The sequence below is a fragment of the uncultured Sulfitobacter sp. genome (assembly GCF_947502895.1).
In the GTDB taxonomy this organism is placed as follows: domain Bacteria; phylum Pseudomonadota; class Alphaproteobacteria; order Rhodobacterales; family Rhodobacteraceae; genus Sulfitobacter.
Genome location: NZ_CANNBM010000002.1, coordinates 848224 through 905620, shown reverse-complemented (window position 1 = coordinate 905620; position 57397 = coordinate 848224). Strand labels below are relative to the sequence as shown.

Here is a 57397-nt window from a genome sequence, read left to right as displayed (position 1 = left end):
CATCTGGTCCGAAGATCCTACCGATGCGTTGGCCTCCACCGCCGCTTATCTGCAACGCAACGGTTGGACCCGTGGCGTTAAATGGGGCGGCGAAGTGGGCAGTGGCGCGCCAAACGGTAGCATCATCCAGCCCCAGCGGGGCGGCCCGCGTTTTTCCGTGACCCGCAACTTCCGCGCGATCAAACGCTATAACAACTCTGACGCCTACGCGATCGGCGTGGGCCATCTGGCCGACCGCATCGGCGGTGCGGGCCCGCTGCGGGGCAGCTTTCCACCCGATGCAAACGGTCTGACAAAGGATGACCGCGTTGCCTTGCAAAAAGGCCTCACCGCGCGCGGCTTTGACACAGGCGGCAGCGATGGTGTGATCGGCCCCAACAGCGAAAAAGCGATCCGCGCCTATCAGGCCAGCAAGGGCTTGCCCACCACAGGCAAACCATCCCCGGAATTATTGCGCATATTGGGCTGAGACAAATAGTACGCTGCCCGCGTGTGGGTGGAAACAGGGTGCGTCCAGTCGGGCCATCGTGCCGCCGCATGCTGTCTGCCGGAACTGTCAGGGATTGATGGTGCTGTGAGGGAGGATTGAACTCCCGCACTCAGCGTACCCGCAGGGTGCGTCCAGTCTGGCCATCTTGCCGCCGCATGCTGTCTGCCGGAACTGTCATGGATTGATGGTGCTGTGAGGGAGGATTGAACTCCCGACCTCGTCATTACCAATGACGCGCTCTACCACTGAGCTACCACAGCGTTGGTAGGGCGCTCACTAACGGCAAAATCAATTCCGTGCAAGCCAAATTCCCGAGTAATCTGGACCCCGTGCAGCGCCTGCGCTAGACACATGCCATGGCAGACAAAGAGCACTCGCAAACACCGGCCCAATCGGCCAAAGCAGAAGAAGCTGCGCGCAAGCAGGCGCGGCTGTCTCAGGCGTTGAAGGCCAATATGGCCCGGCGCAAGGGGCAGGCGCGTGCGCGTGCGGCAGATGTGACACAGAGTGCTTCCACAGGCAGCGCGCAAGACGCAGAAAACAAGGAAACATAAGGCATGGACGCAATTCTGGTACGGGGCGGCGGGCCGCTCAAAGGATCAATCCCGATTGCAGGTGCGAAAAACGCCTGTCTCACCCTGATGCCTGCAACGCTGCTGAGTGAAGAACCGCTGACGCTGACCAATGCGCCGCGCCTGTCAGACATCCGCACCATGACCCAGCTTTTGCAATCGCTGGGTGCCGAGATTACTACGCTTCAGGAAGGCCGCGTGATTTCCATGTCTTGCCACGGTGCGATCAACACACGCGCCGAATACGATATCGTGCGTAAAATGCGCGCTTCTAATCTGGTCCTTGGCCCGCTCCTCGCACGCGAAGGCTACGCCGAGGTTTCGCTCCCGGGCGGTTGTGCCATTGGCGCACGCCCGATGGATATCCACACCGACGGGCTGGAAAAGATGGGCGCCAGCATCGATCTGCGCGATGGATATCTCTATGCCAAGGCGAGCGGCGGCCGCCTCAAGGGCGCAGTAATTGATTTCCCTTTCGCCTCGGTAGGGGCCACCGAAAACATCATGATGGCGGCCGCACTGGCCAAAGGCACCACCGTCATCAACAACGCCGCGCGCGAGCCAGAGATCGTCGATCTTGCAGATTGCCTGCGCCGCATGGGTGCGCAGATCGAGGGCGATGGCACCTCGACCATCACAATTCAGGGCGTTGACCGTCTGGGCGCTGCAACCCATCCCGTCGTCACCGACCGTATCGAGCTTGGTACATATATGCTGGCGCCCGCGATCTGCGGTGGTGAAGTCGAACTGCTGGGCGGCCGCATCAATCTTGTTGGCGCATTTTGTGAAAAGCTTGACGCTGCAGGCATCGAAGTCACCGAGACCGCCAAGGGCCTCAAGGTCAAACGCCGCACCGACCGCGTGCAAGCCGTAGATGTCACAACCGAGCCGTTCCCGGGTTTCCCAACCGATCTGCAGGCGCAGATGATGGCGCTGTTGTGCACGGCTGAAGGCACCTCCACGCTGGAAGAAAAGATCTTCGAGAACCGCTTTATGCACGCACCGGAACTGATCCGCATGGGCGCAAAGGTCGAAGTGCAGGGCGGCAAAGCCATCGTCACGGGCGTCGACAAACTTAAAGGCGCCCCCGTCATGGCCACTGATCTGCGCGCCTCCGTCTCGCTGATCCTCGCGGGCATGGCAGCACAGGGCGAAACAAAAGTCAGCCGCGTCTACCACCTTGATCGCGGATATGAACACGTCGTGACCAAACTCTCTGGCGTGGGCGCAGATATCGAGCGGATCAAAGACGAATGAGCACGGATGCACGTTTCGAGGACGGCGGAGAAGTCCCGCTCAACCTTGGCGCTCTGGACGGAGATGACCTCAAGATCATTTCGTCGCTGGCGCAGGATGCAGTCTTTCCCGCCTCCGAGATGCGCTGGCACCGCCGCGAAGGGCGCTTTGCCCTGCTGCTCAACCGCGTCCGTTGGGAGGATGACGGCGCCGCACGTCACGCGCCAGAGCGTGTGCAATCGGTGCTGATGTTCTCGAATGTCGTCTCAGTAGCTTCCCAAGGCGTGTCCAAGGGGGATGCCGATACGGTCCTGTCCTTGCTGCACATCGGGTTTGAGCAAACAGACCCCCCTTCGGGCCATATCATCCTTACCCTTGCCGGGGATGGCGCAATCCGTCTTGAGGTCGAGGCACTGGATGCCACGCTAAAGGACGTCACGCGCCCCTATGTCGCCCCCTCCAAAAAACGCCCTAGCCATCCAGACTGACACCTGCACCGCACAAAACCTGCGGGACCTTTGCCGATCATGCTGAGGTCCCTCAGCTTCTTTATTTTTCCTGTAAACTCAATCCCACAGACACCGCGCGCGCAAACGGCATCCTGCCGCACCCCTCTTGAGACCCGCAGCATTCCCCGCTAACCCCTGTCTCAACAGCAGGAGCCATCCCATGCCCGTATTTCTTGACGCCACAGCCCCCGATTTTGAGGCAGCCTTCACAACGCTTCTGAACGCCAAGCGTGAAGACAGCCCTGATGTGGATGCCGTGGTCGCAGATATCATTGCCGATGTGCGCAAGCGCGGGGACGCGGCGGTCATCGACCTGACAGCAAAATTCGATCGCATCACCCTTACGCCCGATACCCTGCGCATCACGGATGCCGAAATCGCTGCAGCGGTGGCACAGGTCAGCGCGCAAGATAAAGACGCCCTTGAACAAGCCGCCGCCCGCATCCGTGCCTACCACGCACGTCAATTGCCCGAAGACGCCGAATGGACGGATGACGTGGGGGCGACCCTTGGCTGGCGCTGGTCTGCGGTGTCCGCCGCAGGCCTCTACGTGCCGGGGGGGCTTGCCAGCTACCCCAGCTCGGTCCTGATGAACGCGATTCCTGCCAAAGTCGCGGGGGTGCAGCGCCTCGCCATGGTCGTGCCCACCCCTGATGGCATCCTCAATCCGCTGGTTCTGCTGGCCGCGCAAATCTCCGGCGTGGACGAAGTTTATCGCATCGGCGGTGCGCAGGCCGTTGCGGCACTGGCTTACGGCACTGATACCATCGCAGCCGTTGATAAAATTACAGGTCCCGGCAATGCTTTCGTCGCTGCCGCCAAACGCCGCGTCTTTGGCAAGGTCGGTATCGACATGATCGCAGGTCCGTCCGAGATTCTGGTGGTGGCAGATGCCGATAACGATCCCGACTGGATTGCCCTTGATCTGCTTTCACAGGCTGAACATGACGAAAGCGCGCAATCTTTGCTCATCACCACCGATGCGGCCTTCGGTAATGCTGTCGCCGCAGCCGTGGACAAACGCCTCGAAACGCTGCAACGCGCCCATATCGCGGGTCCTTCATGGCGTGACTTCGGTGCGATCATTACGGTGCCCGACCTCGCCACGGCCGCCGCTCTTACCGATCGCATCGCACCCGAACACCTTGAGCTTTGCGTGGCCGACCCGCATGCACTGAGCGCGCAAATCACTCATGCAGGCGCAATATTCTTGGGCCAGTGGACGCCGGAGGCCATCGGCGACTATGTTGGCGGCCCCAACCACGTGCTGCCCACCGCGCGCTCTGCACGGTTCTCGTCTGGCCTGTCTGTGCTGGACTTTATGAAGCGGACCACGCTGTCGCATATGACCCCCGCTGCCCTGCGCGCCATCGGCCCCGCCGCCGAACGGCTGGCAAGCTCCGAAAGCCTGGAGGCCCACGGCCTTTCGGTCACAGCCCGCCTGCGCAAACTCAACGAGTGATGCCGTAAAACTGTCCGCGCATCAGACTGCGTGGAAGTATTGCGCGCGGATGTCCGTGATGCAGCGTTGCCGCGATGTCTGCGCAACCTCATGGGGGGCAAACGCTGCCTCGACCTGATCCAGAAAATCCACACAGGTCCCCAGCAGGGCCAACCTGTCGCCTGTCAGATGCGCAGGCCCTTGGGCGCACAGCGCCTCAATAAAGAGAACCCCGGCCTGCTTCAGAAACACCGTTTCCGGCTGCCCGTCGGTTGTGCAAACCCCATAGACACCTGCCAGAAAATTCTCCCACGTCTGCTCTGCATAGGCGGCATCGAATTGCTGCGCTACATCGGGCGCGGCACCCACCAGCGCGGCGCCCGGTTGTCCTGTCAAGAACATCTCCTTCGCGCCGTCATAGCGGTGAAAGAAATACCGCCGCGCGCGGTCCTCGCTGCAAATCCCGAAGCGCGCCAGCGCCGTCATCCACTGTTTGTGGCCCTTTAGGTGGAACCGATAGGTCGCCTCTTCGGTGTACTCGCTCACAAACGAATCCGACTGGCCCGCTGTCTTGTACACATAAGACGCCGAGGGCATTACACGGGCCCTGCCCATCGCATCCAGCGCCTCGGGGGACAGCCCGCAGTCACGGGCAAATTCCGCCTCTTCGATAAAATTGTCGTACAGATAGCTAAGCAACATGAAGAACCCCCTTGGCAGACTTGCGGTTCTGGGCATCCTATCACCTACCATGCAGCAAACACTTCGCCACAGATCGAACTGTGCGCGCAGTTATCGCAAAGGCACGATTGCCCCTATAAGGCGACTGGTCTATCACAGAGGCCGAACCTGCCGTCCGGAGACGTACCCATGAGCCGCATCACAAATATCATCCTTGATGATGCAAACCTGCCGCCCCCTACGGCAGAGATCGAGCAAGAGCGCCGCGTGGCCATGTTCGATCTGCTGGAGGACAACACATTTGTGCTGCCCACCCGCGATGACCGCCCTGTGCCCACAGGCCCGTATCATCTGGGTCTGTCGATCCGTGACAAGCGGCTGGTATTTGACGTAAACACGGAAAGTGCTGAAAAGGCGGCGGAATTCCATCTGTCCCTCTCGCCCTTCCGGCAGGTGGTCAAAGACTACTTCCAGATTTGCGAATCCTACTTCGACGCAGTCAAAAAGCTGCCCCCCGCCCAGATCGAGACGATAGATATGGCGCGGCGCGGCATCCACATGGAGGGTTCCCGCGTGCTGCAAGAGCGTCTTGAAGGCAAGGCCGAGATCGACATCGACACCGCCCGCCGCCTGTTCACGCTCATCTGCGTTCTGCATTTCGGAGGCTGATGAGTGACGCAAGAGCTGCCTCAATCAGTCCTCTTTTGCTGCGATCACAACGCCGTCCGGTCGCCCATGGCCGAAGGGCTGATGAAAAAGTTTTACGGCATGGATGTCTACGTCCAGTCCGTCGGGGTCAAAAATGACCTCGAGATTGACGGCTTTTCCATCGCCGTGTGTCAGGAAATGGGGGTCGAGCTGTCGCGACACCGCTCGCGCAGTTTTGACGAGATGGAGGACTGGGGCGATGATCTCAGCTCTTTCGATCTGGTGATTGCCCTCTCGCCCGCGTCACAACGCCGCGCGCTTGAGCTGACGCGCTTCTACCATCTGGAGGTGGAGTATTGGCCGATCCTCGATCCCACAGGTCTGGGCGAGGGGCGCGAGGCCAAGCTGACCCAGTTCCGCGCCGCCCGTGACCAGATCACAAACCGTCTGCACGAACGCTTTGGTCCGCCCACACAGTCACAACTCTAGCTTGGCTGTGCCGTTGGTCTAAGAGCAAACCTTGGCAGCGCTCTGGCCAAAGGCTTTCCATACATCCCAGAACGCATTGTCACTGGAACGGTCGGACTGGCGCCATTGCTGCATCTTGTGCGGGTCCTTGAAGGCTTTGACGCCGCGGCGCTGCTGCGTGGCCGACAACTCACGGTCCGCGACCGCCTGAATACACCCGCACCGCTGCGAGCTTGCAGCCCGCCGCCCCTGCGCCAGACAGGCCCGCTGCAACGGCCCCGTCGCATAAAGCTGCGTAGGCGCATAAGCCCCCCGCGTCGTAATATTGGACGCCCCGCCGCCGCCACAGGCGGCCAATGTTGAAAGCGCCAACAGCGCAAATACCGTGGATTTCATCTCGTCTGCCTTTGTCTCACGCCGCAGATGGGGTTTGCCCCTTGTGATGCGGCTGTTTTTGCTCTGGCCGAAGATTAGCACGGATCAGGGGCAGGGGGGAAGTGGGGAGTGGCGGCCTCTATTCACAAAACCACCATTAATGCCTGCGGCACAAACAGTCCCCGACCACCTCCAAGGCAGGGGGCCGCCCTCGTGTAGGAGGCAATTTGACCGAAGCAATGGGTTTCACGGCAGACATTCAAACACACACCTTGATTGGTTTAATCTGGTGGCGCGTCCTTCAAAGCATCAAGTAACCTGCCGACCATCTTCCAAAGCCATTCTGCACGTCCTTGGCCCTTGCGCGATTTGTCGATCCATTGCACGATTGTTGTCGCGTAGTTCGCAAATCTCGCACGTGAGAAACGCCCCCTCTTATTCCCTTTCGAAATCTCATTCGCATCATTGCGCAAAATGGCCTCGACCTCATCGTCGGCCTCTTCGGATATGGCGTCAGTGAATTCCTTGAGTTCGGTTTGATCGATTGGAGTGGCATTCTGATCCACATACAATTTCGCCAATCGATAGCACCTCTTTCGCGCCGCTTCATCCTCGTCACAAATTTCTTCAGAACCAACAAACGCAGAAGCACGAAGCGCAATCAATCCACCATCCTGCGGGTACTGAGTTCCTATGGACGACTGAAAGCTGAAACTGGCATCAGCAAGTAAGCCAGCAACGGCGCTTGGGTTTTTACTCGCAAGGGCCTTCTCGATTGCAATCGCTTCATAGCAGGTTTCGTCAAAGCCATTGTTGCCGCCAGCTTCCAAAGCAGATGCTAGCGCACCACCCACCCGCTCTTTGATGAAGTCGAGTGTTTCGGCTGGGAGGGCAGCTTCGAAATCGAGGCGAAAAGAGCTATCTTCTGAACCGCGAATAAGCGGCGTCGCTATCGCCGTTCGAAAGCGTGCTTCGATCCTTTTGATCTCAACAGCAACCGCGTCTGCCCCTTTGTCCCAAACATTATCCGGTATCTTCGCGACAGCTTCTAATTGCCTGCTGTCCATTGGATTGCCGGTTAAATACCCCGAATACCAATCCTCCCAAAACTGCCAAATTGCAGGCTGTTCGCGAAAGTAGTTAATGATTGCGAGATCCTTAGGCTGATTGTTAAGACTCCAATACTCGGGTTTGTTTGGTACAGAGAGCTCATCCGCCCACAATGGCGTATCCCAAAACCTATCAACTGGCGGCACTTCGATGATGAGATTTTCTGTTGCGTAGCGCAGATGCAACCGAAGCCGACTGACCGGAATTAGGTTGGCTAGATCATCAATCGCAAGCCTAATGTATTCGTCCGCGTCAGTTGTCGGAGAGTATGCGTCCGCTGTTATGGAGCCTGCCGCATATTGCAGTATTCGGCTGATACTCTGATAGCCCATAATATTGTTGGTGAAGACGCCGCGTTTCTGTTGCGGATTGAAGTCTTCCTCCAAAATGCTCAGCCGTTGGGATGCGAGAAATACTGTGTCGGGATCGGGTCGTGATATTAGTGTTAAAAAAAGTCGTAATATCGCCAAAGTGCCTTCAGAATTAACCCGAGGCTTCCCCTTAGAAGCTAAGACATATGCCCCCTGCAACCCTATCGCTCGCAGTAATTCCCGTAGAACCACGATTTTCACGTCAGCATGACTGAGATCATCAATCATCACCGTGTCGAGAGGTGCTGTGTCACCCAAAGGGTTGTTTGATCGCTCTACCACCATGCCACCTTGACCGCTCCTCAAAACCCCTACATATCAAATCTATGACACCACTTTCACACATCCGCAATTTCTCCATCGTCGCGCACATCGACCATGGCAAATCCACCCTCGCTGATCGTCTCATCCAAGAGACGCAGACAGTCGCCTTGCGCGATATGAAGGCGCAGATGCTGGACAGTATGGACATCGAGCGCGAGCGCGGGATTACCATCAAAGCGCAAACCGTGCGGATCAACTACAAGGCGCTCAACGGTGAGGAATATGTCCTCAACCTGATTGACACCCCCGGTCACGTCGATTTCGCCTATGAGGTCTCCCGCTCCATGCGCGCGGTCGAAGGCTCGCTGCTGGTGGTGGACAGCACGCAGGGTGTCGAAGCGCAGACGCTGGCCAATGTCTACCACGCCATTGATGCGGATCATGAGATTGTGCCCGTCCTCAACAAGATCGACCTGCCCGCCACCGATTGTGACCGCGTGGCGGAACAGATCGAGGATGTCATCGGCATCGACGCCTCTGGCGCCATCCGCGTCTCCGCCAAAACAGGCGAGGGGATCGTCGAGACATTGGAGGCCGTGGTAAACCTGCTTCCCGCGCCCACAGGCACGCTGGACGCGCCGCTCAAGGCGATGCTGGTGGACAGCTGGTACGACAGCTATCTCGGCGTGATTGTCCTTGTCCGCATTATGGATGGCCAGCTGCGCAAGGGCGACAAGATCACGATGATGCAAAACGGCTCGGTCCACCATGTCGACCGCATCGGCGTCTTCCGCCCCGCCATGACAGAGATTGACGTGCTTGGACCGGGCGAGATCGGCTTTCTCACCGCCTCCATCAAGCAGGTCCGCGACACCCGCGTGGGCGACACCATCACCCACGAGAAGAAGCGGTGCGCAGAGGCGCTGCCGGGCTTCAAACCCTCCCAGCCCGTTGTTTTCTGCGGTCTCTTCCCCGTGGACGCCGCCCAGTTCGAAGACCTCCGCGACAGCATCGAAAAACTGGCGCTGAATGACGCGAGCTTTAGCTACGAGATGGAAACCTCTGCTGCGCTGGGCTTCGGCTTCCGCTGCGGCTTCCTCGGTCTGCTCCACCTCGAAGTCATCCGCGACCGGATCGAGCGCGAGTATGACATCGACCTCATAACCACCGCGCCCAGCGTGATCTACCACGTCCACATGCGCGACGGCTCCATGGAGGAGCTGCACAACCCCGCCGACATGCCCGACCTCACGTTCGTCGACCACATGGAGGAGCCGCGGATCAAAGCGACCATCCTCGTCCCCGACGAATACCTCGGCGATGTCCTCAAACTGTGCCAGGACCGCCGCGGCATCCAGATGGACCTCACCTACGCAGGCTCTCGCGCGATGGTCGTCTACGACCTGCCCCTCAACGAAGTGGTCTTCGACTTCTACGACCGCCTCAAATCGGTGACCAAAGGCTACGCGAGCTTCGACTACCAGATGATCGGCTACCGCGAGGACGCGCTGGTCAAAATGTCCATCCTCGTGAACGACGAGCCTGTCGACGCGCTCTCCACCATGGTCCACCGCGACCGTGCGGAAATGCGCGGCCGCGCCATGGTCGAAAAACTAAAAGACCTCATCCCGCGCCACATGTTCAAAATCCCGATCCAAGCGGCGATTGGCGGCAAAGTCATCGCCCGCGAGACACTCTCGGCCATGCGCAAAGACGTGACGGCCAAATGCTATGGCGGCGACGCGTCACGTAAACGCAAGCTGCTGGATAAGCAGAAGGCGGGTAAGAAGAAGATGCGGCAGTTTGGGTCGGTTAATATTCCGCAGGAAGCGTTTATTTCAGCGCTAAAAATGGACGGTTAAAAGCCGATCAATTTTAGCGACGGTGGGAGGCAGCGTATTGCAAAGCAATGCGCGTTCCCACACGGTGCGGGTTGAGCCAGAGGGCTGTATAAAGGTGGCAATTTTATCTTCACACCTTATCGTATGAATAATATTTTGTTGGAGCTTTTACCTTGTCAGATGATGATTTCACGACAGAGATAGTTTTGCGCAGTGGCGAACACGAAGCAAAGCTACCCGCAATTCCGCAGCCGATTTTACAGGCGCTACATAATTCTCTGATCGGTGTAGAGGAAAGTCATAAGACTCGATTGCATTTTCCATCAATGTGTGTGGCGGAAGACATTGAGCAGTTGGTGCATCTACTGTCTCAATGGATTGAAACTTACGGCCCCTTGTCTCAAGCAGCGAAGATAACTTGTGTTGTTCAATCCAGAGACAAGTTAAAGGGTAACAAACGTCTCTCATATGTATCTATGGGCAGTTTTTTGCAGAACTATCCGGGGATCACGGATGCCACTAGCTCTGTCATTATAACCTTCTCCGCTGTTCTTAAGTTACCCGATAGGGACGTGCTGGATAAGATCAATTTAGAAGTTGATCTTAGATCAACCATGCCTTCTGGATATGTGGAAAACTATACGAAAGCCGAGAAAGAAGATGACTTCGATTTACCAACGGAAATGCACTATCCATCAGATTACTATAATTTGAATGCTACGGTTCGTTACACGAATTACCTTGTCGCAAAGGGTATGGTTGATATCGTTGAGGGATGGTTTGAGAATTTACCGGCTGTTGTAGCACCCAAGAAAAAGTCGAAGTTTCTAAAGGATCTAACACAAGATAGTTTTTTCGAATCATTTCCTTTGAATAAAGCTCTCATAAACACGGTATGTGTAATTTTGCCTGCCTTTGCTGTGTACAGGTCAGAGAGCTTACTTGCCAAAATTTTTGGTCAAGAAGCGATTTCAGTTTCATTGATCATTTTGCTATTGGCAGTTCTGTGGAGCATTTTATACCTCATCTCTACATTGTTATTTGGAGCAATCACTCGTGTCTCAACGCCGCGATCAAGGCATTTGAAATTAAATGCTGGAGATCGGAGAGCTTTGGAACGCTATGAAGAAAAAAGAGAGCAAAAGCTGGCAAAGCGAAAGTTGTTGACGAATACTATTATTATTGGTTTTTTTGTTAGTGTAGCGGCGTCTATCGTTGTCGGCTTATTTTAAGGTTTTGAAGATTTGTAGTACGCCTCGCCGATGATCCACTTCGCCTTCGCCATCTACTCCATCGTCTTCTCCACCCTCTCGGGCGCGCTTGTCGTGGCTGTCATCGTCGCGGGCTATTTCTCGTGGACCAGCATGATCACCTCCATGATGGTGGGCGCCATCGCCTCTCTCCCAGCCACCTACGCGGTCCTAAAACAAATGGACTGGTCAGAGCCTGACGAAAAGCATGCAGCCAAGCAGGATCGGTGGTACATCCGCTAAAACCTTGCCCACTGGACCCCAAAATGACCTGCCCCCTCTGCACCTCTGACGCGCCCCTCACCGACACCCCCGTCACAGGCGGCCCCGCTGACGCCTCTATTCAAATCTGCGCCCTCTGCGCCGACCCCCAAACACCCCCCGATCACTTCCGCGCCGTCGCCTCGACCATGTGGTCCGACGATGCAGCCCTCCAAGTCTTCGCCCTGCGCATTCTAAAACGCCTCGACACCGACTGGTCCCGCGATCTGGCCGAGCAGCTCTACCTCGACGACGAAACCCAAAGCTGGGCCGACAACCAAGCCGCCGCGACCAACCACCGCGACAGCAACGGCGTCCCCCTCGCCACAGGCGATACCGTGGTTCTGATCAAGGACCTCAACGTCAAAGGCGCAGGCTTCACCGCCAAGCGCGGCACCGCCGTCCATCGCATCACCCTCGTCCCCGACAATGACGCCCACATCGAAGGCCGCGTCGAGGGCCAGCGCATCGTGATCCTGACGGAGTTCGTCAAAAAGCGGTGATTTGACCCAGATCAAAGCGGGCGGCGGCCCTTGCGCATATCCTGAGCCTATACACTGGCACAAAGGAGCCTTGTCATGATCCGCCTTGCTTCCATCCTCTATTCCATCGTCGCGACCAGCCTGTCGGGTACGGGTGTGATTGCCGTTCTCGTCATGGGCTACGCTTCGGTCTCCGCGATTGTCATGGCAGCAGCCGTCGGGGCCATTCTGGCGCTACCGGTGTCCTACATGCTGGCGCATAAGATCACCCATCTCACCAAAAGCTGACGCGCAAAAATATGCACCATGCGGTGTACGGGGGGTGCACAGGGGGTGTACAAGGGGTGACACGCCCCTTTTGCCCGTTTGGAGAGCCTCATGACCCCCTGCATCCTCTGCGTCGCCATTACCGGATCTGTGCCGACCAAAGCGGCCAACCCTGCCGTCCCGATCTCCATTTCCGAGCAGATCGAGAGCACCCACGCGGCCTATGAGGCAGGCGCCAGCATCTGCCACGCCCATGTGCGCAACGACGATGAGACACCGTCCTCCGACCCCGATAAATTCGCGGAGTTGCAGGAAGGGATCAAGGCCCATTGCCCTGATATGATTATGCAATTCTCCACCGGCGGCCGTTCCGGTGCGGGTCAGGAACGTGGCGGTATGTTGTCGCTCCGCCCCGATATGGCGAGCCTTTCTGTAGGCTCAAACAACTTCCCGACCCGCGTTTACGAAAATCCGCCGCAGCTGGTTGACTGGCTCGCGGGTGAAATGCAAACCTATGATATTAAACCTGAAATAGAGTGTTTTGATCTAAGCCATATCCACAAAGCGGCGCAGATGAACCGCGATGGCCGCATCAAGGGCCAGCTCTATGTCCAATTCGTGATGGGTGTGAAGAACGCCATGCCAGCTGACCGCGAAACGTTTGATTTCTATGTTAAAACCATTGCGCGTCTCGCGCCGGATGCACTCTGGTGTGCCGCAGGGATCGGCCCGAACCAGATTATTCTGAACGAATGGGCAATCGCCGCAGGCGGCCACACCCGCGCAGGGCTTGAGGATAACGTACGCCTTGATCGCAATACGCTGGCCCCTTCGAACGCAGCCTTGATCCTGCGTGCAGCTGATCTGTGCGCGAAATACGAACGGCCCGTTGCTACGCCCGCGCAAGCCCGCCAGATGCTTGGGTTGCGACCCGCCTAAATCATAGTGCGCAGATCGGCTGGCACAGCGCCGTTTTCTAGCAGGAACAGTATGATATCACGTGAGAAGCTCCAGACCTCCTCGGTATGAACAAGGTGATGGGTCAGCAAGCCAAGGGGTTCAGAAGGGTCTGTTTCACCTGCGCGGCGCGCCTGCAAATTGGCGGTCAGGCCTGCGATCAATTCATCCGGCGCAACCAGTCCGCGGTGACCGCGCCAGTAGATCGGGTCGATATGGGTGTTGATGCGGGTCAGACCGGGCACAGGCTGCGTTGATGTGCGCGGCCCATAGGTTGATACCCCGCGATAGCCTTGCGCGGCGAGTATGGGTAGTAGATCAGCTGTAATTCGGTTCCACGGCGGAACGAATAGCGGCAACAAGTCTGCACCAAAGCTCTGCTGCATTTTTTGCAGGGCCTGTTCGGTTTCCTCTGACGCAGCGGGGCGCGGGTGGCCGAATTCGGCGTTCTTGCCGCCTTCTGGCGCGTGGCTGATATGCCGAAACCCATGCACGACAGGAACAAGCATCGGATTGGCCCCGAGAAGGGGAGGTAATGAGGGCGTTAGCAGGTCAGGGATAACCGCGATGTGGATCGGCATCGCCGCTTGCGTCGCAAGCTGCGCCAGCCGGTGCAGCGCAGGCGTGGCTGCAACGGCATCGTCGTCACGCCACCACAGCGGCAGTGGTAGGTTGTGGCGGCGCCATATGACCATTTCTGTCTTGAGGGGAGACCAGTCCACAATCATCTTTTTGCGCCCAGAGTACGGGTGATTTCTACTGTGCGGTCCGCGCCGTTAAATTTCGCGGCGGTTGTGCGGCGCGGCGCATTGATGACATGTTCTATCGCATCGCACAGGCTGCGCGGGTTCAGGTCAGCGCGCGCAAGTGTCGTGATCCCGGACTGAACAGAAAGCGCGCGGGCGCGAATACCCTGTTCCACCTCGCTCCCTTCGTCAAAGGGGATAAAGACAGCTGGTGTGGCGGCCTGCAAAATATCCAGTGCGGTGTTGTAGCCGCACAGGGATACCGACGCGGTAGCGTGGTAGAGCATCTGGCGAAAATCGGGGCGGGCCTTTTCAACACTGACATGATCGGGTGCATTTTTGCGCAGGTCTGCGATGCGCTCGTTGGAGGGATTGCCGCCCAGCAGTATACGCATCGGATTGGGGAGGAGCCTCGCCGCGTCAACGGCTGTTTGGTAGACGGGTTCACCCACATCACCACCCCCTGCGCTGATGAGTATTTCACCCGCGCCCGCTCCATCGGGATGGGGCCCCGCCGCTTTGGGAGACACGAACCCCGTGTAACGGAGCTTTCTGGAAAGTATCTCGGACACCGGCCAGCTAAGCGTAAGCGGTGTGACATGTGCATCGGAATGCACCAGCACGATATCATAGAATTGTGCAATCAGATCCTCTGCGAATATGGCTTTCTTGGGCTTGGACGGCGGTGCCAGAATGTCGCGGATTGAGGCGCAGACGAGTGGCGGATCGGGTCGGGCCTTGGCCTCGTGCAGCAGGCTCTGGAATTCATCCCGCAGGATGCGACGCCCAAAGGGAAACAACTCGGTTATCAACACATCCGGTGAGAAGGTCGCGAATTTGCCCAGCAGCATACGCTGGCGTATTTTTAGATGTTCATCCGTAACTTGCGTTCCGTCCGCGTTCAGCAAGCGCGAGAAATCAACACCGTCGGATCGGACAGGGGGCAGTTGCACAAATGTGATACCGCTATGCTCCATCAAAGGGGCAGGAAGGCCCCCTGAAACAACGCAAGCGGTGTCCCCTGCAGCTACGTATGCGCGGGCTAGCGTTAGCGCACGGGCCAGATGGCCGGTTCCCAACAGATGTGTGACGACGATCATAACTTTCATGGATCGGCCTTTGTCAGTCGAACGGGATCGGGCAAGAGACGCCATTTGTCTCCGGCAATCTCTATAACAAACAGGCGTCTTCTTTTGACAGCAAAGGGGGCTGGCCCGTCAAAGTTCCATCCCGTTGCATGGGCCATCAGAACCCGCATCACGCCGATATGGCAAACGGCGACGGTGTCAGTCGTCAGCGCGCTGGCCCAAGGGACCAGTCGGGCTCTCAGGGTGGCAGGGCTTTCGCCATTTGGGGGTGTATAGTGCCAGCCCCAATCATCAATATCACGGTGGTCGCAGGTGGGATCAGCGCGCAATTCACGCGCAACACGCCCCTCCCAATCGCCCCAGTTCATTTCCATCAGTGCGGGGTCGGTTTCTGGCGCATGGCCTGCTACCAAGCGTGCCGTATCTGCGGCGCGCATGAGCGGGCTGGCAAACAGCGCGGCGTGGTCCCACGGCGCAGGCAGACGCAGCGCCGCGTGTTCGGCGATGGCCTCGGCATCAAGTGGAATATCGCTGCGTCCTTGCACGCGCCCTTCACGGTTCCACGCGGTATGGCCGTGCCGCAAGAGGGCAAGCCGGATCATGTCACACCTGCCAATGCCAGACCGCCGCTCAGCGTCGTGGCCGCAGCAGGCAGCAGATGGTGCGCGGTGATATACGCGCGGATGTCCTGGGCTGCGGGCGCAGGTGAAAGAGCGAGTGCTGCGAGCCCTTTCGCGCCTTCATTAACACTGGGGTAGTCGCGGGGGTACAGAACATCGCGCACGCCGGGGCGGTCTTGGGCGATGACAGGTAGGCCATGAGCCTGCGCCTCCAGATAGCTCATCCCGAATGCCTCGTCCAAGCCGGGCCAAATCAGGGCTGCGGCGTTTGAATAGGCGTGTTCAAGTGCATCAGCGTCTAACGCCCCCAAGTATCGAATGCGTCCTCGCAGCGGGGCCATCGCGGCCTCAACCTGCGGGCGTGCCGGGCCGTCGCCTGCGATATCCAGCATGTAGCTGTCAGGAAGCAGTGCCAGCGTTTGCGCGATCAGTTTGTAGGAGCCAAGCTTGGCCGCCGCGCGCATCATGCCCACCGCCAAAAGCCGTGTCCCCTTGCCGGGTGCAGGCAGGCTATGACGGGGCAGGAACGGGCGCAAATGGATGTGGTGCTGGCCCTTTGGCGCATATGCGGTCAGCGCCTCGCGGTCCCGTTCCGTCAGATAAAAAACCACATCAGCGGCGTCGCAGGCATCTTCAGCAGCACGGGCGAAGGCATCCCACGGACCGCCAAGACGTTTGCGCGCGCGGGTTGCCTCTATTGCGAGATAGGGGATGTCCAGGGCGCGGCTGACAGTCGGGCCGATCAGATCGGGGGCTTTGTAGTACGTGTGGTAGGTGATCCATGCTTGCCAGTCCGCGGTGCGGCCTGCCTCAATAATCTGTGGCAACAAATCTTTGGCTTGGGCCATCAGTTGTGCCTGCGCGTGTCCATCGCCCGCACCATCACGGCTGCGCAGATCACTCGCCAGATCCACATGCGCGCCCATATGCTCAAGTGCTGCCATGATACCCTGCGCCATTGCGCGATCGCCCGAAGGGACAGGATGGTCAGGCGGTTTCAGAGGGGCATAGAACGCCAGTCGCATCAGGCGGTTTTCAGAATGCTGCGCAGACGTTTTGCCAGATGCGCAATGCCGGGGGCCATGGTGAACTCGGCATGAAGGCGGGCGTGTGCAGCCGCGGCCAGCTTTGGGCCGAGGGTGGGATCACCTGCGATCTGCAGCATCGCTTGGGCGAAATCCTGCGGGGTGTCTTGCGCCAGCAAACCATGGGTGCCGTGCGTGATGAATTCGGGAATGGCCGAAACAGGGGTGGAAAGAATGGGCAGCTTTTGGCTTGCCGCTTCCATGAGGACATTGGGCAGGCCGTCACGGTCTCCATCGGAGGCGATGCGAGAGGGCAGCACAAACAGATCGGCGGCGCGCATGGCCGCGATCACGTCGGGTTGGTCACAGGCCCCGCGCCACGTAATACGGTCCGCCACACCAGCCGCTTTGGCCCTTGCGCGCATTTCTGCATCCAGCGTACCGCCGCCGATATGGGTCCAGTGCCACGCCAGCCCCTCGGGCAGCAGCGCCAGCGCATCTATCAGCGTATCAAAGCCTTTTTTCTCGACCAGCCGCCCGACAGACATCATGTTGAGCGGCGCATCCGCATCGCGCAAAGCACGCTCGGGCGCGGTGGGAAAGCGGCCAAGGTCCAACCCGTGATACACCAGATCAACGCGGGTGGGGGTATCGGCCAGTGATTGCAAATGTGTGGCGCCAAACCCTGTACAGGTCGCGCCGAAGGCCGCGCCAAAACTGCTGGCCGACAGCTTTTCGCGCAGCTCCCATTCGGGCGAGGTCCAGATGTCTTTTGCGTGGGCCGAAAACGACCATGGCACCCCGCGCAGGATCGCGGCATAGCGCGCCACAGACGAGGGCGTGTGAAGAAAGTGGGCGTACAGTGCCTCAAGCGTTCCTTCGGCCTCATGCGCCAGAACGCAGGCTTGCCCCCAACGGCGGCGGCGATTGGCGGTATCATCGCGGGCCAGATCGCGGGCGTACGCCTCGGCTGCAGCATCAAAGCCGGGCAAGGCTGTTACGGCACCCATGGCGTCATGCACGCGGCGGGGTTCTTCGTTCAGATATTCTGGCAGATACCGCACATGCGCGCGCAGACGGTCGTGCAGCGGGTGGGTCTTTTTGTCGGTCGGGTGGCGCAGGGACCATAGATCGAAATTCAGCCCTGCCTCCTCCAATGCCACAAGCTCTTGTGCGATGAATGTCTCGGACAGGCGTGGCCAGCCTTTTACGATGATGGCGAGGTTCGGGGCAGATGTCATTCTATGTGGTCCTTATGATCCATCAAAGCGCGTCCTCGTTTTACGACGACGTCCAGCCCGTCCAGCAATCCGTCCGCTCCTGCAGCCGATGGTTTGGCCTGCGTTGGCAACGCGCGGATCGCAGCAATCATTGCGTCGACGGTCATGCCGTCGCGCCCGTCGTCCAGCATACGCACCAAATGCAACTCTTCCGCGCGGCTGGCTCTTATCCATTGCTCCAGCCGTGGCACGGTACGCGGCACAATCACCGCGCGTTGGTCAAAGCTGAGGACTTCGCAAAACGTATTATAGCCGCCCATGCACACCACGCCCTGCGCTTGGGCGAAAAGCGCCTCGATACGGCTGTCAAAGCCAGTCGCCGTGACGCGCCCGCCTAACGCCTCTACCCGCGCATCCATTGAATCGCGCACGTCACCTGACAGGAAGGGGCCGTAGACAAGCATTGCATGGGGTCCGAGATCGGGGTCTGCCTCATAGGCGTCCAGCACGAGGCTGACCATGGCCGCGCCGTCGCCGCCACCACCTGGCGTGATCAGGATATAAGGCTCGTCCGGTACATCCGCGCTGTCGGTCATGGTGCGCCGCAGATAGCCTGTGTAATGGATGCGGTCACGGGTGGCCTGCGTAAAGGGCAAACCGCTGGTGGGGTCATAGATATCCTCGACGCCGTATACCCAGAACTCGTCATAATATGCTTCGGCGGCCTTGACAGCGCCTTTGCGCTCCCACTCGGCGGCCAGCACCTCCGGCTCGTCAAGCACATCACGCAGGCCCAATACGATGCGACAGTTGCCTTGGGCCTGTAGCCACTCAAGCGTGGGTAGCAATTCTCCGCGAAAGCCTGTCGGCTCTTTGTCCACGATCAGCAGATCGGGCTTGTATTGCTCGACCGCTGACTGGATCAATCCTGCGCGCAGGCTGGTGGTCGCGTCGATATCAAGACCAAGGGTTGAACTGACATAAGAGCCATCAGGCAGTTTGGTCACACCGGGCAGGCGGATGTGATCTACCCGCTCGGGGAAGGTAAAACGCCCCGCCACAGGTGAGCCTGTGAGGATAATCGCCGAAGCCTTGTCATCCCCCGCGGTCAGCGCGGTGGCTAGTGCGCGACTGCGGCGCAGATGGCCCAAGCCGAAAGTGTCATGGCTGTATAACATCACCCGCCGTGTGGGCGCGCGGGCGGTGGCGTGGGCAATGGCGCGCTGCGGCATAAATCGTCTTTCCGTCTGTCTGGGCAGGCTCAAAGCCTCAGGTCGCTACCTGATTTGCCGAATATTCCCTTGATGTCATAGAGCACTGCGCCCTTTTTGCCAAAGCCGCGGATGGCGTCGCTGCCCAATGACACAAACTCGCGATGCCCAACGGCCACAAGTATGGCGTCATACATGCCGTGCTCGGGTGTCTCGACGCCTTGCACATTATGTTCATCGCGCAGACGCCCTACGCCAACCCACGGGTCATGCACGTGGGGTTTTACGCCGTAATCACACAGCTCGGCCACAATATCGGCCACACGTGTGTTGCGGGTATCTGCGCAGTTTTCCTTGAAGGTGTAGCCGAGTATCAGCACCTTTGCGCCGCGCACTCCGATGTCGCGGGCCAGCATCGCCTTGACCAAGGTTTGCGCTACGTGCGCGCCCATGGCATCGTTGATGCGGCGTCCAGCAAGGATCACTTCGGGGTGATAGCCCAGCTGCTCGGCGCGGTAGGTCAGATAGTAGGGGTCCACCCCGATGCAATGTCCGCCCACAAGGCCGGGTTTGAAGGGCAAAAAGTTCCACTTGGTGCCAGCGGCCTCCAGCACCTCCAGCGTGTCCAGCCCCAGCCGCGCAAATATCAGCGCAAATTCGTTGACCAACGCGATGTTGAGATCGCGCTGTGTGTTCTCGATCACCTTCGCGGCCTCGGCCGTAGCGATAGAGGGGGCGCGGTGCAGCCCTGCCTTGACCACAGGGGCATAAATCTTCTCGACGCGGTCCAGAGTTTCGTCGTCTTGGGCAGCGATAATCTTGATTACGTTCTCCATAGAGTGTTCGGCATCGCCGGGGTTCACACGCTCTGGTGAATAGGCCAGTTTGATTTGTGTGCCTGTCATCAGCCCGCTGCCCGCTGCAAGGGCCGGGCCGCAAACGTCTTCGGTCACGCCGGGATAGACAGTGCTTTCCAATATCACCAAGGCCCCGTCGGTCAGGTGCGGCGCGATGGTCGCACAAGCGCCCAGTACAGGACCCAGATCAGGAGCCTTTGCATCTGTGATGGGGGTGGGGACTGCGATGATAAATGCGGTACAGTCAGCCAGATCAGCAGCGACATCGGTAAAGCGCGCAGTGGTTGCAGCGACTTTTCCGTCGTCAATCTCGCCGTTGGGGTCGCTGCCTGCACGCAATGCCGCGATTATGGGGCTGTGAATGTCATAGCCCAAAACCTCAAAACCGGCGCGGGCCAGCGCCAGTGCCAGCGGCAGCCCGACATAGCCAAGACCCAAAACAGCGATCCGGTCGGCAGGGGCGGTGGTGGTCATGGCGGGTTCCTTGGGCAATTGTGCGCGCGGCAGATATCAGGTCGGCGTGCTGCGGCCCGTAGGTCCGCTATGGCATGAAAGTGCAATGTTTGTAAAACATCATAAAACGAACGGCCACATGACTGTGGCACAGGTTGCAAATGGGCAGAATGCGGGTAATTGCAATGACAGGACCAACGCCTTAGCGTCACGTCAGCGTGAGGCGCACCAAGGCTGCATGCGCGACAAAGGATAGTGCCAATGATTTTCCGCATACTGCTTGCTTGTCTGATCTGGATATCTCTCAGCATCATGCCGCTGACGGGCGCACAGGCCCAAGGGCTGAGCAACCTCTTGTATGGTGAGGCAGAAACAGTGGAGCAGGCGGCGCCGACCGAATCCGAGACATTGGCGGAAACCCTGCGCAATGCGGCGCGGGACGGTGTTGACATTATTGTGATCGATACCGAAGGCCGCGTGATTACCAAAGGTGAACCCGACGTATCCGCCTCGGTCAGTGCAGCGCCTTCTGCGGAGGATTATTCGCGATTGATGACCGCACAGGAAAATGTGGACCGTGCGCGTGACCAGTTGATCGACCGCCTGAGTAATATGCCGGTTGCGGTGCAAGAAGTGTTGTACATCCTGCGCGCAGCCTCTCCCGATGGAACGATCATGCTGTTTGCCCAGATACTGGGGATGAGCCTGCTGCTTTTTGGCATTGGTGTGTTGTTCGAGCGCGAGGTATTCGGCAAACGCATATTGCGTCGCTTTGTGGTGGCCCGCGTGCAGGATGCGCCATCGGGCTATGCCGAGAAGATGCCGTTTCTGGTGTTCCGGTTTGCTGTGGGTGTCGTCGGTATTCTGGTCTCGATGGCAGTGGCTTACATTATTGGCGTGGCGTTCTTTCCGCCGCTGGATGATAGCGCGGTGCAATTTACGGTCACACTGATAAACATCGGCTATTTCTGCTGCCGCTTCGTGGCGGGGCTGTGGCGCATGATCCTGTCGCCGTTTCTGTCGCAATATCGCATACCGGTTTTTTCGGACCGCGACGCAAAGCGGCTGCATCGCTGGATGTACCTGCTCGCCTGTTTCGATATCTGTGCGATCCTCTTTGGCATCTGGATCGGCGAACTGGGCCTGAACTATGATGTCTATGCGCTGGTCGCAGCGATGCTGTCAGCGGCAGTGGTGACGTTCAATATTGTGCTGGTGATCGTCAATAGAACGGCGGTATCCAACGCGCTGCGGCGGGGTAAATCACCTGCTCAGGTGGGCCTTTTGCTGCGTATCCTCAGCCGTGCCTGGGCACCTGCGGTGATCTTTTACGTGCTGTTTGCCTGGTTTGAGCTGACCTATGACCTGATCTTCGAGAACCCCAGTTCTATCCCGCTTATTGCTGGAGCTTACGGCATCCTGATCTCGATAATTGTTGTTTACGGTGTCGTGAACTACGTGATCGAGCGTGGCTTTGCCCGCGCACGCGTCTTGCGATTGCTGCGCGAAAAACAGGCCGAGATGGAAATCGCCGAGCAAGAGAGGCTGGAACGCGAAGCTCTTGCGCGTAAGATGCTGCGCGAGGACGGTCCGGACCCTGATCCCGATACAGCGTTGGAAGGTGATACTCCTGCCGGTCCGCTGGCCGAGCGGATCGAGCCGGCCCAGTCCGTGAAAGCACCGACTGCCGCAGATTTGACCCAAGCCGAGCATGACATGCTGTCCGCCACTGCCGAAGAGCATGGCCAGCCCGTGCGCGTCCTCAACAGTTTTGAAGCGCTGGCGCGGCGGGTAGCAGGGATTCTTGCTTTTGTCGCAGGTGCCTATGCGTTTTTCTATATTTGGGACAATGATGGCGCGCGAATGGTGGAATCGGTGCTGGACCGCGTGCTGGACATCATCATCATCATCTTTATCGGTTATGTCGTTTATCACGCCTTCCGCATCTGGATCGATACCAAGATTGCAGAGGAAACCGATGACGAAATCACCGCAGAACCGGGGGACGAGGGCAGCGCATCTTCGGCCTCACGTCTTGCAACACTGCTGCCGCTCTTTCGCAACTTTACGCTGATCGTGGTCGTGGTGACGATCATATTGATCGTGTTGATGGAAGTCGGGATCAACGTAGGCCCGCTGTTTGCGGGGGCCGGCATAGTAGGTGTTGCCGTTGGCTTTGGCTCTCAGGCGCTGGTGCGCGATATTTTTGCGGGGGCGTTTTTTCTGTTCGATGATGCGTTCCGCAAGGGCGAGTATCTGGACGTGGGTGGGGTGAAGGGCACGGTTGAGAAAATCTCGGTCCGCTCGTTCCAGTTGCGCCACCACTTGGGTGCGTTGCACACCATTCCATTCGGTGAATTGCAGGTGATGACAAACTACAGTCGAGACTGGGTAATCATGAAGCTGCCCCTGCGGGTGACCTATGACACGGATGTAGAAAAGGTGCGCAAACTGATCAAGAAACTGGGTATCGCGCTGTTGGATGATCCAGTGATCGGGCAGAATTTTATAGCCCCGCTGAAGTCGCAGGGTGTGATCGAGATGCAGGACAGCGCGATGATAATTCGTGTGAAATTCATGACCAAACCAGGCGATCAGTGGCTGGTGCGCAAGCGGGTTTATGAAGAGATCCGTGCGCTCTTCGAGCGTGAAGGGATCAAATTTGCCCACCGCGAAGTTACTGTGCGGTTGGCGGATGCCAAGGTGGATGACCTGACCGAGGCGCAAAAGCGCGAGATCGCAGCCGCTGCCCATGCCTCTATCGAGGAGGAGACCGAGGCGGGGGAGGCGCAGGACGGTGATGACCGCTAGGGTCTGGTTTCAGGATGCCGAGTTTGTCAGATATTTCGAACGGGCCAAGGGCCCGTCCGACATATGCGAGAGGCTCTGCCTCTCGCGCTCTCCGGAGGATTTAAGGCCAAGAGAAAAAGGCACGTTTGACCGAGGTTTGTGCGCTTTTCATTAGCTGCGATAGGGGTCAAGGGAGGCCCGCAGGCCGTCGCCAAGGAAGTTGAAGGCCAGCACGACAACTATGATGGGCAGCATCGGGATTGCTGTCCAAGGGTAGATTTCGATGCTGGCGAGGTTTTGGGCATCGTTGAGCATGACACCCCAGCTGACGGCAGGGGCGCGCAGGCCGAGGCCCAGAAAGCTGAGGGCTGTTTCACCGAGGATCATCGCGGGGATGGACAAGGTAGCGCTGGCGATCAGGTGGCTCATAAAATTGGGCAGCAGATGGCGGCGGATCACGCGCGATGGTTTCGCGCCCATCATTTCGGCGGCGCGGACGTATTCCTCTTCGCGCAAGCTGAGGAATTTGGCGCGCACGGCGCGGGCAAGGCCGGGCCAGTCGAGGATACCGAGAATGATCGAGATGATGAAGAACACGGCCACTGGACCCCAGTTGGACGGCACCGCGGCCGAGAGGGCAAGCCAGAGTGGTAGTTCAGGCAGGGAGCGCAGGATCTCGATTGCGCGGTTGATCGTCCAGTCGGTTTTGCCGCCGAAATAACCCGCCATGGCCCCAAAAAAGATGCCAAGGATAAAGCTGACGGTAATGCCGATGATGCCCACGGTCAGCGACAGTTGTGCGCCGTACAGGATGCGGCTGAATACATCGCGTCCCAAACGGTCCGAGCCCCACAGGAAGATTGTAGCTCCTTCGGGGGCGCAAAACAGATGTGTATGCGAAGGAATGATGCCTGCGATTTTGTAGTCTGCTCCTTCACAGAAAAATTGCAGCGGCATTGGTGTGGTGGTGTCGACGGAATAGCGCCAGCGGTAATTTTCCAGATCGGCTATGGCTGTGGTTGCATAGACATAAGGGCCAATGAATGCCCCCTCGTGCCACAGATTGATCTCTTGTGGTGGATGATAGAGGTAATCTGCGCTTCGTTCGTTGGCCGTGTACGGCGCGACAAAGCCCGCTACGGGCAGGATCAGGTAGCAGACAAGCAGGAATAGCCCCGAGATCAAACCCAGCTTGTGACGGCGGAATTTGCGCCAGATCAGCACATAGCTGGGCGCGTCAAAATCCGAGCGCTCGGGGGCGGAGAGGTCTGCCTCTTCCGACCATGGGGCGGGGTCGACGTAGCGGTTGTCTGGATCACTGCTCATCAATTGCGCCCTCCCAGACGGATACGCGGATCAAGCAGCATCAGCAGCACGTCCGATATCATGGTGCCGATCAGCGTGAGCAGGGCCACGAACATCAAGATGAAGGCCGCGAGAAACTGGTCTTGGGATTTCAGCGCGGTCAGCAGATAAGGGCCGATGGTTTGCAAGCCCAGCACAACCGACACCAGAACGGAGCCTGAAATCATCGACGGCAGCAGATTTCCGATGTCAGCGACGAAAGGGTTGAAGGCCATGCGCAGGGGGTATTTGCGCAGCATCTTGCCGGGCTTCATGCCCTTGGCGATGGCGGTTTCTACGTAGGGTTTGCTCAGCTCGTCGAGCATATTTGCGCGCAGGCGTTGCATCATCGCCGCCGCCCCAGAGGTGCCGATCACGAAAGTAGGCACGATCAGATGCACAAGGATAGATTTGACCTTGTCCCACGACATAGGCTGGCCTTCGTATTCGGGGCTCATCAAGCCACCGATGGGCAGATCAAAGTACTTGTGCCCGTAATAGAACAGGATCAGCGCCAGTAGGAAGTTGGGTGTGGCAAGGCCAAGGTATCCGACAAAGCCTGCTGTGTAATCTACCCAAGTCTCTGATTTGGCGGCGGCCAATACGCCCAGGGGCAGGGCCACGACATAGACAAACAGGACTGCGGCGAGGTTGACCAGCACAGTAAGCCACAGCGCATCGCCCACGATTTCGGACACGGGGCGGTCAAATTCGAAGGACCAGCCAAAGTTGCCTTGCAACAGGCCAAAGAACCCTTGGGGGCCGGGCATGAAGCCTGCCCAGATCATATATTGCTCCCACAGCGGGCGGTCGAGCGCATATTCAGTGCGCAGAAATTCGGCCTTGGCCACACCTTCGGACTGCCCCGTGGCCCGCAGCTCGGCGATCTGGTTGCTGAGGAAATCACCTGGCGGCAGGTTGATAATGACAAAAACCAGGATCGATACAATCCACAGGGTCAGCAGCATCGTGGCAAAGCGGCTGATGGCATAACGTAGAATTGCAATCATTGGCTGACCTGCTGGTGGGCATCTTCAAAGTAGAACTCATCGATGCGGTGGATGCCGAAATGGGCGCCAGGGTCGTAGGCCCAGATGCCTTCCTGTGGCACGTTGCGCAGACGGTTTGAAACGACAACGGGCTGCGGCGCACCTGAAAGCAGTCCGATCGCAAATTGCTGTTGTGCATGGATGTCCAACATTTCCGCCCAGATTGCCGTGCGCTCTTCGATGTTGGTGGTGTGTGACCAGTCGCTGCTTAGCTCGAGAAGGCGCTTTGCGGCCTCCATATCAGGGGCTTCACCTGCCTTGCCCATTGTCTGGTAATACTGGCCCCACTTGGGCCACGCAAAAAACTCCTGCTCGGTCGGAGCGAGGTATCCGGGCGACGTCTCAGAGCGTGGCAGGCCGTTGTCCCACCCGAACCAGACGGCGGCCATGCCTGTGCCAGCATAGATGCGGTTGCGCAGGATATCGCGGTCCAGTGGTCGCATGATAAGACGGATGCCGAGTTCACGCCACGTGTCTGCGATGATTGTCAGGGCGTTTTCCTCTTCCTGCCGCTCGCCTGCGGTCTCGATTACAAACTCCATTGCGCGGCCGTCTGGCAATTTGCGCAGGCCGTTGCCAGTGCGCTCGGTCAGACCCATGTCGTCAAGCAGGCGGTTGGCATGGGCGATGTCCATCTGTGACCAAGCGGCCAGATCATCGGGGTTGTGCAGGGGGCTGCGGGCAAGCGCGGTCATCCCGCCCTCCTGCGCCAACCCGAAATAGAGCGCGCGGTTGATCATGCGCCGGTCAATCCCGAGGCTGAGCGCGCGGCGAAAGCGCACATCACGCATCACGTTGCGCCACACAGGATCTGCAAAATTCAGGTTGGGATAAATGGCGATCTGGCTGGCTGCCCCGTTGCCCCAGAGCAAGGTGCGATACTTGCCACCGTCTGCTTCGCCCTTTTTCAGGATCGCCACATCACGAAAGCCGAGACCACGTGCCTGAAGATCTACTTCGCCGGCGTTGGATTTGGCTGCAATCAGGCCACTGCCCACCACTGTCATCTGCACCACGTCGATATAGGGAAGCTGCGTGCCAGCGGTGTCGATACGGTGGAAATAAGGGTTGCGCACGAACATGTTGCGCGATGTAGGCTTGCCCGAGGCATTCAGCCACGGTTGCAATGTGGGCTGGTCGGGGTTGTCGAATTTATACATGTTGTCGCGCTTGTTGTGCAGCGCGGCCCAGCTTTTTACACGGGCGGACAAAATTTCCTGCACCAGAAAATCGGCATCGGCAAAATCAACATGGAACTGTTTGAGGTAATGTGCGGGACGGTAAATGAAAGGCGGGCTGGCCTGTGCCAAGAGCGGCAGAAAGTTCGGGTTTGGCGCGCTCCATTCAAACACAACAGTATGTTTGTCGGGAAAGGTCACACTGCCCAGTTTATCGTCAACTGTCATCCATTCCGGCGGGCCAGAGGGGGTGATCTCGGGGTTGTTGGCGACATGGGTCCACCAATAGGCAAAATCATCTGCGGTGAATGGCGCGCCATCCGACCAGCGGTGACCGCGGCGCAGATGCAGGGTGAACTTACGGTCTTCCTCAACAGTGATGTCGCGCAGGATATCGGGTTGCAGCGTGTAATCTGCATCATATCCCACCAGCCGCGCATAACCGTAAACCACCATCTGGCGTATGTCTTTGCTGCGCGAAACAAGCGTGCGCAGCGTCCCGCCTTGAACGCCGAGCGTTCTGCCTTTGGCCTCCAGATCGACAATCAACGGATCAAGCGGCAAGCGTTCAGCGGCGGGAGGCATGTTGCCGCTTGTTACTTCTGCGGCCCAAAAGCTGCTTTCTTTGACAGCGGGTGTTTGCGCCAATGTCGGCGCGGCAAACAGCATCAAAGCTGCCGCAAAGGAGATAATTCTATACATGACAGCGCACCATATGTCCGGGTTCCAGCTCCCGTAGGGCAGGGGCCTGCGCGCCCTCAAAGCGGAACATTTCAGGCCAGCCATCCGGGCTGCCAGCGCCCTTCGCCACCAGATCAAGGTCGATGGGGCGGGTGATATCAGGCTCTGGCTGTGCGGCGATCAGCGCGCGGGTGTAGGGATGTTGAGGGTTATAAAACAGCGTGTCGGGCGGCGCTTGCTCGACGATCACACCTGCGCGCATAACCGCGACTTCATCGGCGATCCGCGCAACCACGGCCAGATCATGGCTGATAAACAGATAGCTCAGGCCCGCGCGGTCGCGGATGTCTTCCAGCAGGGTCAGGATCTGGTCCTGAACAGAGACATCCAGCGCCGAGGTAGGCTCGTCACAGACCAGCAGCTGCGGATCAAGCGTCAGGGCGCGGGCGATCGACAGGCGCTGGCGTTGACCGCCCGAAAAAGCGTGCGGATAGCGTGGCAGCATATCTGGGCTCAGGCCCACCATACGGATCATCGCCTCGGCCTTGTCACGCCGCTCGGCCCTTGTGCCGATATTGTGGATCTCCGCGGGCTCCATCAATGCGTCCTGCACCCGCATTCGGGGGCTGAGCGATGAATAGGGGTCTTGGAAAACCATTTGTGCATCGCGCTGAAAGTTGCGGCGCTCTGCTGAGCTGAGGTCGTGTACATTAACGGGGGCATCGCCTGCGCGCGCCCTGAACAGTACCTCGCCACCCGCGTCAGGCAGGGTCGCTCCCAATGCGACACGTGCGCATGTCGTCTTGCCTGATCCGCTTTCGCCCACCACGGCCAGTGTTTTGCCACGCGGCAGTTTCAGTGTCACATCGCGGCAGGCGGTTATTGTCTGCGGTGCGCGCCACCCCTTGCTGCGCAGGGTAAACGTTTTGGTCACATTGCGAATGTCGAGTATCAGATCGGTCTGCGCCATGGCGCGGGCAGGCTCTGCCACGGTCGGAATGACGGGTGCTGCGGCAAACAGCTTTTTGGTGTAGCCATGCGCAGGGTCGCCCAGAACGTCAGTGGCACGTCCTGCTTCCATCACGCGGCCCTTGTTCATGACCACGACTTTGTCAGCCATATTGGCAACCACGCCCAGATCGTGGGTGACAAGGATCACGGCCATGCCTGTCTCGACCTGAAGTTCTTTGATCAGGCCCAGCACTTGGGCCTGTGTGGTGACGTCAAGTGCGGTTGTCGGCTCATCCGCGATCAGCAGATCGGGTTTTGAGACCATGGCCATGGCGATCATCGCGCGCTGGCGCATGCCGCCTGACATCTCGAAGGGATAGCTGTTCCACGCGCGTTCGGGATCGGCAAAGCCGACACGCTCGAACTGGGCCAGAACGCGGGCCTTTGCTTCGGTCGCGCTGAGTGACTGGTGCAGGTGCAAAACCTCTGCCACCTGATTGCCCAGACGGTGCAGCGGCGAGAGCGAGCGCATCGGTTCCTGAAATATCATCGAGATACGATCACCGCGCAATGCGCGCAGCTGGCGTGCAGGGGCATGCAGCAGATCGCACTGCGATCCACCGCTGTCATAGCGAATCTCTCCGCCGCGCAGCTGCGCTGTCGCAGGAAGTATGCGCAGTATCGAGCGGCAGGTCAGCGTCTTGCCTGAGCCACTTTCCCCAACCAAAGCAAGGGTTTCACCACATTCAACGGAAAAAGAGACGTCTGTCACCACAGGTGGTGCTTTGCCAAAACCAATGGTTAGCGATGTCACATCCAGCAGCGGCATGTATTTTCCTTGTCCCCTGCGCGGAGTGAACCTGATATCGACGGGCGCGTCCAGCGGTGTTGGCATCAGGCCGCGTTTTCGTGATCGCTGCTATGCATCGGGCCGTAGCGTCATTTGGCCCATCGTGGGGCGCGGTGTAGACAATCTGGCGCAGGTGCTGGTTTATTGAGCATGACCTGTTGCCGCCTGCGCCGCACCTGTTCTGCAACCATCCGAGGAATACACAAATGTCTGATCCTGTTGTTTTTAGCGTTCATGGCTCCGTCGCTGTTTTGCGCATCAACAATCCCCCTGTGAATGCTTTGTCCCAAGCTGTGCGGCAAGGGTTGTCTGGTGGCATGGACCGCGCCGAGGCGGACAGCAGCGTGAAGGCTGTTCTGATTGTGGGAGAGGGGCGCGCCTTTATTGCGGGGGCAGACATCACCGAATTTGGCAAACCGCCAATGGAGCCCGCTCTGCCTGATCTGTGTACGCGGATCGAGGCATCGCCGCTGCTGGTCATTGCGTCGATGCACGGCGTTAGCCTTGGTGGCGGGCTAGAGGTGGCGCTGGGCGCGCACTACCGGATTGCCCAACCGACCGCGCGAATTGGGCTGCCAGAAGTGCATCTGGGCTTGTTGCCGGGTGCCGGTGGCACCCAGCGTTTGCCGCGCCTGACTGGGGTCGAAACAGCGATTGAAATCATGTCTACAGGTCGTCAGGTCAAAGCTGCGGAGGCACTGAAGCACGGGATCATCGACAAGATCGAAGAGGGCGATCCGCAAGAGGTGGGCTTGGCTTATGCAAATGCGCTGCTGGTCCAGGCCGCGCCGCGCCGCGCCGTATCCGAATTGCCCGCACCTGCGCCTATTGATTGGGACGCGGCCCATGTCACAGCACTGCAGAAAGGTCGCGGCCAAACCAGCCCCGGTGCGATCATCCGCGCGGCCCAAGCTGCCAGCGAACTGCCCTTTGCCGAAGGCATGGCCGCCGAGCGCGCCCTGTTTTTTGAGCTGCTGCAAGGCAATCAGAGTAAAGGTATGATCCACGCGTTCTTTAACGAGCGTGCAGTCAGCAACCTGCCCGAACTGAAGGGTGTGACACCGCGCGCGCTGGATGCAATCGGCGTCATCGGTGGCGGTACAATGGGCGCAGGCATCGCCACAGCGGCCCTGTTGGCGCAGATGCAGGTTGTGCTGATTGAAACGAATGAAGAGCAGGTCGCTGCCGCGCGCAAACGGATCGAAGGCAATCTGGCAGGTGCGCTGAGCCGCGGCAAGATTACCCAGATGCAATACGATGGCTTGGTCACGCAAGCTCTGACAGTTGCAGTGAACTACGACACGCTGTCCAATGTCGATCTGGTGATCGAAGCCGTGTTTGAGGATATGGCCGTCAAGAAAGAGGTCTTTGGTAAGCTGGACGCTGTGTGCAAATCCGGTGCGATCCTTGCGTCCAACACTTCCTATCTTGATGTGGACGAAATCGCTGCATCCACCTCGCGCCCTGCGGATGTGATCGGACTGCATTTCTTCTCGCCTGCCCACGTGATGAAGTTGCTGGAGGTGGTTGTCGCCGACAAGACAGCGATTGATGTCGTGGCAACAGGCTTTGAGCTTGGTAAACGGCTGGGTAAAATCTCGGTGCGGGCGGGGGTTTGTGACGGGTTCATCGGCAACCGTATTCTGGCCGTTTACCGCACAGCAGCAGATCACATGGTGCTGGACGGCGCGTCACCCTACCAGATTGACCGCGCGTTGACGGGTTTCGGCTTTGCCATGGGGCCATTTGCTGTGGCCGATCTGGCGGGTCTCGACATCGGCTGGATGACCCGCAAGCGCAAAGCACCTGATCGCCACCCCGACGAGAGGGTCCCGACCTATATCGACAAGCTGTGCGAGGAGGGCCATTTCGGGCGCAAAACGGGCGAGGGCTATTACCTCTATGAGGCGGGAAGCCGGGCCAGCGTGCCAAACCCGAAAATCCCCGAGCTGATCGCCGCCGAACAGGCTGCGCTGGAAATTACGCCACGTGATTTCACTGACGAAGATATTGTCAGGCGCTACATGTGTGCGATGGTGAACGAAGCTGCCAAGGTGGTGGATGAGGGCATCGCCCGACGCCCTGCCGACGTTGATATGGTGCTGCTGTTTGGCTACGGCTTTCCGCGCTTTTGGGGCGGGCCGCTGAAATGGGCCGATCTGCAGGGCCTTGATAAGGTGCTGGCCGACATCGAGCGGTATGCGCAAGAGGACGCGTGGTTCTGGAAACCTGCACCCTTGCTGCAATCGCTTGTGGCGACTGGCCGCAGCTTTGATGACTTGAACCGTGCGCCCGCTAGCTAAGGGTGTAGCGACAACCGATAGAGTGATGGAGAGGATATCCCAATGGACCTGAGCTATTCCGACGACGAGATTGCATTCCGTGACGAAGTGCGCGCGTTTATGGAAGAAAAAGTCACACCCGAGATGCGCGACAAAGTGCGCGGCAAGGGTGAGCTGAACAAGGCCGACATGGAGGCATGGCACGCGACGCTGAACGAGCGTGGCTGGCTGGCCCCTAACTGGCCCAAGAAGTTCGGCGGTGCAGAGTGGAACGCCGTGCAAAAGCACATCTTCGAGGAAGAGGCCGCCGCCGCCGCTGCGCCGCGTATCGTGCCCTTTGGTCTGGGGATGCTTGCGCCTGTGCTGCAAAAATTTGGCTCTCAAGAGCAGAATGACTATTGGCTGCCCCGCATCCTGAGCGGTGAGGACTGGTGGTGTCAGGGCTACTCAGAGCCGGGTGCCGGGTCCGACCTTGCATCGCTCAAGACGACAGCCGTCAAGAACGAGGCAGGCACGCATTACATCGTGAACGGCCAGAAGACCTGGACCACACTGGGCCAGCACGCCAACATGATTTTCTGCCTTGTGCGCACCGACAAAGACGTCAAGCAGCAAGAGGGCATCAGCTTTTTGCTGATCGACATGGACACCCCCGGTGTCGAAGTGCGCCCGATCATCTTGCTGGACGGCACCCATGAGGTGAACGAAGTGTGGTTTACGGACGTAGAAGTGCCAGTCGAGAACCTTGTCGGTAAGGAAAACGAAGGCTGGACCTATGCCAAGTACCTGCTGACGCACGAGCGCACGAACATTGCGGGCGTTGGTTTCTCGCAGGCGGGTCTGGCTTCGGTCAAACGTCTTGCACGCTCCGAGATGGCGAACGGCAAGCCGCTGATCGAGAACCCGCATTTTGCAGCGCGTGTCGCACAGGTCGAGATTGATCTGATGGCGATGAGCACGACCAACATGCGTATCGTCTCCAAGGCGGCGGCTGGGCAGGCACCGGGTGTGGAATCTTCCATGCTCAAGGTCAAAGGCACAATCATCCGTCAGGAGATCAACGATCTGGCGCGCCGTGCGGCTGGCGTCTATGCAATGCCCTTTGCGTCGGAAGCGGTGGAAGGAAGCAACGAAGTTCTGCCTGACCCGTTGGGCGCGGGGCCTGTTGCGGCCAAATATTTCAACAACCGCAAATTGTCGATTTTCGGTGGGTCAAACGAGATCCAGCGCGGGATCATCGCAAAAGTCACGATGGGGAGCTAAGGCATGAATTTTGACCTGACAGAAGAGCGGCAAATGCTGCAAGACACGCTGCGGCGTTTCCTGCGTGACCGCTATGATACGGCAACCCGCAACAAAATCCTTGAAAGCGACACCGGCATGTCGTCCGAGATCTGGGCCGAGTTGGCGGAGCTGGGCGTGATAGGCGCACTGTTTTCGGAAGAGCAGGGCGGCTTTGGCGGCAAGGGTTTCGACATTGCCGTGGTGTTCGAAGAGCTGGGCCGCGCTGGTGTAGTGGAACCGTTCCTCGATACTGCTGTTCTGGCGGGCGGTCTGATCGCTGATTTGGGCAATGAAGACCAGCAGGCACACATCGAAGAGATCATCGGTGGTGGTTTGCAGCTGGCTTTTGCGCACGGCGAACCTACCAGCCGTTATGATCTCACACGCGTCAGCACCACCGCTGCCGAGACAGGCGGTGAGATCGTGCTCAACGGGCGCAAAGCTGTTGTCGTGAATGCCGAAGCTGCCGATGTTCTGGTAGTTTCTGCGCGCGAAAGTGGCGAGCAGGGCGATGCAGAGGGTATCTCGCTGTTTTTGGTGCCCAAAGACACCGCTGGCCTGACTGTACAGGGCTATGCCTTGCTGGCAGGTGGCCGCGCCGCCGAAGTGACACTGGACGATGTGAAAGTGCCGGCATCTGCCCGTCTGGGCGGGGCTGGCAAAGCGAGCGAGGCCATCGAGGCGCGCATCGCTGCCGCCAATGTAGCCCAAACCGCCGAGACATTGGGCGCGATGGAAACAGCTGTGAGACTGACCAAAGACTACCTTGGAACACGCAAGCAGTTTGGCCGTCCGATCGGGACGTTTCAGGCGCTGGCGCACCGCTTCTCTGACCTGTTGATCGAGATGGAGCAGGCACGGTCTGCCGTGATCCTTGCTGCGGGTCATCTTGAGGCGGGCCGAGGCTTGCGGGAGCGGAATGTTTCGGCCACCAAAAACCTGATCGGTCGCGTTGGCCGTCTGGTGGGTGAGGAAAGCATCCAGTTGCACGGCGGCATCGCCATGACACAGGAATACGAGCTGGCACATATCGCCAAGCGTATTGTCATGGCCGACCATCGTTTCGGCGATGTAGATCACCATCTGGAGCGTTTTATTGCCCTCGCCGCAGCATAAAGAAGAGGCCGGTTTCATCTATGGTGAGACCGGCACCCAACGCCTGTTAGGATACGTCGTAGATGTGCGTGACCCTTTGCACGGGCGCTGCTATCTTGATGTGACCGATGACCACCTCAACCGACATGGAGCGTTGCACGGCGGAATTGCCGTGACGCTGCTCGATAATGCAAGTGGCACAACCGGATCACTGAGTGTGGACGCAACAGGGAAGGCCCCGTTCCTGACGGTCTCTATGAACACCCAGTTCGTAGGGTCTGGCAGACGCGGGCGCATGACGGCCACTGGCACAGTCACAGGTGGCGGGCGCAGCCTGCTGTTTATCAGTGCAGAGTTGCATCACGAAGACGGCACTTTGGTGGCTACATCAACAGGCGTGTTCAAACGCGTCCCCCAAGAAAAACTAGATTAACGGAGACAGCACCATGAGCGCACGGCTGGAAGACGCAGGCGACCGCCTGATCATTTGGAACGGCAACACCGACAAACGTGGCGCGCTTTCGCCCGAGCTGTATGAGTGCATCATGAAAGCCTGTGAGATGGCATCGGAGCGTCGCCTGCGCTCTATCGTGCTGACGTCCGAGGGGCCGTTTTTCTGTGCGGGTGGTGATCTGACCCAGCTTATCAAAAGTCAGGGCATGCCAGCGGATCAGCGGGCGGCACGCATCGACAGCTTGCATGATGTGATCCGCGCAATGCGGGCTTGTCCCGTCCCTATTATCGCTGCGGTAGAAGGGGGGGCGGCGGGCGCTGGCCTAAGCATCGCGTTGTCGTGTGATGTGGTGGTTGCCGCGAAGGGCGCAAAGTTTGTGGCGTCCTATGTCAAGGCAGGGCTGGTCCCTGACGGGGGGCTTACGGCGCATTTGGCCCGCAGTGTGCCGCGGCAGCTGGCGATGGAGATGTGCATGTTGGCCCAACCTGTATTGGCCGAGCGGATGTATGACCTAGCGGTGGTAAATGCGCTAACCGAAGTGGGTGATGCGATGGATGTTGCACGGCAATATGCCGACCGCTTTGGCGCAGGGCCGCGCGATGCGCAGGCTGCTATTCGCAAGATGGTCGCTGCCGCCTATGATACCACCGAGGCAGAGCAGCTGGATCATGAGCGTGATGCCATGGGCCATGCCACCGGCGCACCCGAAGCGGCAGAGGGCATCGCCGCATTTCTGGAAAAACGCAGCCCGAATTACAGTTGAACGGCAAGCAAACGCATAGGGGAGAACGCGACATGGAACTGGTGGTGGACTTTCTAAAGGACCGTGTGGCGATAGCACCGGACAGCACTGCGCTGAGCGATTCAAGTGGTGTGCATTGGAGCTATAGCGATCTTGACCGCGCGAGCGATGATCTGGCTGCGCATTTGACTGCTGTTGGTGTGCAACAGAACGATCGCGTGCTGTTGTTGGTCGAAAATTGCGCAGCCGCCGTGGCGACATTGCATGCGGCATGGAAACTGGGCGCGGTGGTGATCCCTTTCAACGCCCGCCAGACCGAAGCGGAAGTGGCCCGCGTTCTGAAACACGCCACCCCTGCGGCCATCGTGGCCACGGCCCATGTCTCAGCCGATGCGGCAGCTCACGCCGCGCGCTTGGAAGGTGTCGGGATTGAGGGGGCGTTCGGCTCCCTTATGTTGGCGCAAGGCGTGTCTGACCCTGATCCCGAATTGGATGATGTTGCGGTTCTTCTTTATACGACAGGCACCACAGGTGACCCCAAGGGTGTGATGCTGACCCATAGCGGTATGCGGTTCGGGGGGAAAGCCTCCAGCGGTTTGCGGCAGATGGTACCAGAAGACATTGTGTACGGCGTGCTGCCGATGAGCCATGTTTTCGGGTTGATTTCGGTTCTGACAGGTGCGTGCTTTACAGGTGCGCATGTGCAAATCGAAGCACGGTTTTCGGCGCAAAAATTGCACGAGGCTGCGATGGGAGGTGTGACGATCATTCCCGCTGTGCCGCAGATGCACGCGCTGGTCATGCAATACACCAAAGAGCAGGGGATGGAGCGGCTCGCCGCCCCTGCTTTGCGTTATGTCTCGAGCGGCGGCGCACCGCTGGACCCTGCCTGGAAACGCAAGGCAGAGGCGTTCTATGAACTGCCGTTGCAAAACGGGTTTGGTATGACCGAAACTTCATCAGGCGCATCAGCCACGAATAATCCGATCGGGTCGCCCGATATCTCGGTTGGTCCAGTGACCCCCGGGACCGAAGCGCGGATTGATGTTGATGCAACTGGTGGCAATGGCGTGGACGAAGGCGAAGTGCTGGTGCGCGGCCCACACGTAATGAAGGGCTATTACCGGAACCCCGCAGAAACGGCCAAGGCGCTGGACGCGGATGGATGGCTGCATACAGGCGATCTGGGCAAGATAGATGCCGACGGCAAGTTGCATATCCTTGGCCGCTCGAAAGAGCTGATCATCCACGGTGGCTTTAACGTCTACCCGCCAGAAGTAGAGGCGGCGTTAAACGATCATCCGCAAGTGATCCAGTCGGCTGTGGTAGGGCGGACCAAGGACGGAGACGAAGAAGTGCTGGCCTTTGTTCAAGTGTCTGACGCGGACAGGCCAGACATCGACGATTTGCGTGCTTTCGTGAAAAAGTGTCTTGCAGGCTACAAGCGGCCCAAGCACATCGTGCTGGCAACCGCGCTTCCTGCCGCACCCACGGGGAAGCTGCTCAAGCATAAAATGATCGAGACATTTGCCGATCAGCTTCCCTGAGCTTGTGGTTCCTCGCTGCCTTACAGGCGCTCGTCACAGCTTAGACGTAGGTGCCTGCGGCTGCTTCGCGGATCGCACGGATGTTGGTGCCGTAGGGCGTAGGATCGCTGACCGAGCCACCTTTGAATACGGCAGAGCCTGCGACCAGCACGTCGGCTCCCGCTGCTGCAACGATCGGGGCGGTTCTGGGATCGACGCCGCCATCAATCTCGATATGCACAGGCCGGTCGCCGATCATAGCGCGCAGGGTCTTGATCTTGTCGCTCATGTCGATGAACTTCTGACCGCCAAAGCCGGGGTTGACCGTCATCACACAGACAAGATCGGTAAGATCGAGCAGATGGGCCACAGCCTCGGCTGGAGTGCTGGGGTTCAGGGCGACGCCTGCCTTGGCCCCTGTGGCGCGGATGGCCTGTAGGGTACGATGAATATGTGGTCCTGCCTCGACATGGGCAGTGATGAAATCGGCACCCGCATTGGCGAAATCTTCGATATAGGCATCTACCGGAGAGATCATGAGATGCACATCCATCACGCCCTTGATATGTGGCCGGATCGCGGCGCATGTCGCAGGGCCAAAAGTAATGTTGGGCACAAAATGCCCGTCCATCACATCCACATGAATCCAATCTGCGCCTTGCGTCTCAACAGCGGCACATTCCGCGCCAAAGTTGGCGAAATCGGCGGCAAGGATGGAGGGGGCAATTTTGATGGAACGGTCGAAGGACATGGGGCAGCGCCTTTGGTTGACTAGGTTGCTAGGGCGATAGCACAGGGCGCGGGCGGGGGGCAATCGGTGTGGCGTGTTTCGCAGGGTGGTTGCTTGACTTGCTGCGCGCCCACGGCGCACTCTTTCGCAAAGAAAACTTGGGAGGATAGACTATGACCATTCTTACACGCCGCCAGACAATCGGCGGCATTGCCGCATCTGCCGCTGCACTGGGCCTTGCCGCCCCTGCGATAGCATCAGGCCGCAAGATTACGCTGGGTGCGCTGCGGTTCACCAGCCATTCGGGCACTTTTGTCGCGTTGGAGCGGGACTATTTCAAGCAAGCAGGCTTGGACGTAGAGGTGAAGTTCTTCCAAGCGGCCCAGCCTATGGCCGTGGCGATTGCATCGGGTGATGTTGACTATGCCGTAACCGCGATCTCGGGTGGTCTTGTATCGCTGGCCGACAAGGGCGCGATCAAGGTGATCGGTGGTGCGTTGCAGGAGGAAGCAGGCATTGATGGTCAGAAATTCCTTGTGTCCGACGCGGCATTCAAAGCGGGTATCACTGCCCCGTCGATGCTGGACGGCAAATCATACGGGATGAGCACAGCTGGGTCATCGTTCCACTATATGGGCTCGAAGATGGCCGCGGCAGAGGGGATCTCGTTGAACTTCAAACCACTGCAAAAAGTCGGGGCGATCATCGGGGCGCTCAAATCGGGCCAGATTGATGCGTGGTCCATTGTACCTCATATCGCCAAGCCTTTGGCAGGGTCGGGCGCGGTGCATATCATCGGCGATGTGGCAAGCTATTTGCCTGATTATCAGGTCACAACCGTCTTTACTTCGGCCAAAAATGCCGCCGAGGAAAAGCAGATGACGCAGGATTATCTGGCGGCCTATTCCAAAGGTGTTGCCGACTATAACGCTGCAATGATCGCTAAAACAGGCGGCGAGGACGGCGTAAATGCCATGGTCGATCTGATCCATAAATACGTCTACACAGACCGCCCGCGCGAGAAGGCCGCGCCTTCGATCATCAATGGCACCATGCGCCTGAACGAGGGCGCGCGGATGAACGTGGCTTCCGTGCGCGACCAGCTTGAGTGGTTCCAGTCCGAAGATCTGGTTGGCAAGGATATCCCGCTCGATGCGCTGATCGACACCTCTTATGTCGAAACTGTAGGGGCCTAAGGCCTGTCAGGGCAGGGCGCTCTGCGTCCTGCGCTAATCTTGGAGGAGGCGCAGGTGTTTTATATCCGATGTGGCGGCTTGATCGCATGGATTTTGGTTGTGATTGGGCTGCTGCGCGCGTGCTTGGGTGTATTCATCGCCTTTTCGGCCACTGCGCCTGATGTCGCCGTTACCCTTGCGCGGGTGCTGGGGGCCGTAACGCTGGCCGAGGCGATCTTGGGGGGGCTGGCGCTTTTTGGCGCTGGTATTGTCATGGGATTGTTGGTGCAGATCGCCAAGGGTGTGAAGTTTGAATAAGGAAACCGCGTGGAGCTGAAACTGGATGCTGTCACCCACCGCTATGGTGGGGCGGATGTGGTGCGGGATGTCTCGCTAGAGATCCCGTCTGGCCGTATCACTTGCATTGTGGGGCCATCGGGGTGCGGCAAATCAACCTTGCTGCGCCTACTGGGTGGGCTTGAGCAGCCCAGCTTTGGCGCAGTCCGGCAGGTCGGCGCGCCGCCGGTAGGGTGCCTGAACGCGTTGACATATATCTTTCAGGACTTTGCCTTGCTGCCGTGGCGGACTGTGGCGGGCAATGTCTCGCTGGTGCTTGAGGATCATGGACTGGCGGATGCGGATGGGATTATTGCGGATGTTCTGGCGCGCACACGGCTGACTGATTTTGCAGATGCGCTACCCAAGCAGCTGTCAGGCGGGATGAAGCAACGGGTTGCCATTGCGCGTGCACTGGCGGTGAACCCTGCCGTCATGCTGATGGATGAACCGCTTAGCGCGCTTGACAGCCAGACGCGCGAACTGCTGATGGATGATCTGGTAGGGCTGTGGACCAAGACACCCTTCACCGCTGTCTATGTCACCCATAATCTGGCAGAGGCCGTGCGACTGGGCCACCGGATTGTCGTGTTGTCGCGCAGGCCGGGTGAAGTACGTGAGATCGTCGAGATTGATACCCCGCTCGAACACCGTCATCATGCAGATCCCGAACTCGATGCGCGCCAGCAGCAATTATGGGGCCTCATGCGCGATGAGGCGGCGGCAGCGGATGCGGAGCTGATGGATGTCTGATCAAGTACCCTTTCGGGGTGGTGGATTTGCCCCTGTGCATGTGCGTGGCTTGGGGTTCGCCGTATTTATAGTGCTGATTGCTCTGGCAGAATGGGGCACCCGCACGGGATTTATATCCGCACTCACACTGCCGCGGCCTTCTGATGTTTTTGGTACGTTTGTCGAGCTTTGGGAAAGCGGTTTGCTGTTCAAGCATCTGCTCCCCTCGCTGAGCCGTCTGGCAGTTGGGGCCACCATGGGCGCAGTGGTGGGGATTTCAGTAGGTGTTTTGATCGGGCTCTTTGCCTATGTGCGCGCAGGTCTGGTGCCGCTGGTCGCTGCGATTTTTCCGATCCCTAAAATCGCGCTTTTGCCGCTGTTCGTTATCTGGTTCGGGATTGACGAAGGGTCGAAATATGCGCTGATCGCTTTCGGCACCTTCACGCCGACAGTGGTGGCGACCTACGCAGCCGTGGACAACGTGGACCGCACCTTAATCCGCATGGGGCAGAGTTTTGGACTTAGCTGGTGGTCCATCGTCCGCAAAATCGTGCTGCCCGGTGCCATGCCCGGTATCCTCTCCGGCCTTCGCATATCGCTTACCATCGCGATCATCCTGCTGGTCGCAGCCGAGATGCTGGGCGCAGAGTACGGTGTGGGTGCCTATATTCTGGAAGCAGGCAGTCTCTATGATCTGGAGCGGTTGTTTGCGGGTGTCGTGATCCTTTCGGTGCTTGGGGTCGTTCTGTCATGGAGCATTGGTGTGCTGGAAAGACGCGTTCTGCGCTGGCGGGTATAGCGGGCGAACAGAGTGGGGAGTGCCGAAAGGCCGGCCGCAGCGAGCAGCCGCGATAGGGCCGCTTCGGACATATAGGACACAACTGTTGACCTAATTTGCGAATCCATGCTTTGTGGTCCCCAAGACATGTTCGGGGAGGAACAGATGGACTGGCATCAGATATTCGCCACACGCAATGACCGGATGAAAGCAAGCGAAATTCGTGAATTGCTCAAGCTGTTGGATCAGCCTGATATCATCTCTTTTGCGGGCGGCATCCCCGATCCCGACCTCTTTCCTGCCGCGGCATTTCAGGACGCCTTCAGTCAGGCGCTTAGCGCAGACACTCAGGCTGCTGCATTGCAATATTCCGTTTCCGAAGGCTACGGCCCGCTGCGCGACTGGATCGTCAAGGAAATGGCGCGGCTGGGCATTCCGTGCACGCGCGACAATATCCTGATCACCTCAGGCTCTCAACAGGCGCTCGACTATTTGGGCAAACTGCTGCTAAGCCCGGGTGACACGGCGCTGGTGGGCTGGCCGACGTATCTCGGAGCCTTGGGGGCGTTCAACGCCTATGAACCGCGCTATGACCGCCTTGATCCAGATACCAACCGCTCTGCCGAAGACTATGCGCAGGCGGCGGGCGAGGGGCGGGTTAAATTCGCCTATATGTCTGTTGATTTCGCCAACCCCACCGGCAAGACGCTGGACGCCGCGATGCGCGAGCGTGTAATTGACCTGGCCGATGCGCTGGACATCGCCGTGATCGAGGACGCGGCCTATCAATCGCTGCGCTATGAGGGCGAGGCGCTTGCCCCCGTGCTGGCCCGTGAGATCGAGCGCAAAGGCAACATTGACGCCTGTCGCACGCTTTATTGTGGCAGCTTTTCCAAAACACTCGCGCCAGGTTTGCGGGTGGGTTGGGTCTGCGGTGCCCAAGAGGTGATCAACCAGCTTGTCTTGCTGAAGCAAGCGGCGGATTTGCACAGCTCTACGATCAACCAAATGGCGATTGCAACAGTGGCCGAGGCGCAGTTTGACTCTCATGTGGCCAAGATCAAATCTGCTTATCGCGCACGTCGCGATGTGATGTTGGCAGCACTCGCTGCGAAGATGCCGGAAGGGGTGACATGGACACAGCCTGAAGGCGGCATGTTCATCTGGCTTGAACTGCCCAAGCATCTGAACTGTGCTGATCTTCTGGCTCGTTCGCTACAAACCGAAAGGGTTGCATTTGTTCCGGGCCACGCGTTTTTTGCCGACGGCTCTGGCACCAATACAATGAGGCTGAGCTTTAGCAGAACCGACGAGAAAAGCATCGAAGAGGGTATCGCGCGTTTGGGTCGGTTGATTACCGCCGCTTTGTAAGCGGATCAGTGATTGAACAGTCCCATGCGGGTGCATAGGTTACGCGGCATGAGATGGATTGCCGCCCTGTGTTTTATTCTGCTTGCCGCGCCTTTGGGCGCGCATCCGCATATATTCATCAATACGGGTCTGGTGTTTATCATCGACGCGCAAAATCGCCTGACCCATGTGCAGGTGACATGGGAATATGATGAATTGTATTCGCTGCTTGTTACCGAAGATTTGGGCGTGGACAGTGACTATGACGGGGTCTTGACCCCTGCAGATGTTCAAAAGCTGACAGGCTTCGATATGAACTGGATCGACGGGTATAACGGCGATCTGGTTGGTGCGCTGGATGGCGCGCCACTGGAGTTGTCGCGCCCCGCAGCGCCGACAGCTGTTTTGCAGGACGGCAAAATTATCACCACACATCTGCGCCGTGTTGAAGGCGCGCCCGAGGTGACTGGCCGGCTGAGCTTCCGACCTTATGACGGCACTTATTATACTGCCTATGAGGTCCGCCGCCCTGTGCGCGTCCAAGGGCGTGAGGGATGTGAGATCGTCATGGACGAGCCTGATATCGCAGGGGCATTGGCGATGACACAGGCCGAAGTTGCCGCCTTGCCCGAGGATTTTGATATGGAGGCCGCAGGCCTTGGCGATATTGGTGCGCGGTTTGCGACCGAAGTGAACATCACATGCGCGGCGCCGTAATTCTGGCACTTGGTATCGCGGCGCTTGTCGTCGGATGGCTCTGGCTCAGCGGCGGGTTCGAGCAGATAGCGGGATGGGCCGCGGGCGAGCAGCGCAATTTCCAAAACGGTATCGCGCGCACACTGCGCGCGCTGCGCGGCGGCGAGGCGGGAGCTTATGCGCTGCTGATGGGCAGTTGCTTTGCCTATGGATTTTTTCACGCCATCGGGCCGGGGCATGGCAAGTTGCTGGTGGGCGGATATGGCATCGCGCGTGAGGTGCCAATGCTGCGCTTGTCGCTTATCGCTCTGTTATCCAGTCTCGGGCAGGCGGTCACAGCGATCGTGCTGGCTTATGGTGGCCTGTGGATGCTGGGCCTCACGCGGGAGCGGATGGTGGGCGCCGCCGAAGACTGGCTGGCTCCGTTCAGCTATGGCTTGATTGCGGCGATTGGTCTTTGGCTGGTTTGGCGCGGCATGCGACGGTTGCGGGCGGCCCAAGTCACGCAGGGCCACGCGCACCAAGGTGATGGCACCGAATGTAGCAGTTGTGGTCACCGCCATGGCCCGTCACTTGACGAGGCAAGCGAGGCTACAGGCCTGCGCGATGCGTTGTTGCTCATCGGGGGTATCGCGGTACGGCCTTGTACAGGTGCGCTGTTCGTTCTGATTATTACGTGGCAAATGGGGATTGCAACGGCGGGCATTGCAGGTGCGTTTGCGATGGCGCTGGGCACGGCCTCTGTCACAGTTGCGGTCGGGGTTGCGGCCTCAGGACTGCGCGGCGGCGTTCTGCGGGCGGTCGCGAATGCATCTGCGTTGACGTGGATTATGCCGATGCTTGAAGTTGTTGCCGGTCTGGTTGTTGTCGCTCTTTCGGGCGGGTTGCTGATCCGCGCGCTATGATCCGCCTCAACGCGTCTCTTGGCAAAGGAGTAGATTCTACTGTAGTCCGGAGGGGTAGTGAAAATTGTCCCAGTTTTTTCACGACCAGCGGTTTCTATGACAACCTGATCGCTGCCCTCTGTCGCGCTGGAGCTTGCTGTGTCTTCGATCCTGCCCCCATCTGATCCTGTCTGCCGCATAGAGGTATTTGTGCAGCGCGGTTTTGATGCCGCCGAGCTGGTTGGCGTTACGTCGACACTGGATACCGCGAATGCCATTGCGGGATACGAGCGGTTCGGGTGTAGGATCATAAGTGACATGCCGGGGATGGTAACCGGCAAGGCGCAAATGCTGGCGCGCGCGGAACCCGCGATTGAGGGATACGGCTTTGCCGACGTCATGATTGTGGTCGGCGGTGCGCACGTATCGCGGGACGGCTGGGTCAGGCGGATGCGTGCAATGCAGCGCCAAAACCGGCCTGTTATTTTGCTCGGAGATGCGGCTACGGCATTCATCCGCACAACGAATAGTTTGAGAGGGCGTGTAACGACCCATTGGCGTGACATCGCCTTGCTCAAGGAACAAGGATACTACCCTAACCTAACCACTCGCCTTGCAGAAAACTGCGATGGCGTGACAACTGCTGCAGGTGGTGCGGCCACTGCTGAGTTGGTGATCGGGCTGATTGCAGGACATTTGTCGCCTGTTGAACTGGCCGAGCTTGGCAATCGCCTGTTGCTGCCAACCATACGCCACAGCGATGCAGAGCAGCCACGCGATATCGCCGATAATGCGGGCCTGTTCGACGCGCGCGTGACCAAAGCCATCAAGTTGATGGAGACCCACATGGAAGAACCTTTGTCGATGACGGAACTGACCACACGCGTCGGGCTGTCTACGCGTCATCTGGAACGTGTCTTTCGGGAGGTCTTTGATGAGACGCCCGCACGCTTTTACAAGCGCCTGCGGGTCAGACGGGCCCGCGCTATGATCGAGGATACTCTGATCCCGCTGATTGATGTGGCCATTGCTACAGGCTTTTGCTCGCACAATGCGCTGAGCCGTGCGATGCGCGATGAATACGGAATAACCCCCTCTAAAATGCGCGCGCGCAAGTCGATCAAACTGATAAATCACCAAAGCTGAACGGGTGCATGACCAATTTCGGTGCAGTTTTTCTATCACGGGTCAGCGCATATTAATCTTTGGCCTTTAGCCGTTGAGCACATTCGTACCATTTGGAGAGTGCTTTGGTGGTCCTATCGGCGTTCCTATCCAGAAAACGCGACGCCCGCCGTGTCGATGTTGCAGCGGCCGATGGGCAGCGCCGCGGGTTTCAGGGCGGGTTTATGGTATCACGCCGCGTCAGCAGGCTTTTGGTGCTGACCTGTTTAATCCTTAGTGTCGTTGCGTCGAATTATGCGGTGAAATACGTCCAGCTGAATGCATTGTTCGAATTTCGCAAGCTCAGCGCCAATGGTGTCGAGAGCATTAAATCGGAAGTGATGACCTACGCACAAGTCTTGACTGGTACTGCGGCGCATGTCGCTGCGCTGGAGGATGTCGATCAGCAGGAGTTCTCCCAATATGTTGCAGGGCTTGATTTGCGGCAGAACTTTCCCGGCATTTTGGGGATCGGATTCGTACAATCAGTGCCGCAGGCAGATATCGCGGCGTTGCAGGTGGATCTGTCGCGGATTTATGACCGTGAGATAACCATCGGGCCGCAGACCAAGGGCGCGGACAAGATGATCGTGACCCATATGACCCCTTTACGCGGTAACGAGACTGTAATCGGTCTGGACACCAGCTTTGATGAAGGGCGGCGCGAAGCATTCGCCTTTGCGCGCAAAACGCGCCAGACTACGCTCACGTCACAGCTGGAACTGGTGCAAAAAAGCGTGACAGGAACTGGGTTTATCATGGTGCGCGCGGTCTATGTCTCGAAAGACATTGCACCATACGGGCGCGCAAGCACGGATATGTTTTTGGGCTGGGTGGTCGCGCCTTTTATCGGCGAAAGCGTCTTGGCGGATATGGCTGCCCAGCTTGGGCAAGATTTTCAATTGACTGTGTTCGACGGTGAGGCGCGTGCGGAAAATCTGTTGTTTTCTAGCGATCCCCAGCGTCGCGCGACAGGTATCGTCCAGCGCGATCACATCGTTGAACTTTATGGACGCAGTTGGCGGTTACGTTTTGAAAGCACACCGTCATTCGATGCTGCCCACGCGAGCTTTCTGCCTGGGACGATATTCCTCACTGGATTGCTGTTCAGCCTTATGTTGTGGTTTTCGCTACGCTCGACTGCTTTGCGCAGCCGACTATTGAAAACTTTGGTAGACCAGCGGGGGCGACAGCTCGACGCAAGTGCCGATGAAAACCGGACCTTGCTGGAGAGCAGCGCCTTGGCGGTGATGACGTTGGATGCCGACGCGCGGATCGTATTTATCAACTCAACCGCGGTCGCACTTTTCGGGTATGAAATAGATGATTTTCTTGGTGCCCCGTTTGACCAGTTCGTGACGCTTGGCAAGGCAGCGCAGACTAGTGGGATCAGCAATGCGGTAGGCATAGCTGCACGAGGCGAACGATTAAAGCTGGATGTGCAAGCCAATACGTGGCGCACTGCGGATGATGTCGTGCAGACAACTGTTTTGATCCGCGATGTTACAGAGCAAATCCAAAACAAGCTTGCCATCGAGGGGCTGCACAAACGCTACAATACGGCGCTGATTGGTGCAGGGATAGGAATATTTGAAGTGGATATCCTGACTGGTGCTGCCGACATGTCGGCCACATGGCACAAGATCATGGGTACAGATGCGCTTGACGAACCGTTTGATCACAAAAAACACTTTCTGGCCCGCGTCCATCCCGACGATATGGAGGCATTGCAAGAAGCGGATCGCAGATGCATCGCCGGCGAGACGTTACGCAGCGAGGCCGAGTACCGCATCAGATTTGCTGATGGATGGCGCTGGATGTATTCGGATGCAGTGCCGGTAGCGCGTGGGGCTGACGGGCGCGCTACGCGCCTCATCGGAACACAGGCGGACATTACCGAGCTCCGCCATGCCCGTAACGCGCTGGAGCTCAGTGAGGCGCGCTTTCGCATGGTGCTGCAGGACGCCCCTGTTGGCATGGCGATCCTTGATGACAAAGGCGCATTCATCGGCGCAAATGCAGCGCTTGCAACGCTGAGTGGGTATGACGCCGACGCCATGCGAAAAAAGATGCGGCTGGCCGATCTTTTGGCCCGCAAAGACTATGTTCAGATGTCGCGCGACATCCGGGCCTTGTTGGGAGCAGAAACATCAAGGACTTACCAAAACCAGTTCCAGCTGAAAACACATAGCGGCGAAGTGCGATGGGGCCTGTTCAATTTCAGCTGGACCTATGACAAAAACCGCGCCGAGAATGTCTATATTGTCCAGATTGTTGATATCAGCGATCAAAAGCGTGTCGAGCGGATCAAAAGCGAGTTTGTTTCAACGGTCAGCCATGAGTTACGGACGCCGCTCACCTCTATTAAGGGCGCACTCAGTCTGCTGGAGATGAGCGCCGCCCCCCAGATGCCTGACAACGCCAAACGTCTGCTGGAGATTGCTTGTGCAAATGCAGACCGTCTGACGGTGATGGTAAATGATATTCTGGATCTGGAAAAGTTGAGTTCTGGCGATGTAATGTTTGAATGTGAGGATACGGCCCTGCATCCATTGGTTGCCGATACGATAGATGCGATGGTTCCTGTTGCGGAAGAACACCAGAATACGCTGGTTTTAGAAACCACCACCGACGATGTGGAAGTGCATGTAGATGTTGGGCGGATGCGGCAAGTGCTGACCAACCTCATCTCGAACGCGTGCAAATTCTCGGACGCGCAGACCCCCGTCACCCTGTGCTATGATGTGCGCGAAACCGATGTGATAATCTACGTCAAAAATATTGGTCCTCCCGTACCCGAGAGTTTTCGAAGTCACATGTTTGAGGCATTTACGCAGGGCGACGGCTCTGACACGCGCAGCAAGGGTGGCACCGGTTTGGGATTGCACATCGTTCGCCAGATCGTAAAGCGATTGGGAGGGCGTATCGGGTTCGAGCAGGGACAGGATCGGCAGACGGTGTTCTGGTTTACTTGCCCGCTCGCTGTGTCGGGTGAAGTAACTGAGCGTGTGCATCACCTTGAACCCACGACACAGGGCGCGCAGATGCCCCGTGTTCTGCATGTCGAAGACGACCGCGATTTTGCCGATGTGATCGCTGCCGGATTTGACGGGGTTGCCCGGATTTCCCATGCGAGCAGTATCGCGCAGGCCCGTCAACTGATCGACGGCACCAGCTTGGATGTATTGCTGCTGGACTGGGTCTTGCCTGACGGTCATGCAGAGGTGCTTTTGGATGACATTTATGCCCGTCATCCGGCTGCTGTTGTAATGGGGCTTTCAGCTGCTGCGACAATGCCAGATGATCCACGGATCGCCGTAAATCTTATCAAATCCCAATTGGAAATTACCGATATTGTCGACCGTGTTTTACTTGCTACACAAGACCGCGCTTTGAGCGATCGAAAGGTAGCAATATGATACGTTTTTTCGCCATACTATTGTCAACTTGGGGCAGGATAACACAATCAGAGGCGGCCGCCGCAATCAGCTGGCAAGAAGCGCGCTGTGGAAGTGTATAGCATGAAAAAAAGATCGGTTATGCCAGTTGCGGCAGCACTTTTTGGCGGTGTTTCTCTTGGGGCGCTGGGATATGTTCTAGGGCAGGCGTTGTTTCCGGCGGGTGCTATACCTTTGATGATGGCTTTGGTCCCTGCTGCTGGTCTACCTGCGCTCTTGTTTTGCGGCAAGGCGAGGCCTGATGGTCCAACGATGGACGCGTTGCATGCGCTCCCTGACGAGGTCTGGTTAATCGATGTAGAGAGCGGGCGTGTGCAGTATTTGAACGCCGCGGCAAGCACGCGAATAGGTGCTGATTTGAACCTGCGACCGTACTTGCGGGTCGATGACATCTTTCCCAACAGTCAGCCTGCTGTATTGCGCGGGCTTCTGGTCCGCACTGATCAATCGGCGCTGCCCGATGTGCGTGTCGCAACAAGCACGTTTCGCCCACGGATAAAACCGTTGGACGACGGGCGTACTGTGATGCTGATGTTGCAGGACGTGACACAAGCCGTGGAAGAAGAACGGGCAAAGGCGGATTTCATTTCGACTGTCAGCCATGAGTTACGCTCGCCGCTGACGTCGATCAAGGGCTCGATGGGGCTGCTTTTGTCAAATGCCGCGGGAGAACTGCCGACACCTGCGCGCAATCTGCTGGAAATAGCGCACCGCAATGCGGAACGTCTGGTGCTCATTATTAACGACATCCTTGATCTACAAAAGATCGTGGATGGCGGCATGGATTTCGAAAAGCGCCCGGTAGATGCGGCCGCATTGGTGCATGAGGCGCTGGACGCGTCATCCCTGTTTATGCAGCGGTTCGACCTCACCATTGATGTGGTAGGGGCGGAAGAACCCGTTGAAATAATGAGCGATCCGAACCGAATTATTCAGGTTCTTGGCAACCTGCTGACTAACGCTGCCAAATTTTCGCGGCCGCATAGCACAGTTACGATCACGCTGACCCAGACACCTGAATGCATCAAGATAGTGGTGCGCGATCAGGGCGCAGGTATTCCGCAGGATGAGCAGTGCAAGATTTTTGACCGTTTCACCGACATGAGCAATTCCGACCGGCAACAAAAGGGTGGTTCTGGCCTTGGGCTCAGCATTTGTAAGGCAATTGTTGATAGTTTGGACGGTAGCATAGGGTTCGAGAGTGTCGAAGGCGTTGGGACAGCGTTTCACATTATCCTGCCACGCGGCAGTGCACATCAGCATGGTGAAAACCGTGCGAATGATATGCGCAATGCAGGCTAGGATGGCGGCGCTGGTGCTGATTGCGGAGAGAAGTGAATGATCAAGCTACTGCATGTCGAAGATGACGCAGACATTCGGGAAATCGCCAAACTGTCGCTAGAACTTTCAGGGGACTTTGACGTTACGCAATGCGAGTCTGGCCCTGATGCACTTGCCTTGGTTCAGGAGTATACGCCTGATGTTATCCTGCTCGATATGATGATGCCGGGCATGACGGGGAAAGAGGCGTTGGTTCAAATGCGCAAAATTCCCAAACTGGCCGAGACACCGGCGGTATTCATGACAGCGCGGGCGCAAGTGTCGGAACTGGAAGAATTGCGCGCAATCGGGGCCGCTGACGTTATCAGCAAACCCTTTGATCCGATGGCGCTGCCCGATCAGATTAAGGCAGCGATGGTTTAGGGCAGACAGCCCCTGCGCGGCCTAGATGTAATCGGGAAGGGTGCCGCAGGCTTCTACGAACGTATCGATGCACCAGATTATCTCACCGGGGCAAATCGCCAGATCAGCATAGGGCCCTTCAAGATGCGCAATTATCTGCGCTTCGCATTGCTGCGCGGTCGCGCCGAGTTCGGGATAGCCGACTGTGCCTGCTGTGCCTGCAATTTGGTGCAGGATGCTGCGCGCATCCTCAAGGTTCGCGTTGATCTCTTCGGCTGTTTCGCCGTCCCATGCAGCAAGGGCATGTTGCGCGATGATCGTTTTGCGATCTTCCAACAGGGCAAGAAAGCGGTCGCGGATGCGGTCGAGGCCTGGCATCTCAAGGGCGAGCGCGCTCATGCCCGTTTTCCCAGATGGAAAAAGTCGGTCTTCAGACGCTCGTATTCCTCTGCGGCGTCTTCTGCGGATGATTGTGCAGTGCTGAGTGCGTTCAAAATTTGATCTCCTGATTTCCAGACCAGCCTGATCGATACGCCTGCGCTGACGCGCGGGTGCAGTTCTTCGCCTGTGTTGGACATTACCTGCGCGCGGTTGAGGTGCAGGTTCACGCTGTCGGTCAGTCGGGGCATATCGGGACGCCAGCCGCTTTCGGTGATGCATAGGTAAGTTCCGCTGCCTGCATAGGTCATCAGGAACTGGTGATCCGACAACGTGTCCGAAATCACTTCGGCTACATCTTCTATTAGAAATTTGAATTCGGCACCGGACAGGTTGTCACAATACTTGTCCGCTTTGCGCAAAGTGAATGCAAAAACGGTCGATCCAAAGAGCGAACTGCGCGATAGCTGAGCTACATAGTTTTCCATTGCAGTACAGGCGATCACGTTGTCGATGTCATGCAGGCTGATCGGCTCGTGCATATCGATGCTGTCAGCCAGCTCTGCGCCTTCTAGCAGGGTGCTTGCGGCAAAACGGTTGATCGCTTTTGCCTGACGGCTCAGGACAAGCTGCTCGACCATGTTTATGCGCGCTTTCAGCTCTGTCAGGTCGAAGGGCTTTGTTACATAGTCGGTGGCACCTGCCGCGAAAGCACCGTCGATATAGCGTTTTTCCGACATTGCTGTCAGCATGACGATTGGCGTCGTCGCATAAGAAATATTCTGGCGCAGGGCGCGGGCCAGTTCCATCCCATCCATCTGGGGCATTTGAATATCGAGCATGAAGCAGTCGAATGGTGCGCTGCTGTGTTGAGCGACAATTTCAAGCGCTTCTTTTCCAGACCCTGCTGTCGTCAGCTCATGGGGCCCGAGAGTTGTTAAGAACTGTGACAGCAGTTCCACAATAATAGGATCGTCATCAACCGCGAGGATTTTCATAATCCAGCACTCCAAACAAAGGCAACTCGTTACTTCACCCTTCTTTCATCGCTTCGAAACGTGGCGAAAGTAGGACAATTTGATAGCCCCGAAGGGGTGAAATGACAGGTCACGCAACAGTGTTTTTCCAAAGCCCCAGCAATCAAAGGTGCAAAGCCTATTATCCCTGTAATTTCGTATAAATTCCCCATGTTTTGACGTTTCTTTGATGACCTTAGGGAAGGGGCTGAGGTGTGTTTTTGAAGGATCAAAAGGGACGAGAATCACCATAGGTACTGGCTGCTGGGCGCAGTACATTCGCAGGCACCAACACCTGCCATTTTCGGGGAATTACCAAGAACGAGATAGCGCCTGAAAAGACAGCAGACAGACCGCAAAAGCTTGGACTATGGCAGTATAATACCGCCATCCGTTTCAGGGTCGTTTGGTCCACGCTTGTCTATGCGGGCAAGCTCAACAAAAAACGTTGTGCCACGATCAGTGTTGGGCTCAAAATCAAGAGTACCATCATGCGCCTGAATGATACGTTTCGAGATATTCAGGCCCAGCCCTGTGCCGTTTACTTTGCGTATGTCCACATTATCCAGCTGGCTGAAACTATCGAAGATGCGGTCATGGTCCGCAGGGTCGATACCGACCCCTTCATCGGACACGTCGATGCGCACCAATGTGTCGGTCGCAACCACACCGAGGGTCACGACACTGCCTGGATCAGAGAATTTAGCGGCATTCGACAGAAGATTTGTTATCACCTGCTCCAGCCGCATCGGATCGGCGTGTACAAAGATGTTTGTATCGACGGGAAGCATTTTTACCGTCACTTCCAACTCTTCTGCAAACGACCGGTTGTCGGCCACTGTATCCGAGATCAATCCGGCAAGTTGAACGTCGCAAAAGTCAAACTGCATCATGCCGACCTCTATCTTTTGCAGGTCTAGCAATTCGTCGATCAGTTTGCTCAGCCGTGTGGCGTTTCTCTGTGCGATCGAAAGGACCTGCGATGATTTCGCGGGCATCGGCCCAAAGGCACCAGCCAGTGCCATATCCAGAGAGGCGCGGATGGATGTAAGCGGCGTACGCAGCTCATGGCTCACGGTTGAAAAGAATTCGGTCTTTGTCACCAAGGCGCTGTTGGCGCGTCTGTTTTCCACGCGAAGCTGGTTCAACTGGTTTTTGTTTGTCCGGTACGAGCGCAGGCCAATGACTGAACACTCCACCACAAAGAACAAGACAAAAAGGCTGGTAAACAGGTTGAGCCATGTTTCATTACTGGCGCCCCCGCCTGCGCGGATCAGGTCTGCCAGCGGGATCGCGACAAATGTGACGCCGTAGACAGCGAGCCGGATGGCCAGCACAGAAACCAGTTGCTGGTTATGTGTTGCAGCAAACACTGCTGCCGCAATCAAAAAAAGCATGGGCATAAGATAGGTTGTTGTAGCCTGTGAGAAGGCAATGGTGATTGCAAAAAAGCCAATGACACAGGCTCCAAAAAGTGCGCCTGCATGTATCCGGCGCAGGGTTTGGCGCAGGCCTTGCGGATCAGTGGCGCATACCTTGCGGGCCTGCACGAATGTCCGCCCGTCAAATATTTCGGCCACCACAATCAGGATCGTTGAGATCGCTGCAAAAACCACGCTGAAATAGAACGCCTGAAGGACCAGAGCGGCTGCGAATATTAGCATTCGCTGGCGCCCCAAGGCCAACCCGCGGGCACCATAGTCGCGCACCTGCGCTATTGCGCCTTCGGGATCGGTGGCAGGCTGCCCTATGTAGGCCGATCTGAAAATCATACTCATTGTGCAGGTCCCGCTCTTATTCCTTCGCGTGGCTACTGCTGAAATACTTCGAAAATGTGGCGTTACGGATCGTGTTTATGCGTGATTTTAATCAATCTTTATGCATTCGCGCCCTGATTGCTTTCGGGTTGACCCGAAAGGCTGCGCGCGTGATGCTCGGCGCTGGTGCGACGCAGAGGAGCGGCAGTGTTTCAACCGATAACAAGATACAAATCCTTCGATGTCTAACACGGTGGGGGTACGGATCGTTTTTGACCTTGATGGCACGCTGATCGACAGCGCCCCTGACATCTGCGCAGTGGCCAATGCGCTGTTGGCTCCGCATCACGCACAGATCACTCTGGCCCAGACACATATGTTCATCGGGAATGGTGTCTCTGTTTTTGTCGCGCGTATGTTGGCCGCTGTTGGTCTCTCCGAGACGTTGCATGCCGAGGTTCTGGCGGGGTTCAAGGCCGCATATCCCACTGCGGTGGGCCAGACGCATCCTTATGCGGGAGTGATACATGCGCTGGGCATATTAAAGCGGCAGGGTCATATGTTGGGGATTTGCACGAACAAACCTCTGGTGCCCTGTATGGCAGTCTTGGATCACCTAGGCCTGACAGACTATTTCGATACCTTCTGGGGGGGTGACAGCCTTGCTGTGCACAAACCCGACCCCGCGCCGTTGCGCGCGGCGTTTGACGCGCTGGGGCAGGGGCCGAGTGTCTATGTGGGCGACAGCGAGGTTGATGCGCAAACGGCACAAGCCGCAGAAGTGCCGTTTTTACTGTTCAGTGCGGGCTATCGCAAATCACCCTTGGCGCAGATACCGCACAGCGCCGCCTTTGATGATTTTGCCACTCTACCTGCGCTGGTCACGCAATATGCTGAATAGCAGTAAAGCCTTCGAAAACGGGCGTCCCTTCGTATAGCTTTGCAGTCTCTTTCGCACCCTTGTGCGACGCGCGAAAAGCATCACTGGTTGTCCAACCGCGAAATGCTTCCTCAGATGCCCAAACCGTATGGGAGGCATAGGTGATGCGGCCATCCACGGGAGCGGTTTTGAGCATGTGAAATTCGACAAACCCTTCCATCTGTTTGAGATTACTTTCGCGGTTCAACCAAAGCGCCTCAAACGCCTCGGCATTCTGCGTGGTGACGGTAAAGCGGTTCATTGCCAGATACATCTGCGGCCTCCTTTTCGGGGTTCACCGCGAGGTTAGCATTATTTTCCGGATAAGAAATGCGGCATTGATGTGCGGTGTGTGGCGTTGTGCATATCACGGCAAACGTATGCAGGGAGCGCGCATTAGGCCCAGTCTAATATACCACCGCGCCTGTCCTCAATGAAGATGCGCGGTCTGTCCGAGAGGGCGGTTGCGGTGCGGGTTGCTTGCTGCCGAGCGAGATCTTTTAGCGCATCAAATGTCGCAACGGGCATGCCTGCTGCTGTCACATCGGCCAGCAGATCGGGGCGGGCAGGGTTCACTGCAATGCCGTGGTCAGTAACAATCACATCAACGCTCGCACCGGGGGTGGTGACACAGCGTACATTCTCTACAAATTTGGCATAGCCACCAGCAGTCAGGCCTGTTGTTACGATGGTTAAACTGGCCCCCTGTGCAGCGTCGGGGTGTCCACCCGGCCCACCGATCAAGGAGCCATCCCCGCCTATGGTGACGTTTACATTGAATGCACGGTCTACCTCGACAGCACCCAGAACCATCACGGACAGCTCGTTTACGATTGCGCTACTGTCCAGCGGGTTGGCGTACTGTGATGCGCTCATGGCATGATGGTTGGGGTTCACGATGCTAGAGGTGACAGCTGCCCCGTCAAAACACTGCACATCATGGATACGTTCAAACAGGCCTGCCTGTTGCAGCGCCACATGTGCGCCAGTGATGCCACCGGAAAGGAAGCTCCCGCGCAGGTGCCGTTCCGCCATGGCCGCCCCAATAATAGGCACCGCACCCAGTGAATAGCCCCCCGCGCCTGTTTGCAGTGACAGCCCGTTGCGCATCGCGCCTGTCACCGCGATGACTTGCGCTGCCAGTTCGCCAATCCGCGCCGCTTGTAGCGTCTGAGAAGGGATCGTGGTGTCAGAGGCGATACCACTCACCACGCCAGGATCAGGAAAGGGCAGGACGGCATCCACTTGTGCTGCGGGAATATCTATGTGCGGTAACGGGTCGGTGCTGATCTCATGGGCGCAAACAACACTAACGCGGGCATAGGTCGCATCCACCATCGCATATCCCAAGGGGCCGCAGGGCAGCGTACCGCCGCGACCGGTACAGGTGCCATCCGTCAAGGCAACGGATGCACCGATGAAAGCCACGTCAACATCCAGATCACCTACCGCCAGCGCCCGTGCGCGGCCTCCGTGGCTTTGTAGTGTTGCAGGGCGGTTCAGCTGACCAGACAGCATCGCTGCCGCCGCAGGGCCTTTGGCATAATCTGTGATGATTTCGGCGATAACGCCGCTTGCGACATGCGCTGCCAGAGGCGCATGCACAGGAAAAAGTGAGCTGGGCGCGATGCGCAGTCCGCGCAACCCACGACGCGCGGCCTCTTCCAGCACAGCATTTATCAGTCTGTCGCCATTGCGGTAGTGGTGATGGAACGAGAGTGTGGCACCATCCCCGATCCCGAATTTATCAAAGGCAGCGGGCAGGTCGCGCAGCTGCTTGTCTGCCTCGGCCGCTGGCGCACGCATCGGGCGCAGCAGCCTTGAGGATGGTGCGCGCTGCGCCGCAGTCAGTGTTTGCAATCGTGCGGTCTGGTTGTCTGATTGCATGTCCCGCGCCTTCCCGCCCTTGCATCCGGTCGCATCCCCGCTACCGTTTGTGCCTACAAAGGAGTGTGCGCCGATGTCTGTCAACACCACCCCGATTTCAGCAGGGACCGCCCTTGCAACTTTGCGCGCAGGCTTTGCAGCGCAGCAAGCTGGCCAGATGACAGCATCATGGATGCTGCACGGCCGCCCCGGCATTGGGAAAACCGAAATCATCGCACAGCTCGCCGCTGAGACAGGCAGCCGCCTGTTTGATCTGCGGCTTACCACGATTGAGCCGCAAGACCTGCGCGGCTTGCCTTTCTACGATCATGCGGAAAAGCGCACCGTCTGGTATCCGCCCGAAGATCTGCCCAGCGATCCCGACGCCCCCGCGATCCTTTTTCTGGATGAGTTGACAGCCGCCGCGCCGACGCTTCAGCCAACAGTCTACGGATTGCTTCAAGAGCGTCGCGTGGGCCAGCATGGCTTGCCTGCCTCCACCTTTATCGTTGCAGCGGGAAATATGGTCGAGGATGGTGCGGTGGCTTATGAGATGGGCACCGCCCTGTCGGACCGCCTGATCCATCTTAGTCTGCGTGCCGAAGCGGGGGATTGGCTGGCTTCTTATGCCGTCCCACAAGGGCTGCACCCTGCTGTGACTGCATTTATCCGCACCCGCCCCGACCTGCTCGACACAACCGAGGAGGCGGTGCGCCGTGGCCAGATGATAGCCTGTACGCCGCGTGCTTGGGCGCGGGTCAGTGCGATCTTGTACGCGGCTAACGACAAATCCCTGCGTGACGTACTGCTGGCGGGTACACTGGGTGATGCCGCTGCGGCCGAATTCATTCTGATCGTTGACGAGATCGCTGCAACCGTCTCGGCACAGGCCATGCTGGAGGTACGTGGCGCGGAACGGTTGGCGCTTTATCCCACCAGTTTGCATGGGCTTACGGCGCTGGTCTATGCAGTTGTGACCCTTGCGGACAAAGTAACGCTGCCAGCAGCGATTGAGGTGATGGCAGGCATCGGTACGCTGGCGCGGGACCGCCCTGATGCGGCATACACCCGCCTGCCTTTGGGGGAGTTGGTCACATACGGTTTCGAGCTTTTGATTGAAAAGGCGTTGGCGCAGGGCTGGCAGGAGGCTTTTCGTGGCTCTGCTGCCTATGGGGAATACCTCGAAGCCCGTGCCGCTGAAAGCGCGTGAGCAGCGCCACGCACAGTTCCCGCGCCAGTCCCGCATTGCGGGCCTTGGCAGAGGCTGATCCGGCGATTGCGGCACTGTCTTTGTGGTGCGCGCACCGCGACGGCGCGCAGACTGCAACGAAGGGTGAAACCATCACCTATGGTCCTGATTTTGCTGAGTTACCACAGCATGAACAGATGGGTCTTGCCGCCCATCACATCCTGCATGTGGCGCTGCGCCATTCTTCGCGCGCCGCTGCGCTGACGGTGCGTCTGGGAGCAGATTTTGATGCCGAGTTGTTCAACCTCGCGGCGGATGCACTGATCAACGAGGCCGTGTTGGCTGGCGATCACGCGATCCCGCGCCCTGCGGTGCTGGCAACAGCTTTGATCAAACAGACGATGCAGGTTGAAACGACAGCCGCAGAAGCACTGGCTGACTGGGATGCGGAGCGTCTGTATTTCGCCCTGCGTGGGCAAAGCGGCAACGGAACAGCCCGTGAGGGCTGCGCGCAGGCTTATGCGCAGACACAGGAATTTGAAGCAGACCTGCAGGAAGATGGAGCAGCCGCTGAAGAAGGCAGCAAGGCGCAAGATGCTGCGCGCTGGCGTCAACAC

At 58.0% G+C, this 57397-nt stretch carries 54 protein-coding genes and 1 tRNA gene (2 of these 55 running past the window's edge); 34 read left to right on the top strand and 21 right to left on the bottom strand.

The features are described 5' to 3' along the window. Window positions 1-469 carry the 3' end of a lytic murein transglycosylase gene (locus Q0903_RS12415; protein ID WP_299415711.1) on the top strand. 674 nt of this gene lie to the left of the window's left edge, so the window shows 469 of its 1143 coding nt (coding positions 675-1143); its start codon lies beyond the left edge, outside the window; it ends in the stop codon at window positions 467-469. A gap of 206 nt (window positions 470-675) precedes the next feature. Here Q0903_RS12415 and Q0903_RS12410 read toward each other — a convergent pair. Further along, window positions 676-750, bottom strand: a tRNA-Thr gene (locus Q0903_RS12410). 96 nt (window positions 751-846) lie between these two features. Here Q0903_RS12410 and Q0903_RS12405 point away from each other — a divergent pair. The 4 genes from Q0903_RS12405 to hisD all read left to right on the top strand — a co-directional run bounded on the left by Q0903_RS12405 (window position 847) and on the right by hisD (window position 4269). Then, complete coding sequence (locus Q0903_RS12405) at window positions 847-1044, top strand: hypothetical protein (RefSeq protein WP_299028092.1); 198 nt, start codon at window positions 847-849, stop codon at window positions 1042-1044. Window positions 1045-1047: 3 nt separating this feature from the next. Then, window positions 1048-2319, top strand: a complete 1272-nt coding sequence (gene murA, locus Q0903_RS12400; RefSeq protein WP_299415707.1) for a UDP-N-acetylglucosamine 1-carboxyvinyltransferase — start codon at window positions 1048-1050, stop codon at window positions 2317-2319. Beyond that, window positions 2316-2786 (top strand): DUF2948 family protein, encoded by a 471-nt coding sequence (locus Q0903_RS12395; protein WP_299028098.1) that lies wholly within the window; start codon window positions 2316-2318, stop codon window positions 2784-2786. Before murA ends, Q0903_RS12395 begins: the two co-directional genes overlap by 4 nt. A 181-nt stretch (window positions 2787-2967) precedes the next feature. Continuing rightward, complete coding sequence (gene hisD, locus Q0903_RS12390; protein WP_299415704.1) at window positions 2968-4269, top strand: histidinol dehydrogenase; 1302 nt, start codon at window positions 2968-2970, stop codon at window positions 4267-4269. A 21-nt stretch (window positions 4270-4290) separates the two neighbouring features. On the opposite strand, the gene Q0903_RS12385 is transcribed toward hisD, so the two are convergent. Continuing rightward, window positions 4291-4950: a DUF6058 family natural product biosynthesis protein gene (locus Q0903_RS12385; RefSeq protein ID WP_299415701.1), complete on the bottom strand. Its 660-nt coding sequence runs from the start codon at window positions 4948-4950 to the stop codon at window positions 4291-4293. 168 nt (window positions 4951-5118) lie between these two features. Between Q0903_RS12385 and Q0903_RS12380 the strand changes: the two genes are divergently transcribed. Next, the gene (locus Q0903_RS12380) at window positions 5119-5598 is read left to right on the top strand and encodes a UPF0262 family protein (RefSeq protein ID WP_299028105.1); all 480 of its coding nucleotides are present in this window, start codon (window positions 5119-5121) and stop codon (window positions 5596-5598) included. Between the two features lie 3 nt (window positions 5599-5601). Then, the gene (locus tag Q0903_RS12375) at window positions 5602-6066 is read left to right on the top strand and encodes a low molecular weight phosphatase family protein (RefSeq protein ID WP_299028108.1); all 465 of its coding nucleotides are present in this window, start codon (window positions 5602-5604) and stop codon (window positions 6064-6066) included. Window positions 6067-6084: 18 nt separating this feature from the next. On the opposite strand, the gene Q0903_RS12370 is transcribed toward Q0903_RS12375, so the two are convergent. Beyond that, window positions 6085-6441: a hypothetical protein gene (locus Q0903_RS12370; protein ID WP_299415697.1), complete on the bottom strand. Its 357-nt coding sequence runs from the start codon at window positions 6439-6441 to the stop codon at window positions 6085-6087. Between the two features lie 260 nt (window positions 6442-6701). After that, on the bottom strand, window positions 6702-8129 hold the full coding sequence (locus Q0903_RS12365) for a hypothetical protein (RefSeq protein ID WP_299415695.1): 1428 nt from the start codon (window positions 8127-8129) through the stop codon (window positions 6702-6704). A gap of 98 nt (window positions 8130-8227) precedes the next feature. Between Q0903_RS12365 and lepA the strand changes: the two genes are divergently transcribed. The 6 genes from lepA to Q0903_RS12335 all read left to right on the top strand — a co-directional run bounded on the left by lepA (window position 8228) and on the right by Q0903_RS12335 (window position 13205). Next, window positions 8228-10027 (top strand): translation elongation factor 4, encoded by a 1800-nt coding sequence (gene lepA / locus Q0903_RS12360; protein ID WP_299028113.1) that lies wholly within the window; start codon window positions 8228-8230, stop codon window positions 10025-10027. Window positions 10028-10179: 152 nt separating this feature from the next. Then, window positions 10180-11238 (top strand): hypothetical protein, encoded by a 1059-nt coding sequence (locus Q0903_RS12355; RefSeq protein ID WP_299415692.1) that lies wholly within the window; start codon window positions 10180-10182, stop codon window positions 11236-11238. Between the two features lie 30 nt (window positions 11239-11268). After that, a complete protein-coding gene (locus Q0903_RS12350; protein WP_299415689.1) occupies window positions 11269-11499 on the top strand; it encodes a hypothetical protein in 231 nt (76 codons plus the stop codon). Between the two features lie 23 nt (window positions 11500-11522). Then, on the top strand, window positions 11523-12020 hold the full coding sequence (locus Q0903_RS12345; RefSeq protein WP_299415687.1) for an alkylphosphonate utilization protein: 498 nt from the start codon (window positions 11523-11525) through the stop codon (window positions 12018-12020). 75 nt (window positions 12021-12095) lie between these two features. After that, window positions 12096-12287 carry a hypothetical protein gene (locus Q0903_RS12340; protein WP_299028125.1) on the top strand — a complete coding sequence of 64 codons (192 nt, stop codon included), beginning with the start codon at window positions 12096-12098 and terminating at the stop codon, window positions 12285-12287. Between the two features lie 90 nt (window positions 12288-12377). Next, window positions 12378-13205 (top strand): 3-keto-5-aminohexanoate cleavage protein, encoded by an 828-nt coding sequence (locus Q0903_RS12335; RefSeq protein WP_299028128.1) that lies wholly within the window; start codon window positions 12378-12380, stop codon window positions 13203-13205. Here Q0903_RS12335 and Q0903_RS12330 read toward each other — a convergent pair. From Q0903_RS12330 to Q0903_RS12300, 7 genes are read right to left on the bottom strand one after another with little or no spacing between them, the layout of a single operon-like run. Next, window positions 13202-13951 carry a polysaccharide deacetylase gene (locus Q0903_RS12330; protein WP_299415683.1) on the bottom strand — a complete coding sequence of 250 codons (750 nt, stop codon included), beginning with the start codon at window positions 13949-13951 and terminating at the stop codon, window positions 13202-13204. The genes Q0903_RS12335 and Q0903_RS12330 overlap by 4 nt on opposite strands. Continuing rightward, window positions 13948-15078, bottom strand: coding sequence for a glycosyltransferase (locus Q0903_RS12325; RefSeq protein WP_299415680.1), 1131 nt, complete (start codon window positions 15076-15078; stop codon window positions 13948-13950). The genes Q0903_RS12330 and Q0903_RS12325 overlap by 4 nt, the downstream gene beginning before the upstream one ends. Continuing rightward, window positions 15075-15659 (bottom strand): histidine phosphatase family protein, encoded by a 585-nt coding sequence (locus Q0903_RS12320; protein WP_299415677.1) that lies wholly within the window; start codon window positions 15657-15659, stop codon window positions 15075-15077. The genes Q0903_RS12325 and Q0903_RS12320 overlap by 4 nt, the downstream gene beginning before the upstream one ends. Continuing rightward, window positions 15656-16702 (bottom strand): glycosyltransferase, encoded by a 1047-nt coding sequence (locus Q0903_RS12315; RefSeq protein WP_299415675.1) that lies wholly within the window; start codon window positions 16700-16702, stop codon window positions 15656-15658. Before Q0903_RS12315 ends, Q0903_RS12320 begins: the two co-directional genes overlap by 4 nt. Continuing rightward, the gene (locus tag Q0903_RS12310; protein WP_299415672.1) at window positions 16702-17943 is read right to left on the bottom strand and encodes a glycosyltransferase family 4 protein; all 1242 of its coding nucleotides are present in this window, start codon (window positions 17941-17943) and stop codon (window positions 16702-16704) included. Before Q0903_RS12310 ends, Q0903_RS12315 begins: the two co-directional genes overlap by 1 nt. Further along, window positions 17940-19154 carry a hypothetical protein gene (locus Q0903_RS12305; RefSeq protein ID WP_299415670.1) on the bottom strand — a complete coding sequence of 405 codons (1215 nt, stop codon included), beginning with the start codon at window positions 19152-19154 and terminating at the stop codon, window positions 17940-17942. Before Q0903_RS12305 ends, Q0903_RS12310 begins: the two co-directional genes overlap by 4 nt. Before the next feature lie 29 nt (window positions 19155-19183). Continuing rightward, complete coding sequence (locus Q0903_RS12300; protein ID WP_299415667.1) at window positions 19184-20464, bottom strand: nucleotide sugar dehydrogenase; 1281 nt, start codon at window positions 20462-20464, stop codon at window positions 19184-19186. Window positions 20465-20704: 240 nt separating this feature from the next. On the opposite strand from Q0903_RS12300, the gene Q0903_RS12295 reads away from it, so the two are divergent. Then, entirely contained in the window at window positions 20705-23254 is a 2550-nt protein-coding gene (locus Q0903_RS12295) for a mechanosensitive ion channel family protein (RefSeq protein WP_299415664.1), read from the top strand. A gap of 150 nt (window positions 23255-23404) precedes the next feature. Here Q0903_RS12295 and Q0903_RS12290 read toward each other — a convergent pair whose 3' ends face one another. The 4 genes from Q0903_RS12290 to Q0903_RS12275 are packed head-to-tail and all read right to left on the bottom strand — an operon-like array spanning window position 23405 to window position 29265. Continuing rightward, complete coding sequence (locus Q0903_RS12290; protein WP_299415662.1) at window positions 23405-24559, bottom strand: ABC transporter permease; 1155 nt, start codon at window positions 24557-24559, stop codon at window positions 23405-23407. Next, window positions 24559-25584: an ABC transporter permease gene (locus tag Q0903_RS12285; protein ID WP_299029801.1), complete on the bottom strand. Its 1026-nt coding sequence runs from the start codon at window positions 25582-25584 to the stop codon at window positions 24559-24561. The genes Q0903_RS12290 and Q0903_RS12285 overlap by 1 nt, the downstream gene beginning before the upstream one ends. Further along, the gene (locus tag Q0903_RS12280; protein ID WP_299416080.1) at window positions 25584-27473 is read right to left on the bottom strand and encodes an ABC transporter substrate-binding protein; all 1890 of its coding nucleotides are present in this window, start codon (window positions 27471-27473) and stop codon (window positions 25584-25586) included. The genes Q0903_RS12285 and Q0903_RS12280 overlap by 1 nt, the downstream gene beginning before the upstream one ends. 25 nt (window positions 27474-27498) lie before the next feature. Next, window positions 27499-29265, bottom strand: coding sequence for an ABC transporter ATP-binding protein (locus Q0903_RS12275; RefSeq protein WP_299415659.1), 1767 nt, complete (start codon window positions 29263-29265; stop codon window positions 27499-27501). A 227-nt stretch (window positions 29266-29492) separates the two neighbouring features. On the opposite strand from Q0903_RS12275, the gene Q0903_RS12270 reads away from it, so the two are divergent. Genes Q0903_RS12270 through Q0903_RS12245 form a run of 6 tightly spaced genes read left to right on the top strand, consistent with a single transcriptional unit; the run spans window position 29493 to window position 36690 of the window. Further along, entirely contained in the window at window positions 29493-31589 is a 2097-nt protein-coding gene (locus Q0903_RS12270) for a 3-hydroxyacyl-CoA dehydrogenase NAD-binding domain-containing protein (RefSeq protein ID WP_299415657.1), read from the top strand. Window positions 31590-31631: 42 nt separating this feature from the next. Next, window positions 31632-32831, top strand: a complete 1200-nt coding sequence (locus Q0903_RS12265; RefSeq protein WP_299415654.1) for an acyl-CoA dehydrogenase family protein — start codon at window positions 31632-31634, stop codon at window positions 32829-32831. Window positions 32832-32834: 3 nt separating this feature from the next. Continuing rightward, window positions 32835-33968: an acyl-CoA dehydrogenase gene (locus Q0903_RS12260; protein WP_299415651.1), complete on the top strand. Its 1134-nt coding sequence runs from the start codon at window positions 32835-32837 to the stop codon at window positions 33966-33968. Then, the gene (locus Q0903_RS12255; protein WP_299028172.1) at window positions 33949-34380 is read left to right on the top strand and encodes a PaaI family thioesterase; all 432 of its coding nucleotides are present in this window, start codon (window positions 33949-33951) and stop codon (window positions 34378-34380) included. The genes Q0903_RS12260 and Q0903_RS12255 overlap by 20 nt, the downstream gene beginning before the upstream one ends. Before the next feature lie 13 nt (window positions 34381-34393). Further along, window positions 34394-35164, top strand: coding sequence for an oxepin-CoA hydrolase, alternative type (locus Q0903_RS12250; protein WP_299415648.1), 771 nt, complete (start codon window positions 34394-34396; stop codon window positions 35162-35164). A gap of 32 nt (window positions 35165-35196) precedes the next feature. Beyond that, window positions 35197-36690 carry a class I adenylate-forming enzyme family protein gene (locus tag Q0903_RS12245; protein ID WP_299415646.1) on the top strand — a complete coding sequence of 498 codons (1494 nt, stop codon included), beginning with the start codon at window positions 35197-35199 and terminating at the stop codon, window positions 36688-36690. Between the two features lie 40 nt (window positions 36691-36730). Here the strand turns inward: Q0903_RS12245 and rpe are convergent, their stop codons facing one another. Continuing rightward, a complete protein-coding gene (gene rpe / locus Q0903_RS12240) occupies window positions 36731-37420 on the bottom strand; it encodes a ribulose-phosphate 3-epimerase (protein ID WP_299415643.1) in 690 nt (229 codons plus the stop codon). A gap of 152 nt (window positions 37421-37572) precedes the next feature. On the opposite strand from rpe, the gene Q0903_RS12235 reads away from it, so the two are divergent. The 11 genes from Q0903_RS12235 to Q0903_RS12185 all read left to right on the top strand — a co-directional run bounded on the left by Q0903_RS12235 (window position 37573) and on the right by Q0903_RS12185 (window position 49676). Further along, window positions 37573-38595, top strand: coding sequence for an ABC transporter substrate-binding protein (locus Q0903_RS12235; RefSeq protein WP_299028184.1), 1023 nt, complete (start codon window positions 37573-37575; stop codon window positions 38593-38595). 54 nt (window positions 38596-38649) lie between these two features. Continuing rightward, window positions 38650-38892 carry a hypothetical protein gene (locus tag Q0903_RS12230; RefSeq protein ID WP_299415640.1) on the top strand — a complete coding sequence of 81 codons (243 nt, stop codon included), beginning with the start codon at window positions 38650-38652 and terminating at the stop codon, window positions 38890-38892. Between the two features lie 9 nt (window positions 38893-38901). Further along, window positions 38902-39663 (top strand): ABC transporter ATP-binding protein, encoded by a 762-nt coding sequence (locus Q0903_RS12225; RefSeq protein ID WP_299415638.1) that lies wholly within the window; start codon window positions 38902-38904, stop codon window positions 39661-39663. Continuing rightward, a complete protein-coding gene (locus tag Q0903_RS12220; protein ID WP_299415635.1) occupies window positions 39656-40441 on the top strand; it encodes an ABC transporter permease in 786 nt (261 codons plus the stop codon). Before Q0903_RS12225 ends, Q0903_RS12220 begins: the two co-directional genes overlap by 8 nt. Before the next feature lie 144 nt (window positions 40442-40585). Continuing rightward, window positions 40586-41791 carry a PLP-dependent aminotransferase family protein gene (locus Q0903_RS12215; RefSeq protein WP_299415633.1) on the top strand — a complete coding sequence of 402 codons (1206 nt, stop codon included), beginning with the start codon at window positions 40586-40588 and terminating at the stop codon, window positions 41789-41791. Window positions 41792-41839: 48 nt separating this feature from the next. Continuing rightward, a complete protein-coding gene (locus Q0903_RS12210; protein WP_299415630.1) occupies window positions 41840-42487 on the top strand; it encodes a DUF1007 family protein in 648 nt (215 codons plus the stop codon). Beyond that, a complete protein-coding gene (locus Q0903_RS12205) occupies window positions 42472-43371 on the top strand; it encodes a hypothetical protein (protein ID WP_299415628.1) in 900 nt (299 codons plus the stop codon). The genes Q0903_RS12210 and Q0903_RS12205 overlap by 16 nt, the downstream gene beginning before the upstream one ends. Before the next feature lie 138 nt (window positions 43372-43509). Further along, window positions 43510-44496: a helix-turn-helix domain-containing protein gene (locus Q0903_RS12200; RefSeq protein ID WP_299415625.1), complete on the top strand. Its 987-nt coding sequence runs from the start codon at window positions 43510-43512 to the stop codon at window positions 44494-44496. Window positions 44497-44603: 107 nt separating this feature from the next. Beyond that, window positions 44604-47933 carry a CHASE domain-containing protein gene (locus tag Q0903_RS12195; protein ID WP_299415622.1) on the top strand — a complete coding sequence of 1110 codons (3330 nt, stop codon included), beginning with the start codon at window positions 44604-44606 and terminating at the stop codon, window positions 47931-47933. Between the two features lie 102 nt (window positions 47934-48035). Then, window positions 48036-49274 (top strand): HAMP domain-containing sensor histidine kinase, encoded by a 1239-nt coding sequence (locus Q0903_RS12190; protein ID WP_299415620.1) that lies wholly within the window; start codon window positions 48036-48038, stop codon window positions 49272-49274. A gap of 36 nt (window positions 49275-49310) precedes the next feature. Further along, window positions 49311-49676 (top strand): response regulator, encoded by a 366-nt coding sequence (locus Q0903_RS12185; RefSeq protein WP_299415617.1) that lies wholly within the window; start codon window positions 49311-49313, stop codon window positions 49674-49676. A 21-nt stretch (window positions 49677-49697) separates the two neighbouring features. Here the strand turns inward: Q0903_RS12185 and Q0903_RS12180 are convergent, their stop codons facing one another. The 3 genes from Q0903_RS12180 to Q0903_RS12170 all read right to left on the bottom strand — a co-directional run bounded on the left by Q0903_RS12180 (window position 49698) and on the right by Q0903_RS12170 (window position 52827). Beyond that, window positions 49698-50054, bottom strand: a complete 357-nt coding sequence (locus tag Q0903_RS12180) for an Hpt domain-containing protein (protein WP_299028216.1) — start codon at window positions 50052-50054, stop codon at window positions 49698-49700. Beyond that, window positions 50051-51031, bottom strand: a complete 981-nt coding sequence (locus tag Q0903_RS12175; RefSeq protein ID WP_299028219.1) for a response regulator — start codon at window positions 51029-51031, stop codon at window positions 50051-50053. The genes Q0903_RS12180 and Q0903_RS12175 overlap by 4 nt, the downstream gene beginning before the upstream one ends. Before the next feature lie 386 nt (window positions 51032-51417). After that, on the bottom strand, window positions 51418-52827 hold the full coding sequence (locus tag Q0903_RS12170; RefSeq protein ID WP_299028222.1) for a HAMP domain-containing sensor histidine kinase: 1410 nt from the start codon (window positions 52825-52827) through the stop codon (window positions 51418-51420). Between the two features lie 220 nt (window positions 52828-53047). On the opposite strand from Q0903_RS12170, the gene gph reads away from it, so the two are divergent. Next, window positions 53048-53707, top strand: a complete 660-nt coding sequence (gene gph, locus Q0903_RS12165; RefSeq protein ID WP_299415614.1) for a phosphoglycolate phosphatase — start codon at window positions 53048-53050, stop codon at window positions 53705-53707. On the opposite strand, the gene Q0903_RS12160 is transcribed toward gph, so the two are convergent. Together Q0903_RS12160 and Q0903_RS12155 are read right to left on the bottom strand one after the other, a co-directional pair. Next, the gene (locus Q0903_RS12160; protein ID WP_299028228.1) at window positions 53688-53999 is read right to left on the bottom strand and encodes an antibiotic biosynthesis monooxygenase; all 312 of its coding nucleotides are present in this window, start codon (window positions 53997-53999) and stop codon (window positions 53688-53690) included. The genes gph and Q0903_RS12160 overlap by 20 nt on opposite strands. Before the next feature lie 122 nt (window positions 54000-54121). Further along, window positions 54122-55612, bottom strand: coding sequence for a citrate lyase subunit alpha (locus Q0903_RS12155; protein WP_299415611.1), 1491 nt, complete (start codon window positions 55610-55612; stop codon window positions 54122-54124). A gap of 73 nt (window positions 55613-55685) precedes the next feature. Between Q0903_RS12155 and Q0903_RS12150 the strand changes: the two genes are divergently transcribed. Then, window positions 55686-56801, top strand: a complete 1116-nt coding sequence (locus tag Q0903_RS12150; protein WP_299415608.1) for a MoxR family ATPase — start codon at window positions 55686-55688, stop codon at window positions 56799-56801. Beyond that, a protein-coding gene (locus tag Q0903_RS12145; RefSeq protein WP_299415606.1) for a VWA-like domain-containing protein crosses the window boundary here: on the top strand, window positions 56798-57397 show its start. The gene runs 642 nt beyond the window's last position; only the first 600 of its 1242 coding nucleotides appear in the window; the start codon lies at window positions 56798-56800; its stop codon lies off the right edge, out of view. The genes Q0903_RS12150 and Q0903_RS12145 overlap by 4 nt, the downstream gene beginning before the upstream one ends.

Excerpts from the sequence above, each read along its gene's own strand:
- Q0903_RS12405 (WP_299028092.1), top strand. The coding sequence starts at position 847 with ATGGCAGACAAAGAGCACTCGCAAACACCGGCCCAATCGGCCAAAGCA.
- murA (WP_299415707.1), top strand. The coding sequence starts at position 1,048 with ATGGACGCAATTCTGGTACGGGGCGGCGGGCCGCTCAAAGGATCAATC.
- Q0903_RS12395 (WP_299028098.1), top strand. The coding sequence starts at position 2,316 with ATGAGCACGGATGCACGTTTCGAGGACGGCGGAGAAGTCCCGCTCAAC.
- hisD (WP_299415704.1), top strand. The coding sequence starts at position 2,968 with ATGCCCGTATTTCTTGACGCCACAGCCCCCGATTTTGAGGCAGCCTTC.
- Q0903_RS12385 (WP_299415701.1), bottom strand. The coding sequence starts at position 4,950 with ATGTTGCTTAGCTATCTGTACGACAATTTTATCGAAGAGGCGGAATTT.
- Q0903_RS12380 (WP_299028105.1), top strand. The coding sequence starts at position 5,119 with ATGAGCCGCATCACAAATATCATCCTTGATGATGCAAACCTGCCGCCC.
- Q0903_RS12370 (WP_299415697.1), bottom strand. The coding sequence starts at position 6,441 with ATGAAATCCACGGTATTTGCGCTGTTGGCGCTTTCAACATTGGCCGCC.
- Q0903_RS12365 (WP_299415695.1), bottom strand. The coding sequence starts at position 8,129 with ATGATTGATGATCTCAGTCATGCTGACGTGAAAATCGTGGTTCTACGG.
- lepA (WP_299028113.1), top strand. The coding sequence starts at position 8,228 with ATGACACCACTTTCACACATCCGCAATTTCTCCATCGTCGCGCACATC.
- Q0903_RS12350 (WP_299415689.1), top strand. The coding sequence starts at position 11,269 with ATGATCCACTTCGCCTTCGCCATCTACTCCATCGTCTTCTCCACCCTC.
- Q0903_RS12345 (WP_299415687.1), top strand. The coding sequence starts at position 11,523 with ATGACCTGCCCCCTCTGCACCTCTGACGCGCCCCTCACCGACACCCCC.
- Q0903_RS12340 (WP_299028125.1), top strand. The coding sequence starts at position 12,096 with ATGATCCGCCTTGCTTCCATCCTCTATTCCATCGTCGCGACCAGCCTG.
- Q0903_RS12335 (WP_299028128.1), top strand. The coding sequence starts at position 12,378 with ATGACCCCCTGCATCCTCTGCGTCGCCATTACCGGATCTGTGCCGACC.
- Q0903_RS12330 (WP_299415683.1), bottom strand. The coding sequence starts at position 13,951 with ATGATTGTGGACTGGTCTCCCCTCAAGACAGAAATGGTCATATGGCGC.
- Q0903_RS12325 (WP_299415680.1), bottom strand. The coding sequence starts at position 15,078 with ATGAAAGTTATGATCGTCGTCACACATCTGTTGGGAACCGGCCATCTG.
- Q0903_RS12320 (WP_299415677.1), bottom strand. The coding sequence starts at position 15,659 with ATGATCCGGCTTGCCCTCTTGCGGCACGGCCATACCGCGTGGAACCGT.
- Q0903_RS12315 (WP_299415675.1), bottom strand. The coding sequence starts at position 16,702 with ATGCGACTGGCGTTCTATGCCCCTCTGAAACCGCCTGACCATCCTGTC.
- Q0903_RS12310 (WP_299415672.1), bottom strand. The coding sequence starts at position 17,943 with ATGACATCTGCCCCGAACCTCGCCATCATCGTAAAAGGCTGGCCACGC.
- Q0903_RS12305 (WP_299415670.1), bottom strand. The coding sequence starts at position 19,154 with ATGCCGCAGCGCGCCATTGCCCACGCCACCGCCCGCGCGCCCACACGG.
- Q0903_RS12300 (WP_299415667.1), bottom strand. The coding sequence starts at position 20,464 with ATGACCACCACCGCCCCTGCCGACCGGATCGCTGTTTTGGGTCTTGGC.
- Q0903_RS12295 (WP_299415664.1), top strand. The coding sequence starts at position 20,705 with ATGATTTTCCGCATACTGCTTGCTTGTCTGATCTGGATATCTCTCAGC.
- Q0903_RS12290 (WP_299415662.1), bottom strand. The coding sequence starts at position 24,559 with ATGAGCAGTGATCCAGACAACCGCTACGTCGACCCCGCCCCATGGTCG.
- Q0903_RS12280 (WP_299416080.1), bottom strand. The coding sequence starts at position 27,473 with ATGCTGTTTGCCGCGCCGACATTGGCGCAAACACCCGCTGTCAAAGAA.
- Q0903_RS12275 (WP_299415659.1), bottom strand. The coding sequence starts at position 29,265 with ATGCCGCTGCTGGATGTGACATCGCTAACCATTGGTTTTGGCAAAGCA.
- Q0903_RS12270 (WP_299415657.1), top strand. The coding sequence starts at position 29,493 with ATGTCTGATCCTGTTGTTTTTAGCGTTCATGGCTCCGTCGCTGTTTTG.
- Q0903_RS12265 (WP_299415654.1), top strand. The coding sequence starts at position 31,632 with ATGGACCTGAGCTATTCCGACGACGAGATTGCATTCCGTGACGAAGTG.
- Q0903_RS12260 (WP_299415651.1), top strand. The coding sequence starts at position 32,835 with ATGAATTTTGACCTGACAGAAGAGCGGCAAATGCTGCAAGACACGCTG.
- Q0903_RS12250 (WP_299415648.1), top strand. The coding sequence starts at position 34,394 with ATGAGCGCACGGCTGGAAGACGCAGGCGACCGCCTGATCATTTGGAAC.
- Q0903_RS12245 (WP_299415646.1), top strand. The coding sequence starts at position 35,197 with ATGGAACTGGTGGTGGACTTTCTAAAGGACCGTGTGGCGATAGCACCG.
- rpe (WP_299415643.1), bottom strand. The coding sequence starts at position 37,420 with ATGTCCTTCGACCGTTCCATCAAAATTGCCCCCTCCATCCTTGCCGCC.
- Q0903_RS12235 (WP_299028184.1), top strand. The coding sequence starts at position 37,573 with ATGACCATTCTTACACGCCGCCAGACAATCGGCGGCATTGCCGCATCT.
- Q0903_RS12220 (WP_299415635.1), top strand. The coding sequence starts at position 39,656 with ATGTCTGATCAAGTACCCTTTCGGGGTGGTGGATTTGCCCCTGTGCAT.
- Q0903_RS12215 (WP_299415633.1), top strand. The coding sequence starts at position 40,586 with ATGGACTGGCATCAGATATTCGCCACACGCAATGACCGGATGAAAGCA.
- Q0903_RS12210 (WP_299415630.1), top strand. The coding sequence starts at position 41,840 with ATGAGATGGATTGCCGCCCTGTGTTTTATTCTGCTTGCCGCGCCTTTG.
- Q0903_RS12205 (WP_299415628.1), top strand. The coding sequence starts at position 42,472 with ATGCGCGGCGCCGTAATTCTGGCACTTGGTATCGCGGCGCTTGTCGTC.
- Q0903_RS12190 (WP_299415620.1), top strand. The coding sequence starts at position 48,036 with ATGAAAAAAAGATCGGTTATGCCAGTTGCGGCAGCACTTTTTGGCGGT.
- Q0903_RS12185 (WP_299415617.1), top strand. The coding sequence starts at position 49,311 with ATGATCAAGCTACTGCATGTCGAAGATGACGCAGACATTCGGGAAATC.
- Q0903_RS12180 (WP_299028216.1), bottom strand. The coding sequence starts at position 50,054 with ATGAGCGCGCTCGCCCTTGAGATGCCAGGCCTCGACCGCATCCGCGAC.
- Q0903_RS12175 (WP_299028219.1), bottom strand. The coding sequence starts at position 51,031 with ATGAAAATCCTCGCGGTTGATGACGATCCTATTATTGTGGAACTGCTG.
- Q0903_RS12170 (WP_299028222.1), bottom strand. The coding sequence starts at position 52,827 with ATGAGTATGATTTTCAGATCGGCCTACATAGGGCAGCCTGCCACCGAT.
- gph (WP_299415614.1), top strand. The coding sequence starts at position 53,048 with ATGTCTAACACGGTGGGGGTACGGATCGTTTTTGACCTTGATGGCACG.
- Q0903_RS12160 (WP_299028228.1), bottom strand. The coding sequence starts at position 53,999 with ATGTATCTGGCAATGAACCGCTTTACCGTCACCACGCAGAATGCCGAG.
- Q0903_RS12155 (WP_299415611.1), bottom strand. The coding sequence starts at position 55,612 with ATGCAATCAGACAACCAGACCGCACGATTGCAAACACTGACTGCGGCG.
- Q0903_RS12150 (WP_299415608.1), top strand. The coding sequence starts at position 55,686 with ATGTCTGTCAACACCACCCCGATTTCAGCAGGGACCGCCCTTGCAACT.